The organism is Proteiniclasticum ruminis DSM 24773 (assembly GCF_000701905.1).
Classification (GTDB): domain Bacteria; phylum Bacillota; class Clostridia; order Clostridiales; family Clostridiaceae; genus Proteiniclasticum; species Proteiniclasticum ruminis.
The window spans coordinates 1-40,687 of sequence record NZ_JNKC01000016.1 but is presented as its reverse complement, the minus strand read 5'-3'; the positions used below and the strand labels follow the sequence as shown (position 1 = coordinate 40,687).

General features: G+C 45.9%; 41 protein-coding genes, 14 tRNA genes and 1 rRNA gene. 49 read left to right on the top strand and 7 right to left on the bottom strand.

What is annotated here, in order from left to right; translation table 11 throughout:
• The 5 genes from T487_RS0112650 to T487_RS0112630 all read left to right on the top strand — a co-directional run.
• Positions 1-300 (top strand): acyl-CoA carboxylase biotin carboxyl carrier protein subunit (locus T487_RS0112650; RefSeq protein ID WP_031577490.1); only part of this gene is annotated, 300 nt, incomplete at its 5' end.
• An 8-nt stretch (positions 301-308) separates the two neighbouring features.
• On the top strand, positions 309-1,421 hold the full coding sequence (locus T487_RS0112645) for a sodium ion-translocating decarboxylase subunit beta (RefSeq protein WP_031577489.1): 1,113 nt from the start codon (positions 309-311) through the stop codon (positions 1,419-1,421).
• Positions 1,422-1,581: 160 nt separating this feature from the next.
• The gene (locus T487_RS0112640) at positions 1,582-1,965 is read left to right on the top strand and encodes a GntR family transcriptional regulator (protein WP_031577488.1); all 384 of its coding nucleotides are present in this window, start codon (positions 1,582-1,584) and stop codon (positions 1,963-1,965) included.
• A complete protein-coding gene (locus tag T487_RS0112635) occupies positions 1,958-2,815 on the top strand; it encodes an ABC transporter ATP-binding protein (protein ID WP_031577487.1) in 858 nt (285 codons plus the stop codon). The genes T487_RS0112640 and T487_RS0112635 overlap by 8 nt, the downstream gene beginning before the upstream one ends.
• Positions 2,812-3,477, top strand: coding sequence for an ABC-2 transporter permease (locus T487_RS0112630; RefSeq protein WP_031577486.1), 666 nt, complete (start codon positions 2,812-2,814; stop codon positions 3,475-3,477). Before T487_RS0112635 ends, T487_RS0112630 begins: the two co-directional genes overlap by 4 nt.
• Before the next feature lie 73 nt (positions 3,478-3,550).
• Here the strand turns inward: T487_RS0112630 and T487_RS0112625 are convergent, their stop codons facing one another.
• The 3 genes from T487_RS0112625 to T487_RS0112615 all read right to left on the bottom strand — a co-directional run bounded on the left by T487_RS0112625 (position 3,551) and on the right by T487_RS0112615 (position 6,347).
• Positions 3,551-4,153 carry a TetR/AcrR family transcriptional regulator gene (locus T487_RS0112625; protein ID WP_031577485.1) on the bottom strand — a complete coding sequence of 201 codons (603 nt, stop codon included), beginning with the start codon at positions 4,151-4,153 and terminating at the stop codon, positions 3,551-3,553.
• An 85-nt stretch (positions 4,154-4,238) separates the two neighbouring features.
• Positions 4,239-5,648 (bottom strand): anti-sigma-I factor RsgI family protein, encoded by a 1,410-nt coding sequence (locus tag T487_RS0112620; RefSeq protein ID WP_031577483.1) that lies wholly within the window; start codon positions 5,646-5,648, stop codon positions 4,239-4,241.
• Positions 5,649-5,705: 57 nt separating this feature from the next.
• The gene (locus T487_RS0112615; protein WP_031577482.1) at positions 5,706-6,347 is read right to left on the bottom strand and encodes a hypothetical protein; all 642 of its coding nucleotides are present in this window, start codon (positions 6,345-6,347) and stop codon (positions 5,706-5,708) included.
• A 629-nt stretch (positions 6,348-6,976) separates the two neighbouring features.
• Here T487_RS0112615 and T487_RS0112610 point away from each other — a divergent pair.
• The 38 genes from T487_RS0112610 (at position 6,977) to T487_RS0112415 (ending at position 31,840) form a co-directional block, all read left to right on the top strand.
• The gene (locus tag T487_RS0112610) at positions 6,977-7,537 is read left to right on the top strand and encodes a helix-turn-helix domain-containing protein (RefSeq protein WP_031577481.1); all 561 of its coding nucleotides are present in this window, start codon (positions 6,977-6,979) and stop codon (positions 7,535-7,537) included.
• A 146-nt stretch (positions 7,538-7,683) separates the two neighbouring features.
• Positions 7,684-7,977 (top strand): rhodanese-like domain-containing protein, encoded by a 294-nt coding sequence (locus tag T487_RS0112605; protein ID WP_031577480.1) that lies wholly within the window; start codon positions 7,684-7,686, stop codon positions 7,975-7,977.
• 2 nt (positions 7,978-7,979) lie between these two features.
• Positions 7,980-9,629, top strand: coding sequence for an FAD-dependent oxidoreductase (locus T487_RS0112600; protein ID WP_031577479.1), 1,650 nt, complete (start codon positions 7,980-7,982; stop codon positions 9,627-9,629).
• 1 nt (position 9,630) lies between these two features.
• Positions 9,631-9,936: a rhodanese-like domain-containing protein gene (locus T487_RS0112595; protein ID WP_031577478.1), complete on the top strand. Its 306-nt coding sequence runs from the start codon at positions 9,631-9,633 to the stop codon at positions 9,934-9,936.
• Positions 9,926-10,180: a metal-sensitive transcriptional regulator gene (locus T487_RS0112590; RefSeq protein WP_031577477.1), complete on the top strand. Its 255-nt coding sequence runs from the start codon at positions 9,926-9,928 to the stop codon at positions 10,178-10,180. The genes T487_RS0112595 and T487_RS0112590 overlap by 11 nt, the downstream gene beginning before the upstream one ends.
• Before the next feature lie 110 nt (positions 10,181-10,290).
• Complete coding sequence (locus T487_RS0112585) at positions 10,291-10,545, top strand: metal-sensing transcriptional repressor (RefSeq protein WP_207638318.1); 255 nt, start codon at positions 10,291-10,293, stop codon at positions 10,543-10,545.
• Between the two features lie 18 nt (positions 10,546-10,563).
• On the top strand, positions 10,564-11,076 hold the full coding sequence (locus T487_RS0112580; RefSeq protein WP_031577475.1) for a SprT-like domain-containing protein: 513 nt from the start codon (positions 10,564-10,566) through the stop codon (positions 11,074-11,076).
• Positions 11,077-11,166: 90 nt separating this feature from the next.
• Positions 11,167-12,507 (top strand): glucose-6-phosphate isomerase, encoded by a 1,341-nt coding sequence (locus T487_RS0112575; protein WP_031577474.1) that lies wholly within the window; start codon positions 11,167-11,169, stop codon positions 12,505-12,507.
• A gap of 98 nt (positions 12,508-12,605) precedes the next feature.
• Entirely contained in the window at positions 12,606-13,328 is a 723-nt protein-coding gene (locus T487_RS0112570; protein WP_031577473.1) for a pseudouridine synthase, read from the top strand.
• 356 nt (positions 13,329-13,684) lie between these two features.
• A complete protein-coding gene (gene pcrA / locus T487_RS0112565; protein ID WP_031577472.1) occupies positions 13,685-15,919 on the top strand; it encodes a DNA helicase PcrA in 2,235 nt (744 codons plus the stop codon).
• Positions 15,920-15,988: 69 nt separating this feature from the next.
• The gene (gene ligA, locus T487_RS0112555; protein ID WP_031577471.1) at positions 15,989-17,995 is read left to right on the top strand and encodes an NAD-dependent DNA ligase LigA; all 2,007 of its coding nucleotides are present in this window, start codon (positions 15,989-15,991) and stop codon (positions 17,993-17,995) included.
• A complete protein-coding gene (locus T487_RS0112550) occupies positions 17,988-18,290 on the top strand; it encodes a hypothetical protein (RefSeq protein WP_031577470.1) in 303 nt (100 codons plus the stop codon). Before ligA ends, T487_RS0112550 begins: the two co-directional genes overlap by 8 nt.
• A gap of 99 nt (positions 18,291-18,389) precedes the next feature.
• Entirely contained in the window at positions 18,390-18,689 is a 300-nt protein-coding gene (gene gatC, locus T487_RS0112545; RefSeq protein ID WP_031577468.1) for an Asp-tRNA(Asn)/Glu-tRNA(Gln) amidotransferase subunit GatC, read from the top strand.
• Positions 18,690-20,138 (top strand): Asp-tRNA(Asn)/Glu-tRNA(Gln) amidotransferase subunit GatA, encoded by a 1,449-nt coding sequence (gene gatA / locus T487_RS0112540; protein WP_031577467.1) that lies wholly within the window; start codon positions 18,690-18,692, stop codon positions 20,136-20,138.
• 10 nt (positions 20,139-20,148) lie between these two features.
• A complete protein-coding gene (gatB, locus tag T487_RS0112535; protein ID WP_031577466.1) occupies positions 20,149-21,588 on the top strand; it encodes an Asp-tRNA(Asn)/Glu-tRNA(Gln) amidotransferase subunit GatB in 1,440 nt (479 codons plus the stop codon).
• Positions 21,589-21,708: 120 nt separating this feature from the next.
• Positions 21,709-22,692 carry an AIR synthase family protein gene (locus tag T487_RS0112530; protein ID WP_031577465.1) on the top strand — a complete coding sequence of 328 codons (984 nt, stop codon included), beginning with the start codon at positions 21,709-21,711 and terminating at the stop codon, positions 22,690-22,692.
• Between the two features lie 20 nt (positions 22,693-22,712).
• Positions 22,713-23,450 (top strand): ribonuclease PH, encoded by a 738-nt coding sequence (gene rph / locus T487_RS0112525; RefSeq protein ID WP_031577464.1) that lies wholly within the window; start codon positions 22,713-22,715, stop codon positions 23,448-23,450.
• Complete coding sequence (rdgB, locus tag T487_RS0112520; RefSeq protein ID WP_031577463.1) at positions 23,447-24,070, top strand: RdgB/HAM1 family non-canonical purine NTP pyrophosphatase; 624 nt, start codon at positions 23,447-23,449, stop codon at positions 24,068-24,070. The genes rph and rdgB overlap by 4 nt, the downstream gene beginning before the upstream one ends.
• Positions 24,048-24,524: a metallophosphoesterase family protein gene (locus T487_RS0112515; RefSeq protein WP_051651715.1), complete on the top strand. Its 477-nt coding sequence runs from the start codon at positions 24,048-24,050 to the stop codon at positions 24,522-24,524. Before rdgB ends, T487_RS0112515 begins: the two co-directional genes overlap by 23 nt.
• A gap of 26 nt (positions 24,525-24,550) precedes the next feature.
• A complete protein-coding gene (locus tag T487_RS0112510; protein ID WP_051651714.1) occupies positions 24,551-25,237 on the top strand; it encodes a YczE/YyaS/YitT family protein in 687 nt (228 codons plus the stop codon).
• 278 nt (positions 25,238-25,515) lie between these two features.
• A tRNA-Pro gene (locus tag T487_RS0112505) sits at positions 25,516-25,591 on the top strand.
• A 36-nt stretch (positions 25,592-25,627) separates the two neighbouring features.
• Positions 25,628-25,704, top strand: a tRNA-Arg gene (locus T487_RS0112500).
• Between the two features lie 4 nt (positions 25,705-25,708).
• Positions 25,709-25,782: transfer RNA gene (locus T487_RS0112495), tRNA-Gln, on the top strand.
• A 9-nt stretch (positions 25,783-25,791) separates the two neighbouring features.
• Positions 25,792-25,867: transfer RNA gene (locus T487_RS0112490), tRNA-Lys, on the top strand.
• A gap of 4 nt (positions 25,868-25,871) precedes the next feature.
• Positions 25,872-25,945, top strand: a tRNA-Gly gene (locus tag T487_RS0112485).
• 18 nt (positions 25,946-25,963) lie between these two features.
• Positions 25,964-26,039, top strand: a tRNA-Pro gene (locus tag T487_RS0112480).
• Positions 26,040-26,055: 16 nt separating this feature from the next.
• Positions 26,056-26,130: transfer RNA gene (locus T487_RS0112475), tRNA-Gly, on the top strand.
• Positions 26,131-26,134: 4 nt separating this feature from the next.
• Positions 26,135-26,211, top strand: a tRNA-Arg gene (locus T487_RS0112470).
• Between the two features lie 5 nt (positions 26,212-26,216).
• Positions 26,217-26,292: transfer RNA gene (locus T487_RS0112465), tRNA-His, on the top strand.
• 11 nt (positions 26,293-26,303) lie between these two features.
• Positions 26,304-26,378, top strand: a tRNA-Gln gene (locus T487_RS0112460).
• A gap of 17 nt (positions 26,379-26,395) precedes the next feature.
• Positions 26,396-26,480: transfer RNA gene (locus tag T487_RS0112455), tRNA-Leu, on the top strand.
• Positions 26,481-26,492: 12 nt separating this feature from the next.
• A tRNA-Gly gene (locus T487_RS0112450) sits at positions 26,493-26,567 on the top strand.
• A gap of 3 nt (positions 26,568-26,570) precedes the next feature.
• A tRNA-Gly gene (locus tag T487_RS0112445) sits at positions 26,571-26,644 on the top strand.
• Between the two features lie 45 nt (positions 26,645-26,689).
• Positions 26,690-26,766, top strand: a tRNA-Arg gene (locus T487_RS0112440).
• A 247-nt stretch (positions 26,767-27,013) separates the two neighbouring features.
• Positions 27,014-28,237, top strand: coding sequence for a dicarboxylate/amino acid:cation symporter (locus T487_RS0112435; RefSeq protein ID WP_031577460.1), 1,224 nt, complete (start codon positions 27,014-27,016; stop codon positions 28,235-28,237).
• Between the two features lie 175 nt (positions 28,238-28,412).
• Positions 28,413-29,609 (top strand): NAD(P)/FAD-dependent oxidoreductase, encoded by a 1,197-nt coding sequence (locus tag T487_RS0112430; RefSeq protein ID WP_162178260.1) that lies wholly within the window; start codon positions 28,413-28,415, stop codon positions 29,607-29,609.
• A gap of 183 nt (positions 29,610-29,792) precedes the next feature.
• Positions 29,793-30,599, top strand: a complete 807-nt coding sequence (proB, locus tag T487_RS0112420) for a glutamate 5-kinase (protein WP_031577458.1) — start codon at positions 29,793-29,795, stop codon at positions 30,597-30,599.
• Positions 30,596-31,840 (top strand): glutamate-5-semialdehyde dehydrogenase, encoded by a 1,245-nt coding sequence (locus tag T487_RS0112415; RefSeq protein WP_031577457.1) that lies wholly within the window; start codon positions 30,596-30,598, stop codon positions 31,838-31,840. Before proB ends, T487_RS0112415 begins: the two co-directional genes overlap by 4 nt.
• A 74-nt stretch (positions 31,841-31,914) precedes the next feature.
• On the opposite strand, the gene T487_RS0112410 is transcribed toward T487_RS0112415, so the two are convergent.
• Complete coding sequence (locus T487_RS0112410) at positions 31,915-32,163, bottom strand: hypothetical protein (protein WP_031577456.1); 249 nt, start codon at positions 32,161-32,163, stop codon at positions 31,915-31,917.
• A gap of 246 nt (positions 32,164-32,409) precedes the next feature.
• Here T487_RS0112410 and T487_RS0112405 point away from each other — a divergent pair, with 246 nt between their 5' ends.
• The 4 genes from T487_RS0112405 to T487_RS0112390 all read left to right on the top strand — a co-directional run bounded on the left by T487_RS0112405 (position 32,410) and on the right by T487_RS0112390 (position 35,391).
• A complete protein-coding gene (locus T487_RS0112405; RefSeq protein WP_051651712.1) occupies positions 32,410-32,631 on the top strand; it encodes a DUF1858 domain-containing protein in 222 nt (73 codons plus the stop codon).
• Positions 32,632-32,652: 21 nt separating this feature from the next.
• A complete protein-coding gene (locus T487_RS0112400) occupies positions 32,653-33,894 on the top strand; it encodes a DUF438 domain-containing protein (protein ID WP_031577454.1) in 1,242 nt (413 codons plus the stop codon).
• 215 nt (positions 33,895-34,109) lie between these two features.
• The gene (locus T487_RS0112395; protein ID WP_031577453.1) at positions 34,110-34,898 is read left to right on the top strand and encodes a thymidylate synthase; all 789 of its coding nucleotides are present in this window, start codon (positions 34,110-34,112) and stop codon (positions 34,896-34,898) included.
• 1 nt (position 34,899) lies between these two features.
• Positions 34,900-35,391 carry a dihydrofolate reductase gene (locus T487_RS0112390; RefSeq protein WP_031577452.1) on the top strand — a complete coding sequence of 164 codons (492 nt, stop codon included), beginning with the start codon at positions 34,900-34,902 and terminating at the stop codon, positions 35,389-35,391.
• A gap of 251 nt (positions 35,392-35,642) precedes the next feature.
• On the opposite strand, the gene T487_RS0112385 is transcribed toward T487_RS0112390, so the two are convergent.
• The 3 genes from T487_RS0112385 to T487_RS0112375 are packed head-to-tail and all read right to left on the bottom strand — an operon-like array spanning position 35,643 to position 38,144.
• Positions 35,643-36,173 (bottom strand): GNAT family N-acetyltransferase, encoded by a 531-nt coding sequence (locus T487_RS0112385; RefSeq protein ID WP_031577451.1) that lies wholly within the window; start codon positions 36,171-36,173, stop codon positions 35,643-35,645.
• A 25-nt stretch (positions 36,174-36,198) separates the two neighbouring features.
• The gene (locus T487_RS0112380; protein ID WP_031577450.1) at positions 36,199-37,419 is read right to left on the bottom strand and encodes an MFS transporter; all 1,221 of its coding nucleotides are present in this window, start codon (positions 37,417-37,419) and stop codon (positions 36,199-36,201) included.
• Positions 37,420-37,421: 2 nt separating this feature from the next.
• Positions 37,422-38,144: a glycerophosphodiester phosphodiesterase gene (locus T487_RS0112375; RefSeq protein WP_031577449.1), complete on the bottom strand. Its 723-nt coding sequence runs from the start codon at positions 38,142-38,144 to the stop codon at positions 37,422-37,424.
• 222 nt (positions 38,145-38,366) lie between these two features.
• Here T487_RS0112375 and T487_RS0112370 point away from each other — a divergent pair, with 222 nt between their 5' ends.
• The gene (locus T487_RS0112370) at positions 38,367-40,094 is read left to right on the top strand and encodes an ABC transporter ATP-binding protein (RefSeq protein WP_031577448.1); all 1,728 of its coding nucleotides are present in this window, start codon (positions 38,367-38,369) and stop codon (positions 40,092-40,094) included.
• A 444-nt stretch (positions 40,095-40,538) separates the two neighbouring features.
• Positions 40,539-40,687: ribosomal RNA gene (locus tag T487_RS0112365) — 16S ribosomal RNA — on the top strand; the annotation flags it as partial.

Below are 40,687 nucleotides of genomic sequence, written 5' to 3'. Positions count from 1 at the left end.
ACTGTAGAAGAAGCTTCCGCCACAGAAACTGCAGCAGTGAAGGCTGCCCCAGCAGCACCTGTGTCTGCAGGCAGCGGTTCCGACGAGAAAATTGAAGCCCCCATCCAGGGTACCATCCTGTCCATGAAGGTTCAGGCAGGCTCTGTGGTGAAGAAGGGACAGATCCTGGCCATTCTGGAAGCCATGAAGCTGGAGAATGAGATCGTCTCCCCATTTGACGGAACGGTATCTTCTGTATCCGCAAAAGACGGACAAGTCGTGGATAGCGGTGCGCTGCTCCTGACCATCGCTACAAAGTAGGTGACAAGATGTTAGAAATACTAAAAGAATTCTTTGCCGCCAGCGGGATTATGGCACTGGATGGCAAAGCCCTTCTCATGATCGGCCTGTCGCTGTTTTTCCTGTACCTGGCCATTTATAAGAAATATGAACCTTATCTCCTCATCCCCATTGCCTTTGGTATGCTTCTGGTGAACCTGCCAAAGAACGGTCTCATGGAGACCGGCGGACTTCTGAAGCTCCTCTATATGGGTATTGAGTACGGTATTTATCCATCCCTGATTTTTCTAGGAGTTGGAGCGGCCACTGACTTTGGCCCCCTCATTGCAAACCCCAAGAGCATGCTCCTGGGTGCCGCTGCACAGCTTGGCATCTTCTTCGCTTTCCTGGGTGCGCTCCTTCTTGGATACACTGCCCTGGAAGCCGCTTCCATCGGTATCATTGGCGGCGCGGACGGCCCTACGGCCATCTATCTTACCAGCCAGCTGGCGGATCACATGCTGGGTCCCATCGCTCTGGCTGCCTACTCCTACATGGCTCTGGTGCCTGTGATTCAGCCGCCCATCATTAAGCTTCTGACCACCAAGGAAGAGCGTCAGATCAAAATGAAGCAGCTGAGACCGGTATCCAGACTGGAGAAGATCCTCTTCCCCATCGTGGTCACTGTGGTAGTGATCCTTCTGGTGCCCAGTGCAGCGCCTCTCATCGGTATGCTGATGTTCGGAAACCTCATCAAAGAAGTGGGCATTGTGCCAAACTTAGTGGAAGTGGCGAAAAATGCCATCATGTACACTGTGACCATCCTCATCGGACTCACCGTAGGCGCAAAAGCCGATGCGGAGACCCTTCTAAACCCCAAGACCCTGGGCATCATCGCCTTAGGACTCATTGCCTTCTCCATTGGCACCGCCGGTGGTGTCCTTTTTGGCAAGCTCATGTGCAAGGTGACCAAGGGACAGATCAATCCGATGATTGGTGCGGCTGGAGTATCTGCTGTGCCTATGGCTGCAAGAGTGGTCCAGAAGATGGGTCAGGAAGAGGACCCATCTAACTTCCTTCTCATGCATGCCATGGGACCCAATGTGGCTGGTGTCATCGGATCTGCCATTGCTGCAGGCGTGCTTCTCAATTTCTTTGGCTAGTCAGAAGGACCAAACATTCGGAGCGGTTTCTATTTTGGCTCCCATTGTTTGACTTTCATAAAAAACCTCACTCTATAAAACGGAGTGAGGTTTTTCTATTGACAAAAGCTTATACTGGTATTACTGTATATATGTGTACATAATGAGAGGGGGAGAAGCTTTGAGAATTATCATATCAAACCGGTCTACAGTACCGATTTATGAGCAGATTAAAATACAAATCATCGAAGCCATTCTTTCGGATGAGCTGAGAGAAGATACCCAGTTGCCGTCTATCCGACAGCTGGCGAAGGAGCTGAAAGTCAGCGTCATTACTACCACCAGAGCTTATAAGGATCTGGAGGAAGAAGGATATGTGGTAAACGTCCAGGGGAAGGGCTGCTATGTGCTGCCGAAGAATCAGGAGCTGGTCTACGAAAAGCTCATGGGAAATATGGAGGAGCTGATTTTTGAAGCTTTAGCGCTCAAAGAGAAGATGAATCTGGATGACAGGGAGTTTATGGAGATTATTCAAACATTACTGGAGGCGGAAAAGAATGAATAGTGCAATCAAAATAGAAAATCTGGAGAAAACTTATCCCTCCTTTGCATTGAAAGGTGTTTCATTTGAAGTGCCAAAGGGATATATCACAGGGTTTATTGGACCCAATGGAGCAGGAAAGACCACCACCATCAAATCCATTTTATCCTTTTTGAGACCTGATGGAGGAACCATGGAACTGCTGGGGGAAAAGGTGAAAGAAGTGGGAGCTGCCTTGGAAAAGGTAGGCGTTGTCATGGATACCCCTTATCTTGTGAAAGACTGGACCATTACGGATGTGGAGAAAGCAGTGATGCCCTTTTACAGCAGCTGGGATCATGAAAGATTCAGTAGTCTGCTGAACAGGTTTGGCATTGCCAGGTCTCTGAAAGTCCGGGAACTGTCTAGAGGCATGACGGTGAAGCTTTCTGTATCCATTGCCTTATCCCATGGAGCGGAGCTCCTTATTTTGGATGAGCCGACCAGTGGACTGGATCCAGTGGCAAGGGAAGAAATCTGTGAACTCCTGCAGGAGTTTGTGTCTGATGAAAATCATAGTGTGCTTTTTTCCACCCATATCACAAAGGATTTGGAATCCATTGCGGATTACATCGTCTTCATTCTTCAAGGAGAGATTCTTTACGCTGGCCCTAAAGAAGACCTGATGGATGCCTATGGACTTCTGAAAGGGGGGCTTTCCGATCTTACACTCCTTTCCCATGTCCATCTCATCGGACTGAAGAAAAACAGTGTGGGATTTGAAGCTCTTGTGAAGAAAGAGGAGACTGTGGATCTGCCGGAAGGAATTCTAGTAGAACCTGTTTCATTGGATGAACTCATCATCTATTTTCATCGGGGAGGTAGTAAATTATGATTCTTAAAGTAGCAGTGCTGGACTATAAAACCATAAAACCTTATCTGACACTGAAAAATCTATTCATTGTGCTGGGGGTCACATTTTTCCTTGCCTTTGTCAATAAGAACACCCTGATTCCACTGTCCATGGTCAGCGTTTTTGTCACCATCTATCTGAGCTATCCCTTTGCAGTGGGTGAGCAGAATGGCATAGATCCTCTTTATCGGATTCTTGGACTTACCAGAAAGGAAGTGGTTCTGGGGAGATATTTGTGGGCTTTTTCCATGAATCTCATAGGCATCCTTTTTGGAGTGCTCCTGTCGCTTCTTCTGTCTGTTCTATTGTCTCTGCCTTTTGACTTTAAAGAAGCAGGGGCTATGCTGCTGGGGCTCTTCTTCATTTTCAGCCTGATGCAGGCTTTTCAGTTCCCGCTCTTCTTCAAATTAGGATATATGAAAGCGAAGACCGTTTCTTATCTCCCTTTTATGCTCCTGGGTGGAGTCTTTGTGGTTCTGTCAGGTTTTCTTGACAAGATTCCCCTTTCTTTTCTTATGAATGCTGAGACTTTCTTCCGGGAGTCTTTCGGCCTCGTTCTTCTCCTTGCTTTTCTTGTTTGGAGTGTAGTCCAGGGCACTTCTCTCCTGTTCTCCTTAAAAGGCTACGAGAAGCGTTCCTTCTAATAGTTTCGTCATTGAACGCAAAGAAAAACCATGGTCTCCAGAAAAATGAGACCATGGTTTTTAGATTGCGCTATTAATTTGACTTCATTTTTTTATGTAATCCTTCAAAGAGAAGATGGATCCAGTCCTTAATCTCTTCTTCCTGATCTCTTGATAAGAGTTCTGAGTTCAGTGCTTCCAGAATACCAAGATAAATCAGATAGACACCTTTCACAATTTCATCTGGAGAAAGTGATGTGCTGAGGGTTCCGTTTCTTTGTTCCTCTCGGATGAGGGCACATTTTTCTTCGTAAAACAGGGTATTCATTTTTTCGTATCGTACATTGATATCATGAAGCTCCGGGATCTCTTTGATCCGGAAGAAAAAATTGTGTCCAAAGAGAGAGATGTGTTTGGAAAACTCAAAAATAATTCTTTCCATCTTGGTCTGGAAGTCATCCTTGGTGCTGAATATTTCATTGTGGATTTTCATCAGCTCACTCTCAAAATGATCGTAAGCCGATGTGTACAGCCCGAATTTATCCTGAAAGTAGTAATAGATGGGTCCGCGCGAAATGGAAAGACTGTCGGCTATATCCGAGATCTTTGTGGCTGCATATCCTTTTGCAGCGAAGATCTCGATGGCCTTTTTCTTGATTTCGTCCATAATTTCTTTATCAGTATTTGCATATATCATCGTTTGTTCCTCCCCTAGATGTTTCAACTCATACAGCGAAGAGCACTATAGTTTAAGAAAGGGCTTTTTGCTGGCTGAGGTTTCTCTATTTGTTCTTACCTGGTGCATCTTTGGCAGGGTTTTTACCGTTATTGTCAGATGGTAGTGTTCCAGGTGTTTCTGGTTTTTTATTCTCAGAAGGTTTGCCTTGATTCTCCGTGGAGTTTGGGTTTTCTTCCGGTTTCTTTCCTGAGTTTGAAGGTGTTTCCGGATTCTTCTGAGTGCCTGGTGTTTCAGTTTCGCCAGTAGAGTTTCCGCTGTTCCCAGGGGTCTCTGGATTTCCTGGCACAGCACCATTGTTTCCAGAAGTGTTTCCATTATTTCCAGGAGTTACAGGAGTTTCTGGTTTTACTGGCGTAGTGCCATTATTTCCAGTAGAGTTTCCGTTGTTTCCAGGTTTCTCTGGCGCAGTTCCATTGTTCTCAGGAGTTTCTCCAGAGGCTTCAGAGTTTTCTTTCTCCAATTTTGCCTGTTCCAGCTGATCTTTCAGATCTTCCATTTGTTCTTTCTTCTCTACTGCCTCTTTTAGAGCTTGTAGGGTTTCTTCTATGGCTTTTCCATCACCTGTTTTTCGGGCTTCCTGGTAAGCTTTTCTAGCCTCTTTCACCTCTTCGATAGAAGATTTAAAGAGAGCAAGCTGTTCTTTAAAGGCGTCTGTAATCTCTTCTGGAAAATCTTCCACAAGATCTTCTTCCTCTTCCAAGGTGCTTCGTTTCAGAAGTCTTTTCTGCTCTTTGTAAGCTTCCCGTCTTTCCGGGTCTTTAAAGAAATCTCCAAGCTTTTCATCCGGTCCGAGGTTGAACTCTTCCCGCAGTCTCATGAGGCCAAGGGCCTTTCCTTGGTTTTTCATCTCACTGAGATGCTCTTCAGATGCGGAGGTGAATATCACGCTGGTTTCAGAGAGGAAATCTCCTGCCAGTGACTGTTCTTCAAGTTTTGCAAAGATCTCTTCTGACAGTCTATCTCCGGATGTGAGGATTTCTGTGAGGATGATAAAGTCCTCTTCTTCGTCTTCCAGATTGAGCAGTCCTTCTTTTACAGCATCCCGTAGGATTTCCTCTATGGCTTCTTCCACAGGAAGATCCTTATATCGGTCAAGAGGAAGTAAAGAAGCATCCTCATTATAAGGCAATGCTTCATCTACGAGACCATCCTGGGAAATATCGAGGAGAATGCTGGGATTGACTTCCACAAGAAGTTTTGCCGCGTATACGCTCTTCTTCTCCAGCAGTGGAGAAGAAAGAAGAAGTACAGCCAGCGCGGCTGCTGCACCATAGCGCAGAAGATATGGAGCGGGCTTCTTTTTTCTTGTTGGTGTTTGGATGATATCTTCTTTGGTAAAATATATTCTCTGTCCTGGTTCCATGAGGGTTTTTGTATGGACTTTCAGGTATTCTGATTTGGTTTTCACGATAGAGTATTCACTGGTTACTTTCAGTACAATTCCTTCAAACATAAAATAATCACTCCTCTGTTATATAATACAGAGGAGTGATTATTTTTAGGGTACAATTCAAATCCATTTATAAAGAAGCGTCAGATTATTTTTCAGCACCACCAGAATACTGAGAATGTATTCCCGGCTGCCATAAAGGACTTTACGGGAAATCTGGTACTTTAAGGAAATTCTGGTCATGGGTAGTGTGTATTTTCTGAAAATCATATTCATAAGATCCTCATCTTCAGCCAGGACAAAAGCCAGCTGCCGAGCCTTCTCTTTGGTATCCCGGTGCTTGGGCACAAGTTCCACCAGATCTTCCAGCTGGAGGCCAAACCGTTCCAGATCCTTCACAAATACCTCAATCTCTTCCTTCAGGAGCAGATGGTCGAGAAGCTCTTCCTGAGAATCTGAGAAAGGAATTTCATCCACCGAAGGTTCCAAGGGCTTTTCTTTTTTTAGATGATTTAAAAGATCCCTATCTATGAGAAGCTTTGCGAAGGGAAGAAAGTGCCCTTTCTCCTCCTGAAAGCTTAAGATGGCTTTGTAGAAGCTTTGAAGGGCCACGGAATAAGCCTCATCATTCTCTACCTCAACATATCTGCCGATTCTCTGTGAAGCGGTGGAGAGAATGAAAGGAGTAAATTCCTTTATGAAGTCTTCCTGCTCTTTGGAAGTGCTTTTTTGAAGGGATACGACGCGCTGATCCAGTTCCATCTTCGTCGATTTCCAAGGCTGAAATTGAGCGGTTGCTATAAACACAGATGAAATAGAGGCTCAATAAAAAGACCTTGGGCTCCTTTCCATGTAGTCGCCGATATTTTTCCGGAAAAGTTCGCTAAGAAGGGATATTATGGAAAAACATTGGACTTACCTTAAGTATACAAAGAAAATAGCATATTATCTATGGGAAGTCAGAACTTCCTCAAGGATTATTCGCCAGTTCCTTTACTTTCATGAGCTGCTGGTGCACTTCATCATCCATGCCTCACACTTTTTTGTGTTTTGCGTACTATTTTAGTGGATAAAAAACTATACTATCAGACCTTCTCAAAAAAACCATATGTATGTTTCAGAGGATACGTCGGATCTTCTGAAAAAAGAGCTCTGGATACTGGAAGAAAAGGAAGGATGAGTTTACTATAGAAGGAGCTAGGGAAAAAGATACTCTGGATGGCAGGGGCCTTTTTATGGAATATTGATGAAGATACAGGAAAATCACAGAAAAAGGGTATGTAAAGACATTTTGACACAGGTATTTTGTAGGATTTCAAAGGATTTTGACAGCATAAATGAAGCAATGGAAGTATCCTGAAGACAGTCTTGAAAGAGAAGGGAGAATGAACATGAACATCAGTGAACAGATTCGAGTGAACCGGAAAAAGGTCAGCGCATCCCAGGAGGACCTGGCAGAGAGAGTCTATGTGTCCAGGCAGACCATTTCCAGCTGGGAGAACGGAAAGAGTTATCCGGATCTTCAGAGTCTACTACTACTGTCTGAGATTTTTTCCATCTCTTTGGATGAACTGATAAAAGGAGATGTGGAAGAAATGAAAGAAAAAATCAGCAGCGAGAAAATGAAATGGGGCAGCTATGCCATGGTCCTCTTTTTTGTGCTCATGGTATCCATGCTGCCTTTTGTAAAAAGGGTGAGTTCTTATTTTATGGTCCCCATGGTGATTTTTGCGCTGCTTATGATTGGCGCATCCATTCTGGTGGAAAAGGAGAAGAAGCTTTATCAGGTGGAGACCTATGGAGAAATCCTGGAATTCATGGAAGGAAGAAAAACAGAACCCATGGATCCTTACGAACGAAAGAAAAAGCTTAGGACGGGAATCGTGTATAAAATTCTTGGCGGTTTTCTTGTGGGCGGAGGCGCAGCAGCACTTTTGCTGTGGATTTTCTAGAAGAGGGTACCCTCTTCTTTTTTATTTTTTGAAAACGCTCTTTACAAAACATACCCCCCTATGGTATATTAAATATGCCTGGAGGGGGTATCCTTTTTGGCGTAAAAATGAAGAATTGAAATGATATAAATAAAGGGGAATGAAGAATGTTTTTTACAAAAATAAAATCTGTCACCACCGATGAGCTTCAAAGTGTACTGAAAGAGAAACCGGTGATTCTGGATGTAAGAGAGCCTCATGAATTCAAGAATGGGCATATTCCTGGAGCAAAAAATGTACCCTTGGGCACCATTGGCACCTATACAGGAAAAGGTCCAGTGTATGTGATCTGCGCTTCGGGTGGAAGAAGCACCCAGGCAACCAAGAAGCTCACCAAAATGGGCGTAGATGCAACCAATGTCAAAGGCGGCATGATGATGTGGAAAGGAGCTAGAAAGTAAAGATGAGAATTGTAATTGTAGGTGGCGTAGCGGGTGGAATGTCGGCAGCGACCAGACTGAGAAGACTGCAGGAAGATGCGGAAATCATCATCCTGGAAAAGGGTCCCTATGTTTCTTTTGCAAACTGCGGACTTCCCTATTTTGTATCGGGAGAGATCGTGAAACGAGAGAACCTTCTGGTGCAGACCCCAGACAGGCTGAAAGCCCGATTCAATCTGGATGTCCGGGTGAACTCGGAAGCGGTGGCCATCCATGGAGAGAAGAAGGAGATTCTTGTTCGGAATGAAGAGGGAGAGTATGCTCTGTCCTACGACAAACTGATTCTTTCTCCTGGTGCCAGACCTTTTGTACCAAACACGCCTGGTCTTAAAGAAGCGAAAAATGTGTTCACCATGAGAAATGTACCCGATGTGGATGCCGTGACAAGTTTCATCAAAGAAAACGATCCAAAGAAAGCGGTGGTCATCGGTGCTGGATTTATCGGTCTAGAAATGGCTGAAGCGCTGAAGCATAAGGGAATCCATGTTTCAGTGGTGGAAATGGCACCTCACGTGCTGCCTCCTTTTGATGAGGAAATGGCCATGTTCATTCAGAAAGAACTGAAGAAAAATGGCATTGATGTGTATACGGGCGTTGCTGCCAGCGGATTTTCAGAAGAAGGAAACATTGTGGAGCTGCAAAATGGTGTGAAGCTTGAGAGTGATCTCACCATCATGTCCGTGGGGGTTCTTCCAGAAAACGCACTAGCCCAGACGGCAGGCATTGCCCTGGGCATGCGCGGGGGCATCCTTGTGGATGAATCCTATGAGACCAGTGTGAAAGATGTCTATGCAGTGGGGGATGCCATCATCGTCAAGAACCAGATTCTTTCTGAAGACACCATGATTCCACTGGCAAACCCGGCCAACCGTCAGGGACGCCAAGTGGCGGATGTCATCAGCGGATATAGAAGAAAGAACCGTGGTTCCATCGGAACAGCCATTGTGCGAGTGTTCAATCTTTCGGGAGCATCCGTTGGCCTTAATGAAAGACAGCTGAAGATGGCAGGAAAGACCTATAAGGCAGTCCATGTCACAGCCAATGACCATGCAGGATATTTCCCAGGAGCCACCAGTATTTATCTGAAGCTTCTTTTCAGCCCCGAAGACGGCACCATTTATGGAGCTCAAGGTGTAGGAGAAAAGGGAGTAGACAAGAGAATTGACATCATTGCCACCGCCATCAAGGGACATCTCACTGTGGAGGATCTTATGGAGCTGGAATTCACTTATGCACCACCTTTTGGTTCTGCAAAAGATCCAGTGAACATGCTGGGGTATGCGGCCACCAATATTGTGGAAGGCTTCTCTGACAACATCCAGTGGCACGAGCTGGAAAAGAAGAGAGAAGAAGGGGCATTTCTTCTGGATGTCCGCGACGAGAGTGAAGTGAAAAGGTCTGGATCCATCGAAGGCTTTGTGAATATTCCTTTGAACAGCTTAAGAGACAGACTTTCCGAGATCCCAAAGGATCAGGACATTGTGATCAGCTGTGCCAGTGCCCAGAGAAGCTATATGGCGGAAAGACTGCTGAAGCAAAAAGGATACAAAGCGATGAATTTATCCGGCGCATTCAACATTTATAGTATGGTAAAAAGTGAGGAGATCAAGTAATATGTTTAATTCAGTCATGATGATGGAGTTTGAGCAGCTGTTGAGAAAAGGTAACCTGAACATTCTTGATGTGCGGGAGGACGATGAATTTGAGTCCGGTCACATTGAAGGTGCACAGCATATTCCGCTGGGAGAAATCCCGACGAGTCTAGAAAAGCTCGACAAGAGTAAAGAATACCATGTGGTCTGTTTCTCCGGATCAAGATCCGCCATGGCATCCAAGTACCTGGCTCAAAACGGGTTCAAGGTGGTCAATGTGATGGGAGGCATGTCCGCGTACAGGGGTGATGTGATTTTTGGAAGATAAGAAAAGCTATATCAACAGACTCTCCAGGCTGGAAGGTCAGATTTGGGGCATTTCCAAAATGCTGGAAGAAGACCGCAGCTGTCAGGATGTGGTGACTCAGCTTTCCGCTGTGAAGGCGGGCATTGATAAGGTCATGGCACTGATGGTGACAGAAAATCTCCTGACCTGTGTGGCGGAAGAAAATACCGAAGACCAGCGGGAGAAAGTGGAGCAGGCGCTGAAGCTGATTTTCAAAAGCAGATAAGAGAATGCACCAGATGGGCATATACCCCTCAGGTGCATTTTTTACTGCCCGTTTTACGATCTATTTGATATAATGAGAAGAGATTGAGCAGTCAAAAGGAGTTAAGTGAAGTGGTAGATAAGAAGAAAATGATCAATAGAATCAGCAGAGCAGAAGGACAGCTGCGTGGCATCACAAAAATGCTGGAAGAAGAGAGGGATTGTCGAGAAGTGGTCATTCAGCTGGCAGCTGTAAAGGCCAGCGTGGAGAAAGTCATCCATCTGATGGTGACGGAAAACCTCATGAACTGTGTCGTCAAGGATGGGGAAGAAGTAAGCAAAGAAAAGCTGGAAGAAGCGCTGGAACTGATTTTTCGGATCAAGTAGCTTTCGTGGAGAAATGGTATGAATAAGGTCTGGTCATTGCAGGATGTGAAAAAGCTCCTGGCTGAAACGGGCAAGAAAGAAGGGTTTCCCTGTGATGAGGTGCCCGTAGTCGTCAGCACAAAGATGGAGAAAACCATGGGTTCTTTTTATTTCAGAATGCGTGGTGGAAAGATGGAACCCCATTCGTTCCGATTTTCATCAAAGCTTCTGGATGGAACTTACAAAAAGGAGATTGTGGAGCAGGTGATTCTTCATGAGTTCGCCCATTATTATGTCAATATGCGGGATCAGGTGAACCATCATCATGATGCGGTGTTCAAGGAAGCCTGCCGCTCTCTTGGCATCAGTGACCACACGTATTTCAGGGAGTTTGTGGCACTGGTCCCCAAAAAGGGATATCTTCTTCTTTGTGCAAGCTGCGGAAAAACCATCGGCAGAAGGCGCAGGATTGATGCGGTGAGAAAGATTGTGAGAACGAAAGTATCCTCCTGCTGTCACGGAAAAATTAAAATTAGGGAAGCTGTATTCTAGAAACATTCAAAAAATGCTATAATTCCCTATGGTATACTATAGAAATAGATGATATTAAAACCAAAGAAATGAAAGGCTGGTGCAAACCCTATGTTAAAAGTAGATTTGAAGAAACTGGACGGATTTATGAGAAGCCACGAGATTGAGTACCTGGATCCTCTGGTGAAGGCTGCCCATACACTTTTGAGAGAAAAAAATGGTCCTGGAAATGATTTTTTAGGATGGGTGGATCTTCCCCTGAACTATGATAAGGAAGAGTTTGACCGCGTAAAAAAAGCAGCGGAGAAAATCCGGAAGGATTCTGATGTACTAGTGGTCATCGGCATCGGCGGATCTTACCTTGGTGCAAAAGCAGCCATAGAGATGATGAGCCATCATTTCTACAATGCTCTGCCCAAGGCCAAAAGAAAGGGGCCTGAAATCTATTTCCTGGGCCAGAATATCTCAGGAGACTATCTCAATGATCTTCTGGAAATGCTGGAAGGAAAAGATGTGTCTGTCAATGTCATCAGTAAATCGGGAACGACTACAGAACCTGCAGTGGCTTTCCGTGTGATGAAAGACTACCTGGAAAAGAAGTACGGAAAAGAAGAAGCAGCAAAAAGAATCTTTGCCACCACTGATAAAGCGAGAGGAGCTCTCAAGAGCCTTTCCAATGAAGAAGGCTATGAGACCTTTATTGTACCGGATGATGTGGGCGGAAGATTTACAGTGCTGACGCCAGTGGGACTTCTACCCATTGCAGTAGCGGGTATTGATATTGATGAAATGATGGAAGGCGCAAAGCTTGCCCATGGGGACTATCAGAAGGACTCTGTGAAAGAGAATGAATGCTATGCCTATGCTGCAGCAAGAACAGCGCTTTATAACCGGGGAAAAGACATTGAGATTCTCGTGAACTACGAGCCGCAGCTTACCTATTTCTCCGAATGGTGGAAGCAGCTCTTTGGCGAGAGCCATGGTAAGGACGGCAAAGGCATCTTCCCAGCTTCTGTGAACTTCTCTACGGATCTTCATTCCATGGGACAGTTCATTCAGGATGGAAAGAGAAACATCTTCGAGACCGTGATCAACGTGGAGGAAATGAACTCTAGCTTCACCATCGAGAAGAATGAGGACAATCTGGACGGACTGAACTTCCTGGCTGGAAAAACCATGGATGAAGTCAACAAGAACGCTTTCAAGGGAACTCTTCTGGCTCACATTGACGGTGGTGTGCCCAATATCGTTCTGACATTAAAGGACAAGAAGGAAAAGAGCTTTGGCTATATGGTCTACTTCTTTGAACTGGCCAATGCTGTTTCTGGTTACATGCTGGGCATCAATCCATTTGATCAGCCTGGGGTGGAAGACTACAAGAAGAACATGTTTGCTCTTCTTGGAAAGCCTGGATATGAAGAGCTGAAGAAAGAACTGGAAGAAAGACTGTAAGAGACGAAAGAACCTGGAAGAAAGGCCCGGAAGAATTTTCCGGGCCTTTCTTAAATCACAGGCATGGATTTTGCAGATTCGATACAGGAGGAAACGATATGGCAAAAGAGAGAATTGACAAAGTGCTGTCCAATATGGGCTATGGCAGCCGGAAAGAAATCAAAGAAAAAATCAAGAAGAACCTTGTGACCGTAGGAGGAGAACTGGTGAAGGATCCAGGGCTCAAGGTGGATCCCGAGGAAGAGGAGATCATCATAGAAGGAGAAGAGGTTTTTTATCGGAAATACATCTATCTTCTCATGAACAAGCCTCAAGGGGTGGTTTCAGCCACCTTTGACAATCATGACCAGACGGTGGTGGACCTTCTGCCCTTTGACTATAAATCTTTTGATCCTGCCCCGGTTGGAAGACTGGACAAAGATACGGTAGGGCTTCTTCTTCTCACCAATGACGGAGAACTGAACCATAAGCTTCTGTCTCCCAAAAATCATGTGGATAAGGTCTATTATGCCTATCTGAAAGAAGAGGCCAAGGAAGAAGACATCAAAGCCTTTGAAAAGGGCATTGTGCTGGGAGATGGCTATAAATGCATGCCAGCGGGTCTTTCTATAGGAGAAGAGGACAGACGGGAAGTGTATGTGACCCTTCGGGAAGGAAAATTCCATCAGGTGAAGAGAATGTGGCATGCCCGGGGAAATGAGGTGGAGTATCTTCAGAGAATCTCCTTTGGTTCTTTGACTCTTCCAGAAGATCTGGAGGAAGGGGAGTTCCGTGAACTCACCGAAGAAGAGCTCAGACTTCTTAGAAATGAAAATAGTTAATGGTTTACAGGTTGCGTTTCATAAAATGTAAAGGTTTCAAAATGCCATCCTCTGAAACTTCTGGAAAACCGTTGAAAATGAACAGTTTAAAGCATTATAATCATATCTGTAAGGACAAATAAAAAGATGAATAGCCCCTTTTTATTGACATGAGACCACCCCCCAATCGGTCTTATGAAAGCCTTTTACTCCCTCTGGTTCCCCCCAATTATCAGAGGGCAGCGATTTTGAGAGCCTAAACGCCTGTCGTTTAGGTTTTTTTGTGCTTCAAAATAGAACGTAAGTTCAAATTATATCTTCATAAGGCAACGGGTTCTGTGATATAATTATGAGTGATAGAAAAGGAGGGATTCCCCTTGGACTTAAAGAAACTTTTAAATGAAGAGCAATATGAGGCCACCACCACCGTAGAAGGACCGCTTCTCATTCTTGCCGGAGCAGGCTCCGGTAAGACCAGAGTGCTGACCCACCGTATTGCGTATATGATGAAAGAGATGAACATCAGGCCCTATGAAATTTTGGCCATCACCTTCACCAACAAAGCTGCAGGTGAGATGAAAGAGAGAGTGCGCTCTTTAGTGGGAGAAACCGCAGACAATATGTGGATTTCCACATTCCACTCCAGCTGCGCCAAAATTCTCCGAAGAGAAATCGAAGCATTAGGCTACAAAAAAGACTTCACCATCTATGACAGCTATGACCAGAAGTCCCTGATGAAGCAGGTGCTGAAGGAGCTTTCTGTGGATGAGAAAGATCTTACGGAGAAAGAAGTTATTTCTCATGTGTCCACTGCCAAGAACACCCTTTTGACCCCTCTGGATTTTAAAAAGAAATATGAGTACCATTTCCGTATGAACAAAGTGGCGGATGCCTATGTTCTTTACCAGAAAAAACTGAAGCAGAACAATGCTCTGGACTTTGATGACATCATCATGAAAACCGTGGAGATCTTCGAGAAGTTCCCGGAGATTCTGGAAAAGTACCAGAGAAAGTTCCGTTATGTGCTGGTGGATGAGTATCAGGATACGAACCATGCCCAGTACAGGCTCATCAATCTTCTCACCAAAGACCACCAGAACATCTGCGTGGTGGGAGATGATGACCAGAGTATTTATCAGTTCAGAGGTGCGGATATCCGAAACATTCTGGACTTTGAGATGGATTTTCCCGATGCCAAAGTGGTGAAGCTGGAAAAGAACTACCGCAGTATGGGAAATATTCTGGCGGCGGCAAACTCTGTCATCAAGAACAACCGGGACAGAAAAGAGAAGACGCTGAAAAAGACCAAGGATGAGGGCGGTAAAATCAAGATTTACCGGGCATACGACGACTTCGAGGAAGCTCGTTTTGTGGTCAAGGAGATGCAAAGGCTTTACCGGGATGGAAGAAATTATAAAGAAATGGCGGTGCTCTACAGGACCAATGCCCAGTCGAGAAAGTTTGAAGATATCCTCATGCAGGAAGCAGTGCCTTATAAACTCATCGGTGGACTGAAGTTCTATGACAGAAAGGAGATCAAGGATCTTCTGGCATACCTGCGTCTTGTGAACAATCCTTTTGATGAAGTGTCTTTACGAAGAATCATCAATGTGCCCAAAAGAAAAATTGGAAACACCACGGTGGAGAAGCTCCAGGAGAATGCGAACCGTCAGGAAGAGAGTCTATTTGACACCATCATGAATCTGGAGGAGTACCAACTGCTCGCCTCCGGAACCCAGGCTTCTGTGGTGAAGTTCAGAGAGATGATTCTGGACTTTAATGAAAAACAGCTGGAGCTGAAAGTGTCAGAGCTGGTCGAATACATCCTGAAAACCTCCGGGTATATGAAGGAACTGGAAACCTCCAAAAATCCAGAAGATGAATCCAGAGTGGAAAATCTGGAGGAGTTCCTCAATGTGGTGCTGGAGTATGAAATGAAGACTGAAGAGCCATCTCTTCAGGAATTCCTGGAATCCGTGATGCTGGTGTCCGATGTGGACCAGTATAATGAAGCCGATGACAGCGTGACTCTTATGACGCTTCACAGTGCCAAAGGTCTTGAGTTTCCGGTGGTCTTCATGGTGGGGCTTGAGAATGGACTGTTCCCAAGTGCCGGCTGCCTCACAGACCCGAATGAGATGGAAGAGGCGAGAAGACTTGCTTATGTGGGGATCACACGTGCCATGGAAGAGCTCTATATGACCTATGCGGAGAATCGCATGGTCTTTGGCCGTATGGTTTCCTATCCGGTGTCTGATTTTATTCTGGATATTCCATCGAACATCAAAGAACATCTCAACGAAGAGAAGAAAGTGCATCACCGGGATGTGAATCCCCATACCATCAAGTATAAAGACAAAAATATGAAGTATGTGGACTATAATGTGGAAAAAGCCCTGGAGGATGCGAAGAAGATTCTGGATTTCCCGGATAAGAAGGTCCTCGATAAGGAAGATGTGGTACCGGGCGCCAAGGTGAAACATCCGAAGTTCGGTGTGGGCACCGTGGTGGCCACAGCAGACGCCAAGGGAGACCTGAAGGTGACCATCGCTTTTGACAACCAGGGGGTCAAGAACCTGATGCTGTCCATGGCTCCTCTGGAGCTTGCATAAAGAAAAAGGAAGAAAAGGAGTAAAGGGAAGAGGACCTGGTGTCTTTCTTTCCTTTTTGGAAGTGATTGTATGGAAGATCTGAGAAGAGAGATTGAGTCTCTGGTGGAGAAGCTCAATGTCTATGCCAAAGAATACTATACACTGGATGCGCCAAGCATTTCAGACAAAGAATATGATGCCCTGTATGACCGGCTGGTGGCTCTGGAGAAGGAAACAGGATACCAGCTTCCCTATTCTCCCACCCAGAGGGTCGGAGATGAGGTGCTCTCGGCCATGCCCAAACACAGGCATCTGGCGAAGCTCTGGAGCCTTGATAAGGCCCAGAGTCTTGTGGAGCTTTTACAGTGGCATGAGAGAAATCTTTCCTTTGTGGAAGAGTACAATAAAGACCATGAGAACAAACTGCCGCCGGTGAAGTATATTGTCACCCGGAAGTTTGACGGTCTCACGGTGAACCTTACCTATAATCAGGAAGGAATTCTTGAAACAGCAGCCACCAGAGGAAACGGAGCGCTTGGTGAAGAAGTCACCGCTCAGGTGAAGACCATCTATTCAGTACCTCTACGAATTGCTTCCCAAGATGTGCTGGAAATCCATGGTGAAGCCATGATGACCAAAGAAGCTCTCCGTGCTTACAATGAAAAAGCGGAAGTTCCACTGAAAAATACGAGAAACGGTGCTGCTGGAGCTTTGAGGAATCTCAACCTCGAAGAGACCAGAAGAAGAAGCCTCACAGCTTTTTTCTATGACATCGGGTATAAAGAGGGGAAACCCTTTGAGACTTATCGAGAAATGATTGCATTTATTGAGGAGATGGGATTTCACACAGACGGCTACTTTAAAGAAGCGGATGATTTTGTCACGGTGGAATCCTATGTCAAGGAGATTGAGGAGGAGCGCTCCTCCCTGAACTTCGACATTGATGGGGTGGTCATTGCCATCGATGACATGCGGACGAGAGATCTTCTTGGATATACCATCAAGTTCCCCCGCTGGGCCATTGCCTATAAGTTCGAAGCGGAAGAAGCAGTGACAAAGCTTCTGTCTGTGGAATGGAACGTGGGCAGAAGCGGCCGGGTGAATCCTACGGCGGTGCTGGAGCCTGTGGAGCTTTCCGGTGTCACTGTGAAAAGAGCCACCCTGAACAACATGGATGATATTGCTCGAAAAGGGGTGTATCTTGGAGCCAATGTACTGGTAAGAAGAAGTAATGATGTGATTCCCGAAATCATGGGTGTTGTAGACGAAGAAGACGAGACCATGCGGGAAGAAATCCTTCCGCCCACACACTGTCCGTCCTGCGGCACACCTCTGATTCTGGATGGTGCTCATTATTTCTGCGAAAACACCTTGTCCTGCAAACCTCAGCTCATCAAGAGCATAGTGCATTTCTCCGGAAGAGACGCCATGAACATTGAAGGCCTCAGCGAGAAGACCGTGGAGCAGCTTTTTGAGAAGCTGGATCTGAAAGAGCTTTCAAGGCTCTATACTTTGACCAAAGAAGACCTCTTAAGTCTGGACAAGGTGAAGGATAAAAAGGCGGAGAATCTTCTCAGTGCCATTGAAGCTTCCAGAGAAAGACCTCTTCATGCCTTCCTGTATTCTTTAGGCATTCCCAATGTGGGCATCTCCACCGCCAGGGATCTGGAAGCAAAATTCAGAACCTTGGATGAAGTGATGAAGGCATCGAAAGAAGAGCTTCTGCAGGTGCCAGATGTGGGTGAGATTGTTGCGGAAAGTATTCTTAATTTCTTTCAATCAGAAGAAATCCGGGAAGAAATTGGAAAACTGCTGCAGTATGTCACTTTGCAGTATGAGGAGAACATGGTGACGGAGAGTCCTTTTACAGGAAGAACCGTGGTTCTTACGGGAACTCTGACGCAGTTCACCAGAAAAGATGCAGAAGAGAGGCTCTTAAGCCTTGGTGCTAAAGTCACCTCATCTGTGTCGAAGAAGACAGATTATGTGATCTATGGGGAAGAAGCGGGTTCCAAGCTGACCAAGGCATTGGGCCTTGGGGTGAAAACCCTGACAGAAGCGGAATTTCTCGAAATGAGCGGTGAAAACCATGGATAAGAATCAGAAGAAAAGAATGAAGTTTGAGTGGATTCTGGGTGGACTCGGCTGGTTCATGCTCATTGTGATCCTCCTTCTTCTGGTGTTTACCGTACTGAACCTCAACCGGATCATTTCCTGGCCTGTATTTGATACGTATCTCCCTCTCAGTTTGTCCATTTTCCTTGGACTTTTTGTTTGGGGCATCCGGTTCTATCTCAATTCCAGGAAATATCCCAGCTATTTGAGATACAGCGCTTTTGCTTTTGTATTTGCCTTGATTCAGTTAATTTTTCTCCTTGCAGGTGTATATTAAGTCATCTTATGCTAAAATAATAGAAGGTTTTTTGGGGAAGTTATGACAGCAGGTTGTAACTTCCTCATGATTATGGAAAGAAATTTATGGAGGTGCTCTATGTCAGTATCCAAAAAAGACGTGGATTATATCAAAGAGCTGGCAAGACTTCGAGTCAGTGAAGAGGAAGCAGAGGGACTTGTGAAAGATCTCAACAGCATCCTGAAATATGTGGACCAGCTCAATGAAGTAGATACCGATGCAGTGGAGATGCTGGTGAATCCCCTGTATATTGAAAATGTTTATCGGGAAGATGTGGTGGAAAGCTCCCTCACTTCAGAAGATTTTCTAATGAATGCGCCGGAACGGGTGGAAGACTACCTGAAAGTGCCCAGCGTCATTGATCGGGAGGAAGCGTAGATGGAATTATACAGCCTGAAAGCCCATGAGCTCAAAGAGCTTCTGAAAAAGGGCGAAGTGAACAGTGAAGAAATCGTAAAAAGCCATCTGGACAGAGTGGATCAGGTGGAGGATAAAGTCGGTGCATTTCTTTATGTGGACCGGGAGGAAAGCGTAAAGAGTGCCAGAGCCTTTGATGAAAATGGCAACAAAGATGCCCTTCTTGGCGGAATCCCAGTGGGCATCAAAGACAATATCTCCGTCAAGGGGATGCAGAATACCTGTGCATCAAAGTTTTTGGAAGGGTACATTGCCCCTTATGATGCGACGGTGACCACCAAGCTGAAAGAAGAAGGTGCGGTGATCCTTGGAAAGCTCAACATGGACGAATTTGCCATGGGCTCTTCCACAGAGTACAGCGCATATAAGCTCACAAGAAATCCCCATGACCTGGAAAGAGTTCCAGGGGGGTCCTCAGGCGGGTCTGCAGCTTCTGTGGCGGCCATGGAAGTGCCTCTTTCATTAGGTACAGATACAGGTGGTTCTGTAAGACAGCCTGCATCTTTCTGCGGGATTCTGGGCCTGAAGCCTACCTATGGCAATATTTCAAGATATGGCGTCACCGCCTTCGGATCCACCCTGGATCAGGTGGGCACTTTTGCACGGGATGTGATGGATCTGGCGCTTCTCACTACAGCTGTGAGCGGCCATGACACCATGGATTTCACAACAAACAAACGAGAAACCGTCAATCTTTATGAAGGTCTCAATAAAGACATTAGAGGAAAGAGAATTGCCATCGCCAAGGATTTCCTTGGAGAAGGCCTGGATGAGAAAGTCCGTAAAAACCTCATGGAGACCATCGAAGTGCTGAAGGATCTGGGGGCTACTGTAGATTTTATTGATCTTAACCTGGCACACTATTCCTTAGCTGTGTACTATATCGTATCCTCAGCAGAAGCTTCCTCAAATCTCGCAAGGTTTGACGGAGTCCGCTTTGGAAAGAGAGCAGAAGACCTTCTGGATGTCATGGACCTTTACGCAAAATCCAGAAGTGAAGGTTTTGGTCCAGAAGTGAAAAGAAGAATCATGCTGGGGACCTATGTGCTGTCCGCCGGATACTATGATGCCTATTATGCCAAGGCGCTGAAAGTGCGAAAGCTCATTCAGGAGGAGTACAGCAGCATCTTCAAGAACTATGATGCGATCATTTCTCCAACAACGCCTACTCCGGCCTTCAAGATTGGAGACAATAAAGAGGACATCCTTCAGATGTATCTCAATGACATCTACACAGTGCCTGTGAACATCGCCGGCATACCTGCCCTTTCCATGCCTTCAGGTCATGTGAACGGACTGCCGCTGGGCCTTCAGATTATGGGAGACTATTTTAAGGAACAGGAAATCCTGAACATCGCCTATGCGGTGGAACAGGCGCTGTCTCTTACTTTGTCCCCAAAATCCCTTTAGGAGGTGCCTCATGAAGCATTATGAAGCAGTCATCGGACTGGAAGTCCACGTAGAATTATCCACAAAAACCAAAGCTTTCTGCGGTTGTACCACAGAGTACGGCGGAAAGCCCAATTCCCATGTTTGCCCAGTCTGTCTGGGGCTTCCTGGCGCACTACCAAGAATCAACCTGGAAGTGGTCAACAAAGCCATCAAAACAGGACTGGCGCTGAACTGCAGCATCAACAGGATGAACCGTTTTGACCGGAAGAACTATTTTTATCCCGATGCGCCTAAAAACTATCAGATCACACAGAATGATTTCCCCATCTGCTATGAGGGATATATTGACGTGGAAACCGAAGAAAGCGGTAAAAAGAGAATCGGCATCGAGAGAATCCATATGGAAGAGGATGCAGGAAAGCAGCTCCATTCTAAAAACGGCACATTGGTGGATTTTAACCGTTCCGGTGTTCCACTGATTGAAATTGTCTCAAAGCCTGATTTAAGAACCCCAGAAGAGGCGACACAGTACCTGACAAAGCTGCGGTCCATCCTCTTCTCCCTAGGTGTTTCAGACGTGAAGATGGAAGAAGGATCCCTGCGCTGCGATGGAAACATCTCCATCCGTGAAAAAGGCGCCGAAGCCTTAGGGGTGAAATCAGAAATCAAGAACATGAACTCCTTTAAAGCTCTGGAGAAAGCCCTCCGTTATGAGTTTGACCGTCAGGTGAGAGCTCTGGAGGAAGGGGAAACCTTAAGAGTGGAGACTAGAAGATGGGATGAGGCGGAAGAGAAAACTGTGGTCATGCGTTCCAAAGAGATGGCCAATGACTACCGCTACTTCCCAGAAGGTGACCTGGTCACCTTAAAGATCAGTGAGGAATGGATTGAAGGCATCAGAGCCAGCATCAAAGAGCTGCCTCATGAAAAGGAAGAGCGATTCGTGGCAGAGTATGGCATTCCGAAGTATGATGCCATGGTTCTGACTCTGGAGGAGAGCCTGGCGGACTTCTTTGATGAGACCGCAAAGATCTCCAAAGATCCCAAGGGGGCATCCAACTGGCTCATGGGAGATATCTCAAGACTCATGAACGAAAAGGATATCCTGGCGAAGGACCTTCCTTTCAGCCCGCAGGATCTCAGCGATCTTCTCCTGCTTATTAAAGAAGGAACCATTTCCACAGCCATCGCTAAAAAAGTGGTGGAGCTCATGATGAATGAAGGAAAAAATCCTAAGGTCCTCGTGGAGGAACATGGCCTCATTCAGAACAGTGATGAGGGCTATATTCTTGACGAAGTGAAGAAAGTTCTGGATGCCCATCCCAATGTGGTGGAAGACTACAGAAACGGCAAGACCAAGATTATGGGCTTTGCTGTGGGTCAGACCATGAAGGCCACCAAAGGAAAGGCAAATCCGGCCATCATCAACAAACTGGTGCAAGAAGAGCTGGACAGAAGAATACAGTAAATGAGAAGCAGCCTGGGGAAGCCCAGGCTCTTTGACGTGTTATGATTCTTTTCTCTTTCTTTCTCTCTGTGATAAAATGAAAAGAGATTTGTAAAACTATGGAAAGTTTGGTGGATATAGATGAACACTGGAAAACTCAATTGGGATGTGCTGAAGAAGCTCCTTCATGAGAATCAGGGAGCAATCCGTAAGGAAGTGGAGAAAGGTGGAAGCGTTGGGGAAGACTGCGCTGTGGTTTCCCTGGAAGCGGGAAGGCTCATTCTCTCCACAGATCCTGTTACGGCGGCTTCAGAGAATATCGGGCAGATTGCCTACCATATCAATATCAATGACATTGCCACCACCGGAGCGAAACCTCTGGGGATTATGGTGACCATTCTTGCACCACCCAGCGCTGAAATCACCGACATTGAAACCGTCATGAGAGAAATCTCTTCGGAGGCCAGGAAGCATCAGGTGATGATTCTTGGGGGCCATACGGAAGTGACGGACGCTGTGAACCGTATGGTGGTTTCGGTCACTGCCCTGGGCACCATGAGCTCTTCAGAGAAAGTCACCTGGACCAGTGGAGCGAAAGCGGGAGACAAGATCCTTGTGACCAAAACCTTAGGACTGGAAGGCTCATCTATACTGGTATCTGATTTCAAGAAGCAGTCATTGGAGATTCTTTCAGAGGAGGAATATCAGGAGGCTAGAAGCTACGGACACGCTTTATCCGTACTGCCGGAGGGAAGCCTCATGGGAAAAGCCGCCTCTTCCATGCATGATATTACAGAAGGAGGAGTTCTGGGCGCCCTATGGGAAGTGAAGGAAGCATCGGGCAAAGGCTTTCGGGTGTTTGAGGAGCTCCTGCCTGTAACAGAGGTCACGAAGAAGCTTTGTGCTCATTTTTCCTTGGATCCCTTGAGGCTTATTTCCTCCGGAAGCATGCTGATCACCGTGGAAGATGAGAAGGAAGCACTGAGGCTTCTTGAACAGGAAGGAATTAAAGCGACAGTCATCGGAGAAATCACTGAAGAAGGGGCTTCTCTTGTGTCCGGCAGTATAGAGCACCAAGTGGAGGCACCTCTTCGGGATGAGATCTATAAGATGTATGATGAATAATTTTGATAGGAGAATGATAAATGAGATTTGATGGAAGAAAGAGTGACGAAACAAGACAGATCAAGATGACCCGTGGATTCACGAAACATGCTCAAGGGTCTGTGCTTATAGAAATGGGAGATACCAAAGTGCTCTGCACCGCCATGGTGGAAGAGAAAGTACCCATGTTTCTGAAAGGCTCAGGAAAAGGATGGGTCACAGCGGAGTATGCCATGCTCCCAAGCTCCACCCAAACTAGAAAAAACAGAGACATCGCAAAGCTTCGCTTGGATGGCAGAAGCACAGAAATCCAGAGGCTCATTGGGCGTTCACTGCGCTCTGTGATGAATCTGGAAGCATTAGGAGAAAGAACTGTCTGGATCGATTGTGACGTGATCCAAGCAGATGGCGGCACCAGATGCGCCTCCATCACAGGTGCTTTTGTGGCCCTGGTGGACGCACTGAATGCCATCGACAAGGAGACGCCTTTTGAGACCTACCCTTTGCAGGGAATGGTTTCTGCCGTCAGTGTAGGCATCCATGAGGATGGGGCGATACTGGACCTCAACTATGTGGAAGATTCCAGCTGCATGGTGGATATGAATGTCATCATGAATCATAAAGGAGAATACATCGAGCTGCAGGGGACAGGAGAAGAACGTCCTTTCACAGCCAAAGAGCTCACAGCGCTTCTGACGCTTGGAGAAAAAGGAAACAAGGATCTCCAGAACTTTGTGAAAGAGACCCTTGGCAGCGATTTAGGGAGGATAGAATTTTGAAGACACTGATCATTGCAAGCAATAATGCACATAAAATTGAGGAAATCAAAGATATATTGAAGGAGTTTCCACTGAGGATCATCAGCCAGAGTGAAGCTGGAATCAACATGGATGTGGTGGAGGATAAAGAGACCTTTTTGGGCAACGCCCACAAAAAGGCTTTTGAGCTCTACGAGGCACTCAGTGAAGAGGAAAAGGCGGAGTCATTTGTGCTGTCTGATGACTCAGGTCTGGCGGTGGATTATCTCGATGGGGCGCCAGGGGTCTATTCTGCGCGGTATGCGGGAGAAGGTCATAATGACGCAGACAACAATGAAAAGCTGCTCAGAGAGCTCTCCTCTGTGAAGGAAGAAGCCAGAACCGCACAATTTGTTTCTGCCATTGTGTTTTTAGGAAATGAGGTGGACATCCGGGTAGAAGGATACGCCAAAGGAAGGATCCTTCAGAAGCTGACAGGAAGCGGCGGATTTGGTTATGATCCTCTGTTTTATTCCTTTGATCTTGATAAAACCTTCGGAGAGGCCACCTCAGAGGAAAAGAACGCGGTATCCCACCGGGCCAATGCCCTCATGAAACTGAAGGAGGAGCTGAGAAAGATTGAAGATCGCTTTGGTGTCTGATACCCACCATATCCTGTCTTCTGTGGAAAAAGCCTGCAGAATCATCGAGAAGGAGAAACCGGATCTCATCATCCATCTGGGGGATGTGATGGACGATGCTGAGGTTATGGAGGCCATTCTGGAGAGAGAAGTGAGAAGGGTTCCGGGAAACTGCGATTACAGTATTCATGAACCCCAGGAGCTTCTCGTAAAGACAGAGCACCTGACGCTTCTTGCCGTCCACGGGCACGCTCAAGGGGTGAAAAGCACATTAGGACTTCTTGCCCGTCATACCAAAGAAAGAGGCGCACAGGTGGCTTTTTACGGCCATACGCACATTGCGGATGAGAGTGTGGTGGATGGGGTGACTCTTCTTAATCCCGGCAGCGCAGCTCTGCCTAAAAGGGGGCAGAAGCCCAGCCTTGCCATGGTGACGGTGGGGACATCGGTTTCGTTCAGGCTTATTCATCTGTAAAATAAGAGTTTAAATTGGGGGAAATCATGCTGAAAAGAATTGGCCTTTATGTTCTGGGGCTTTTTATCCTTGCCCTTGGTGTATCCATTTCTGTGAAATCCAATCTGGGGGTCTCGCCCGTCAGCTCTCTGGCTTACGTGCTGAGCCTGATTTTTCCAGTGAAGATGGGGTATTTCACCATGGGTGTATTCATCTCGTTTATTCTGGTGCAGTTTCTTCTTTTGGGAAAAGAGTTCAAAATCACGTCTTCCCTTCAGGTGCTTTGCTCTGTAGTATTCGGCTATTTTGTCAATTTCTCCAATGCGCTGCTCTCTTCTATAGAGGTGCCGGAGAATCTTCCTGTGAGGCTCTTTCTCGCGGTTCTGAGCGCTGCAGTGTGCGGTCTTGGCATATTTCTTTATGTGGGTGCCCGGGTGATGCCGCTGCCTGCTGAAGGCCTCACAGAGGTGATCTCCGTAAAAGTGAAGAAGCCTTTTTCAAAGGTAAAAGTAATTTTTGATCTGGTTATGCTCCTTGTCAGTGTTCTTTTTTCTTTGTTTTTCCTGGACAGCATCAGAGGGATTGGTGTTGGCACGCTCATTTCCGCACTTCTCATCGGAAAATTTGTCGGTATTTTTTCAGTTTTCCTGAAAGAACCATTGGCCTTGTTTCTGAGGAACAAAGAGCAGATGATCACAGCGGTGCCTCAAGATAAGGTGGATGGAAATTCCTAGGTTTCTGGGAATTTTCTTTTTTTTGGCCTTTTCAACTTCAGGAAGTTGGGTTATAATCATAATTGACTCCTGAAGAGCGGATTGAGAAAACTCAGCCATCAGGTAGCACAAAGTGTCTTAAGGCGTGAGTCCTTTAAAAAATTGTTCGTATTTTTAGATTGAGTCTTAAGGAGTTTAGCCTCCCGGGCGAAAATCTTCAAAAAATCTTCCAAGTTAGCTATTGACGGGCCCCGGATTTTAGTATAGAATCATTATTGTCGTCGAAAACAGATGACTGACGGGGTGTAGCGCAGATGGGAGCGCGCGTGCTTTGGGAGCATGAGGTCGCAGGTTCAATCCCTGTCACCCCGACCATTTTATCGGGGGCATAGTCCTTAGATAAAAGGATATGCGTCTTTAGCTCAGCTGGATAGAGCAACGCCCTTCTAAGGCGTGGGCCAGGAGTTCGAATCTCTTAAGACGCACCATTAATGGGATATCGCCAAGTGGTAAGGCTCCAGACTCTGACTCTGGCATCGTTGGTTCGAATCCAGCTATCCCAGCCATTTCTTTATGATCCACTAGCTCAGTCGGTAGAGCACATGACTTTTAATCATGGTGTCCGGGGTTCGATTCCCCGGTGGATCACCATTATGCGGGTGTAGTTCAATGGTAGAATTCCAGCCTTCCAAGCTGGTCGTGAGGGTTCGATTCCCTTCACCCGCTCCATTTCAACCAAATAACCTTCGGGGTGTAGCGCAGCTGGGAGCGCGCGTGCTTTGGGAGCATGAGGTCGCAGGTTCAATCCCTGTCACCCCGACCATTAATTTATAAACTATGCGGGAGTGGCTCAGTGGTAGAGCGTCACCTTGCCAAGGTGAACGTCGCGAGTTCGAATCTCGTCTTCCGCTCCATTTTGCGTCTTTAGCTCAGCTGGATAGAGCAACGCCCTTCTAAGGCGTGGGCCAGGAGTTCGAATCTCTTAAGACGCACCATTATGGTGGACGTAGTTCAGTTGGTAGAGCGCCAGATTGTGATTCTGGTTGTCGTGGGTTCGAGTCCCATCGTTCACCCCATTTTTATCTAGTGGGATATCGCCAAGTGGTAAGGCACCAGACTTTGACTCTGGCATTCGTTGGTTCGAATCCAGCTATCCCAGCCATTAAGAACAATAATAATGCAGATGTGGCGAAATTGGCAGACGCACTAGACTTAGGATCTAGCGCCGAGAGGCGTGGGGGTTCGACTCCCTTCATCTGCACCAAAAACTCTTTTTGCGGGAGTGGCTCAGTGGTAGAGCGTCACCTTGCCAAGGTGAACGTCGCGAGTTCGAATCTCGTCTTCCGCTCCACTTGCGGGTGTAGTTCAATGGTAGAATTCCAGCCTTCCAAGCTGGTCGTGAGGGTTCGATTCCCTTCACCCGCTCCACTAAAACCTGCCTGATGGCAGGTTTTTTTCAAAAGATACCCTTTTGCCTCATTAGCTCAGTTGGATAGAGTAGTGGTCTTCGAAACCATTGGTCGGGCGTTCGAGTCGCTCATGGGGCACCAAATAAAGTCTTTTTACAGATACAGAAATGTAGTGTGAAAAGGCTTTTTTATTTTGTGTATTTTTTGCTGGATTCAGCCCAAGTAAAATATTTCTAAATTGTAAACGAAAACATGAATTTCTCCTATTGCCTTCCTTCCAATGCGATAGTATAATCAAAACATTCTCGTGTTACGGACAACTGTCTTTAATGGAAGAACAAATGAAAAATGTTTCTGTATGTGCAGAAACAGAGCAGGGGGAACTGTTATGAAGAAAAAGAAACTGGGACTCGTCCCGAAACTGATCATTGCTATTATTCTTGGTATTCTTGTGGGACAGATGCGATTCCTTCCGGAAGGCCTATTGAGACTTCCTGTGACCTTTTCCAGTATATTCTCCACCTTTCTTTCCTTTATCATTCCACTGATGATTCTGGGCTTTGTGGTTGTGGGAATCTCAGACTTGACTGAAGGAGCAGGAAAACTCCTGGGGATGACGACGGTCCTAGCCTATGGTTCGACGCTTGCAGCTGGAGTTCTTTCCTACCTTATGGCCTCAGCTTTCTTTCCTTCCTTTATTGGAGAATCACTGGTAGAGAAGATCAGCGGTTCCGGTGAGGGTCTCAGTACTTTGTTTTCTATTCCGCTGTCACCACTTTTAGATGTGACAGGAGCCATCGTGTTCTCCTTCGTCATGGGAGTGGGGATATCGGCTTTGAAATCTAAAGGAAGCGGAAAGTATCTTTATGGATTCTTTAAAGAGTTTTCAGAGATCATCTCCAATGTGCTTTCTGCCGTCATCATCCCGTTTCTTCCGGTGTACATTTTTGGGAACTTTCTGAATCTCAGCTATTCAGGGTCCGTTTTTTCCATCCTGTCCATTTTCTGGAAGGTATTTCTCCTCATCATCGCGCTGCATCTTCTCTATGTAGGATTTCTGTTCTTTGTGGCAGGCGGTGTTTCAGGAAAGAATCCTTGGATGCTTCTGAAGAATCAGATTCCAGGTTATGTGACAGCGGTGGGAACTCAGTCCAGTGCAGCCACCATTCCGGTGAATGTGGAATGTGCGCGAAAGAATGGTGTGTCTAAAGAAATCAGGGAGTTCGTGGTGCCTCTTTGTGCCACCATACACCTGGCAGGCAGCATCATCACCATCACCAGCTGCGTCACCGCGGTGCTTCTCATCTATGATCTGCCCCATGGAATTTCTCTTATGGCTACCTTCATTGCGACCCTTGGTGTGGCTATGGTGGCAGCACCAGGAGCCCCAGGCGGAGCCATTATGAGTGCGTTGCCATTCCTGACCCTGGTGGGCATTGACCCTACGGGGACCATGGGACAGCTGCTCATTACACTGTATCTCACTCAGGACAGCTTCGGCACAGCTGCCAATGTCTCTGGGGACAATGCTCTGGCCATCCTTGTGGAAACCTTCCATAAGAAGAGCCTTCTGAAAGAAGGAAAGAACCTAAGCGAAGTAGAAGCAGTATAAAGCTGCAGTAAAAGAAAGAGAAGCATCCCTGATGAGCTTCTCTTTCTTGACGCTTGGAGGATTCTTAAAGTGGTCCTTTCTTTTTCTTGTGTTCAAAGATGTTTCAAATTATGTTCACTTGCCACCTGTTCGGAGTACAGGTAGCATAGAAAGAAAAGTGCTGAAGGAGGAACTTATGAAGGAACTGATTTATGGAGACACCCACTGGGATGAGAGAAAAAGACGCTTTCACTTTGAAAAGCTGAAGAAAGATCTGGAGACGGATGTCCTGATCATTGGAGGAGGAATGTCAGGCACGCTCACAGCGTATGTGCTTTCAAAGGCAACGGACCGGAAAATTACGGTCATCGACGGCAAAGACATTGCCACAGGAAGCAGCAGAGCCAACACAGGGCTTCTGCAGGTGTCCAGTGACACCATGCTCAGTGAGTTTATGGAGACCATTGGGGAAGAAAAAGCCAGAGGGTTTTATAGGATGTGCCAGGAAGCTATGATGGATCTTCACAGAATCCGGGAAATCTTTCCAGAGTGCTCCTTAAGAGAAAGACAGAGCCTTTATATGGCCACCGAAAAAGACCATGAGGAAAAGCTCAGAAAAGAATATGAGGCGCTGAAAGGCCAAGGGATGCGTCTTCGGTATCTTTCCAGGGAAGAGGCCAGGAAAGAGTTTGATGCAGACTGCTACAGCGCCCTGCTCATCGATGGAGATGCGGATGTGGACCCAGTGAAATTCATTGAAACCCTCACCAAAGAGAACGCTGAAAAAGGGGTACAGTATTATGAGGATACAGAGGTGGATCTTTCTTCTGTGAAGGAACGGGAAATCTTCACGAAAGACGGCCATAAGATCCTGTTTCAGGAGGTAATCTTTGCCACAGGCTATGCCTATGTCTATCCCCTTTTCAAAGATAAGATAGAAATCGGCAGGACCTATGCTCTGGTGACTGAAAAGATCGACGGAAGCCCTTGGAAGGATGAGGTCATGATCTGGGAGACAAAAGATCCCTATCTTTATCTTCGCACAAGCCAGGATGGAAGAATTGTAGCGGGAGGACTGGATGAAGAAATGAGCCATGTGGAAAAAGAAGAGAAAAAACTGAAGAAGAAGGAAGCGGAGCTTAAAGCATCCTGTGAGAAGCTTCTTTTTCATGAACTTCCCTTAGACGTGGAACATTTTTACAATGCGCTCTTTGGCAGTGTGAAAGATGGACTGCCCCTCATTGGAAAAGAACCTGGAAGAAAAAACCGCTACTATCTGCTCGGGTATGAGGGAAATGGCACCTGCTACAGTATGGCGGGAGCAAAAATCATTAAAGATCTTCTCCTGGGCATTGAAAACCCCTATGCGGATATTGTGAAGCTTGACCGATGAGTGTATGCATTTCTCTCTAAGGATGTGTCCTGCTTTTTCTCTTTTCCTTGCAAGAATTGTGATGGGTATCGTTTACGGGTGAAGGAATGACAATCTCATGTTGCAGTCATTGAATTTCAGGTGCGGTAAGGATAAAATGAAGAAATATGAACAGGCAGAAATTGCGGATAATGAGGGAATGATATGATAAAAGAACGTGAAGTAATCAAAGAGGTCAAAAGGGTGGTCATCAAGGTGGGCACATCCACCATCGCCCATACAGGGGGACTCATCAATATCTATCGGATGGAGCATCTGGCCCGTATGATTTCAGATCTGAAAAACAGGGGCTACCAGGTGGTTCTTGTTTCTTCCGGCGCCATTGGGGTAGGGGCTCAGAGAATGCATCTGAAAGAGCGTCCCAGGGACATCGAAGGAAAACAGGCGGCCGCTGCTGTGGGGCAGGTGGTTCTCATGAACATGTACCAGAAGTTTTTCCAGGAATACAACTATCAGGTGGCCCAGATTCTTGTGACCAAGCAAGTGGAGACAGACAAATTCATGAAGTTCAACGCAAAGAACACCATGAAGGAACTTTTGCGAAACGGCATAGTGCCTATCGTCAATGAAAATGACACCATCTCCACAGATGAGATCATCTTTGGTGACAACGATACGCTGTCTGCGGTGGTGGCATCCCTTGTGGATGCGGACCTTCTCATTCTTCTTTCAGACATCGATGGACTGTACACCGATGATCCTAGAAAGAATCCGGAAGCGAAGCTCATGAGCCTAGTGGAAAAGATCGATGATTATGTGGAATCCATTGCCAAAGATTCTTCCACAAAGCTTGGCACTGGAGGGATGATCACGAAGATCAAAGCGGCAAAGTACGCAACCAAAAGAGGCATCCATGTGGTGCTGGCCAATGGTGCAGGAAATGAGACCGTAGAAGAGATCCTCATGGGGAAGGAAGTCGGCACACTGTTTTTGGGAGGAAAGAAGAAATGACCATGATAGAAATTGGCAGAGAAGCGAAGAAAGCATCCAGAGAGCTGGCTAGACTCTCTACGAAAGAAAAGAACGACCTTCTGGTTGCTTTGGCAGAAGAGCTGAAAGTGAAAGAAGAAGAAATAGTGCAGGCCAATGAAGAAGATCTTAGAAGAGGGAAAGAAGGAAATCTTTCCGAAGCTCTTCTGGACCGTCTTCTTCTGAATCCGCAGAGAATTGAAAGCATGATAGAAGGGATTCTGTCAATCCGCACCATGGAGGACCCCATCGGGAAGGTGCTGTCCATGAAGACGTTGGAAAATGGTCTTCAGATTGGGAAAAAGACCGTCCCTTTGGGTGTGGTAGGAATCATCTATGAATCCAGACCCAATGTGACAATTGATACCGCAGCCCTTTGTCTCAAGTCCTCCAATGCACTGATATTAAGGGGAGGCAAAGAAGCCATCTCTTCCAATAAGGCACTGGTTTCAGTGATTCAGGCAGCTCTTGTGAAGAGAGGACTCAATCCCCACATGGTCCAGCTTATTGAAGATCTTTCCTATGAGACCGCAGGGGAGTTCATGAGAATGAATGAGTATCTAGATGTGCTGATTCCAAGAGGGTCTGCAAGGCTCATCCAAAGAGTGGTGAAAGAATCCACAGTTCCGGTCATTGAAACCGGGGTGGGCAACTGCCACGTGTTTGTAGATGAAAGCGCAGATGAGGAGATGGCTCTATCCATCATTGAAAATGCGAAAACCCAGAGAACCGGAGTCTGCAATGCCATGGAGTCTCTTCTCGTCCATGAGGCTGTACTTGAGAGCTTTCTGCCTAAACTGGAAAAGCTCACCATAAAACATGGAGTGAAGGTCATGGCAGATCCGAAGGCAAGGGCTTTGGTCCCTTCCTTTTTGGAAGCCACGGAGGAGGATTATGCCACCGAATACCTGGATCTTGCATTTTCCCTGAAGACCGTTGGAAGTCTGGAAGAAGCCATGGAACACATCGCAAAGTATGGTACAGGGCATTCTGAAGCCATTGTCACTGAAAAGTACGATCACGCGCTGAGTTTCCTCAATGAGGTAGATGCAGCGGCGGTCTATGTCAATGCCTCCACCCGGTTTACTGATGGACAGGCCATGGGGATGGGCGCTGAAATGGGCATCTCCACCCAGAAGCTGCATGCCAGAGGTCCTGTGGGACTGACGGAACTCACCTCCACCAAATACATCATCTTTGGCCAGGGGCAGATCCGTCCCTAAGAAAGTAAAAAAGAGAAAGCTTCCATCGCCTGGGGTTCCAGCAATGAACCCGGCGTATGGAAGCTTTTAAGTTATTAGGAAGGAATGGATTTCAGTTTCGTGTATTCCTGCTCCTTCAGAAGGCGCCGCGCGGATTCTCTCAAGTAGTCAGAATGAGGCAGCTTCCCTTCCTCCAGAAGTTTAACAAGGCGGATGGCTCCATTCAAGGAAGACAGATGGGAGTGCTGGCTGTAGTTTGTGGTATTCTTTCTCACAACGACATAGGAAGATTTTCCGATTTGGAGAACCTTGAATTTCTTGTGGTAGAATACGACTCTTGACATGTCAGATCCCTCCTAAAATAGTCTAAATATTCTTTTTATACTTACATTATAAAGGTAAAATCATGGGTTTTGGTAAAGAAAAGGTAAAATCTACATTTTTTATAAAAGTACTTTTCAAAATCCGAGTAAAATGGTAAGATTTATTTATCCTGTGAAAGAAAAGTTGAAGAAATTTGATGCAGGTCAAAGTTTTAGCAATGGCTTTCAATTTATAATGAGTTCATCAAGTGAAGGGAGTGAAGAGATTTGACCATACAGATGCAGGATACGGTAGAAGAAATTGTAAAGAAATGCCCCGAAGCTGCGGAAGTTCTGAAATCGCTGGGATTTGACCAGATTACGAACCCCATCATGCTGAAGACCATGGGAAAAATCATGACACTGCCGAAGGTTTCCAAAGCGAAGAATGTACCACTGGAAACCATCATCGATGCCTTTTCAAAAAGAGGCATCACCATCCTAGAGTAAGAATGGAAAGTGGAGGGAAAAATGAGCAACGTAATCAATAACCGTGAACTGAATGACACCAACAAAAATAAAAGACAGGAGCTTCTGAAAGGAATGATCCTGAAACTTCATGATGGGGTAGACCCAGAAGAAGTGAAAAAAGAGTTCCGAGCAAACTTCACAGGAGTCTCCTCCTTTGAAATCACTCAGATGGAACAAGGACTGGTACAGGAAGGCATGCCTGTGGAAGAAATTCAGAGACTTTGTGATGTCCATGCGGATATCTTCAAGGGGTCTGTGGATGAAGTCCATACCAGAAGCAAGGAAGAAGAAAGCATTGGTCATCCAGTGAGAGTTTTAAGAGAAGAAAACTATGCCTTGACCAGTCTTCTGGAAGAGGATCTGGAGCCCAAGATGGAGGCTTTTATCAACCATCCGGAAGCACCCATCAAGAACCTTCTTCTTCAGGACATCAATCTTCTCTGGGACATTGACAAGCACTACTCCAGAAAAGAAAATGTGATCTTCCCTTATATGGAAAAATACGGCATGAGTGCACCGCCTAAGGTCATGTGGGGCGTAGATGATGAAATCCGTCTTGCCATTAAAGAAATGAAGCAGATGGTTATCGATGAGAACAGAGAAGCTCTGAAGACTCATGCGCCAGCGACCCTCACAAAAATCAAGGAGATGATCTTTAAAGAAGAGCAGATTCTCATTCCGATGATTCTCGAAGTCTTCACAGAAGATGAGTGGCTGGAGATTGCCGATGACAGTGAAGAAATCGGCTACTGCATCGTATCACCGGAAGGGAAGTGGGCACCAAACAGAGTTTCCTTCATTGGCGGTCCCAAGAAGAAGGAAGAGAACGCGCCAGATGGAAATGTACGGTTCGGTGTAGGCTATCTCTCTGTGAAGGAACTGGAAAAAATCATGAATACCCTGCCTGTGGACATCACCTTTATTGATGAGAAAGACACAGTGAAATATTTCAATCTGGCCAAAGAAAGAATCTTTGCAAGAACCAAGTCCGTCATCGGACGTACGGTTCAGAACTGTCATCCACCCCAAAGTGTGGGCACTGTGGAGAAGCTCCTGGAGGACTTCAAAGCTGGTGTGAAGGATGAGGAAAGTTTCTGGATCAATTCCCGTGGCATGTTCATTCTCATCACGTACTATGCCGTGAGAGATGAGAAAGGAAAGTACATGGGCACCCTAGAAGTGACACAGAATGTCAAAGGCATCCGTGAACTCGAGGGAGAAAAGAGAATACTCGCAGACTAGGCCTATACGTAGTCTCTGGTATATATATGAACACCAAACACATACCCCCCTTAATAAAACAGACAAATACGGAAACTGCACGCCAGATCTTTGGATCTGGCGCTTTTTCTTTAACAGCATTTTTAAAAAGAGAGATGAATTTCTTGAACCCCTACCAAAATCGGCACAGAACTTTTATAATGAATAGAAGAAGTTGACCTGAAGGAGGTTTTTAGATGAATCGTGCGGATACTCAATATCTCAGCATTGTCAAAGAGGTGCTGGAACATGGATACTATGACGGCAACCGAACCGGGATGCCTACTTATAAACTCCCCCACAAAATTATGCAGTTTGATCTGGAAAAGGAATTTCCCATTCTTACATCAAAATTTGTAGGATTTAAGACTGCAGTGAAGGAAATGCTCTGGATTTACCGGGACCAGTCCAACTCTGTGCTGAAACTGCAGGAGGAGAATGTCCATATCTGGGATGAGTGGATGAAGGAAGACGGCACCATCGGCACTTCCTATGGCTGGGTGGTGAAAGAGTACAATCAGGTGGATCAGCTGATACACAGTCTGAAAAACAATCCCCAGGATAGAAGGATGATCATGAGTCTATGGCAGATTCCCCATCTGGAGGGCGGATCCTTGTATCCTTGTGCCTTCATGACCATGTGGGATGTGACCGATGGAAGACTCAACTGCATGCTGGTGCAAAGATCTGGAGATCTTCCTTTGGGAGTGCCTTTTAATATGACCCAATATGCGGTGCTTGTGCATCTCATAGCCCAGGTGACAGGCCTTAGACCTGGTCTTTTCACCCATGTGATCAACAATGCCCACATCTATGAAAATCAGGTGGAAGGGATGAAAGAGCAGCTTTCCCGGGGAGAAGCTCCGGAAGCGCCAAAGCTTTGGATCAATCCTGAGGTGCAGGATTTCTACAAGTTCACCATCGAAGATATTAAGCTTGTGGACTACAATCATCTGGGGAAAATCGCCATGGAGGTGTCTGTCTGATATGCTGAGCCTTATTGTTGCCACAACGGAAGATGGGGTCATTGGAAAAGAAGGCACCCTGGCCTGGAGGATTCCGAAGGATCTTCAGTATTTTAAAAAAATGACCATGGGTAAAACCATGGTCATGGGCAGAAAAACCTTTGAGAGCCTGCCGGGGATGCTGCCAGGAAGAAAACATGTGGTTCTGACAAGAAACCGGGATCTTTCTTTTCCGGAAGGGGTAGAAGTGCTTCATGATCTGGAAGAGGTGATGAAGTATAAAGAGTATCCGGAGGAAGTGATGATCATTGGTGGAGGAGAGCTTTTCAATTACTTTCTTCCGCACTGTGAGAAGCTCTACATCACTTATGTAAAAAAAGAGTTTCAGGGAGACACCTATTTCCCGCTGGAGAAGCTGAAGGATTTCACTGAGGTGAATAGAGAGACAATGCTGGATGAACATTCGGGCATAGAACTCGATTTTACAGTGTATCAGAAGAAGGAGAAAATATAGGTACAAACTTTTTACGTGCAAGAAGCTATCTGGTGACACCTCAGGAGTCTTATAGAGGGACCTGAGAATCTGGGATTCTGAAAGATGCGACAAGGATAGCGAGAGTTCTGAAGTGCAGGTGTTTCTAAAGATGGAAGCAGAACGTCATATTCTTCTTTAATGAGCCTTCCACCACTGCCTGAAGACCCTTGAATAAATAAGACAGAATAAAGAGAAGCCTGGATTCTTTTCATAGATTCCAGGCTTCTCTTCTATTTGTTTTTCATTTGATAAAGGACATGTTCCTTCAGGATACTGCCGTCCTGTACGTTGGGATGGTCAAATTCTCCCACTTTTATCATGCCGATCTTCTGCATGACCCCCTCCGAGGGGAGGTTGATTTTAGCGGTGAAACTGTAGATTTCAGGAAACTTCAGCTCTTGGAAGCCATAGGCTATGCAGGTTCTGGCGCCTTCTGTGGCGTATCCTTTTCCAAAGGCAGAAGCTTTCAGCCGCCAACCGATTTCGATGCAAGGGGTGAAGGCGGCGGGGAAAGAAGCTTCATGGAACCCGATGAACCCGATGAATTCACCTGTTTCTTTCAGCTCCACCGCGTAGAGCCCATAGCCCGAGCTGGAAAATTCTTTTTGAATTCTCTCAAAGAAAAAGTCCGTTTCTGCATCCTCCAAGGTGGAAGGAAAATATCGCATGACCTGAGGATCTTTATTCATCTTTCTAAATGGGGGAAGATCCTCCCTGGTCCAGTCTCTGAACCGTAGACGCTCTGTTTCAAAATAAACCATGAATATCACCACACTTTCCAGTGTTTTAGTTGCTGCTGTTTTCTACTCTCTTGTCATGGACCAGACTGATGAATAAGAATGCCAGTCCAAAGAAGAAAGCGCCGTAGAGAAAGACAATCTGATATCCGATGCGGTCAATAAGGAAACCCAATAGAACAGGAGAAATGATGTTCGCAATGGAAGAGAAAAGGTAATATACACCGGTATATGTGCCAAGAAGTCCTAAGGGGCTCATATCAGCTACCAGAGGATAGGAGTTGATGTTGATGGAAGCCCAGGCAAATCCGACCCCAAGAAACAGAATTCTCATGAGAAGAAGCATATTGCTCTGTTCTGGTTTCAGGAAGGAAATGGCCAAGGTCAGCAGCACCGCCAGCGCTACGCCCATACGGATGGTGTTCTTCTTTCCAATCTTGGTGCCAATGATTCCTGCAGGAATGGCGAAGACTAGAAAGCTGATGGAGATGAATGCCAGCGTTGTGGTGGCTTGGGAAGGCTGGATACCAAGATAACTTTGTCCGTATTTCGTGAAGAAAGTTTCGATGCCGTTGTAGGCAATGAACCAGCTGCAGATGGCAAAGAGAAGATTTCGGGCGTTCTTGTCCCTCAGGGCGATGGCAAGACCCTGAAGAAGGTTTCTCTTTTCTTCCGCTGCTTCATAATGAAGCACATCCCGTTGCTCTTTGATCTTCAGAAAAAGAACACCAAAGGAAAAGAGGATGAGGAAAGAAGAGAGGATAAAAGGATATCCGTCATTCAGCTCAAAAAGCTTGCCGCCAATGAGATAGGCGATGAGAGATCCGATGCCGCCCATGAAATTGATGATGGAGTTCGACTTTGAGCGGTGCTGCTTCGCGGTGATGTCCGGCATAAGAGCAATCACCGGAGAGCGGTAGATGCTCATGGACAGGTTCATGAAGAGCAGAGCGAAAACCAGTGCATAGAGGCTCTTCGTTTGTGGGATAAGAAACATGAAAACAGCTGCCAGAGGCATGCCCACCATGATGAAGGGCATTCTTCGACCAAATTTCGTGTTGATCTTATCAGAGTAGAACCCGACGGCAGGCTGAATGAAAAGGGCCAGATAGTTGTCGATGGTCATGATAAAACCAATAAGTGCAGCGCTTTTCAGGTAATTGCCAAGAAGCAGCGGCATAAAAGCGTTGTAGACGCTCCATGTGATGCTGATGGCAAAAAAACCAAAGCCTAGAATAAAAGTCTTTTTGTAGTCCAGTTTATGTTCCATAGTTACGGCCTCCTTAGTGCTTGAATGAGTTCTTCCGGATGATCGGTGATGATGCCGTCGATGCCAAGGGTATTGAAGTATTGGGCGGTCTGGATATCATTGACGGTCCAAAGATTGACTCCGATGCTGTTTTTCTTGAGATCCTCCAGGAGCCTCGGGTCCATGGATCTGTAGGAAGGATGAATAAAGGACGCACCGAGGGTTTTGGCGTACTCATGTGGCTGGAAGAGTCCGCATTCATATAAGGGAGCGGTTTTGGCCTCAGGTTCCAGCTGCTTGATGAGAGCAATGGAATAATGGTTGAAGCTGGAGAAGATGACCCGGGATAGAAAGCCTTCAGCTTTGATGAGCTCCAGAAGCTTTTCCTCAATTCCAGGATAGAGGACAAAACCCATTTTAATTTCTATATTGAGTATGAGATCTGTGTCTTTCAAAAGATCCAGAAGCTCTATTAGGGTTGGTATTTTCTCTCCTTTATAGGCATCTCCTTTCCATGAACCGAAATCATACCTCTGGAGCTCTTCCAGGGTCATATCTTTCACCTGACCTTTTCCGTCAGATACCCGGCTGATCTCTTCGTCATGGGTGATTACAAGGATGCCGTCCTTTGTCAGATGCACATCAGTTTCGATGCCTTCTGCGCCTACAGATAAAGCAGACCGGAATGCAGCCATGGTGTTCTCGGGATAAACAGAGGAGTTGCCTCTGTGAGCAAAAATTCGCATATGTTACCTCCAAAGTGTTTTATGTTTCAGATTATAGTAGTATTATACCCTTCTTCAAGATGAGATGTTACTGAATTATGCGAAAGTAAAAGTAAAATTATGGTAAAGGAACCTAAAGAGATTATCGGCAAACCAGAACAGATTTGAACATCCATCCCACATTTGTAGGTTTCCTCCGTTATAATGGAATGGTGAACGAAATTATATGTGCAGGTGAATGAAATGATTAAACAGTTTATATCGTACTATAAGCCGCATAAGTGGCTTTTTATTCTGGATATGGTGGCAGCGACCTTCATCGCGGCAACAGATCTTATTTTTCCTCAGATCACGAGGACTTTCATTAATGACATTCTTCCAAACAATGACATGGAGCGTCTTGTGAAAGTGGCCATTGCGATGTTCTTCCTCTATATATTCCGATTTGTGATGGATTATGTGGTGGGCTTCTATGGGCATCTGCTGGGGGTGAAGATGGAATATGACATGAGAAAAGATATGTTCTCCCATCTTCAGAAGCTGTCCTTCAAGTATTATGATGAAACAAAGACAGGACATATCATGTCGAGGCTTGTGAACGACCTGAATGAAATCAGCGAGCTGGCTCATCATGGTCCTGAGGATATTTTTATCTCAGGTCTCATGCTTCTTGGTTCTTTTGGCCTACTTCTAAATGTAAATGTGAAGCTTACACTCATTGTGTTTACCGTGGTTCCTTTCCTGGTTCTGTTTGCAGTCTTCTATAACAGCAAGATGAGAAGAACCTTCCGCCAGATGAGAGAGAAGCTTTCAGACATCAACGCTGGCTTAGAAGACTCCATCTCTGGCGTGCGCGTGGTGAAGTCTTTCACCAATGAAGACTATGAGGAGAAGAAGTTTGATGAAGGGAACAATGCTTTCAAGAAGCTTCGTACAAGAAGTGTCAGACAGCTGGGGATTTTCTCAGGAGGGATCAATTTCTTCTCCAATATCCTGAACCTTGTGACTTTGGCTTTCGGGGGCTATTTTCTGTATCTGGGGGAGATCAATACGGGAGATCTGTTCGCCTACATCATTTATATGGGTATCATCATTCAGCCTGTGAAGAGACTGGCGAATTTTGTGGAACAGTTCCAGCGTGGTATGGCCGGCTTTAGAAGATTCAGCGAAGTCATGGCCATCGCACCAGATATCATTGACAAGGAAAATGCGGAAGAACTTCGAGATGTGAAAGGAACTGTGGAGTTCCAGGATGTTGCGTTCTCCTATGGGGACAGGGAAGCGGTGCTGAAAAACATCAATCTGATGGTGGATGAAGGTCAGACCATTGCCATTGTTGGTCCCAGTGGAGTAGGGAAAACCACCATGTGCAATCTGATTCCGAGGTTCTATGAACTCAGCAGCGGCGGAATCTATATAGATGGGAAGAACATACAGGAAGTAACTATGGAAAGTCTTCGTGGAAACATCGGGATTGTTCAGCAGGATGTGTTTCTTTTCAGTGGCAGTGTATATGAAAATATACTCTATGGCAATCTGGAGGCCACGAAAGAAGAAGTGATAGAAGCCACCAAGAAAGCCAATGCTTATGAGTTCATCATGGATATGCCCAACGGTTTCGACACCTATATTGGGGAACGTGGTGTGAAGCTGTCTGGTGGCCAAAAACAAAGACTGTCCATTGCAAGAATGTTTCTTAAGAATCCGCCTATCCTTATTCTGGATGAGGCTACTTCTTCATTAGACAACAAGAGTGAAGCGGTGATTCAGGAGTCCATCAATGAACTGGCCAAAGACAGAACCACCTTTATCATTGCGCACAGGATGGCGACCATCCGGAATGCTGAACGAATTATAGTACTCACTGAAAATGGAATAGAAGAAGATGGTACGCATACGGAACTGATGAAGAAACGTGGCGAATACTTTAAACTGTACAACTCGCAGTTCAAGTCTGCGGACATTGCTTAACTGAATGTTTGATGCCTAAGAGAGCCTGAAAGGGCTCTCTTTCTGGTCTATGAACTATCGTTAAACTTTATCAGGGGTCATTGTAAAGTTTTGGTAAATCAGCTATGATTATAGAGCACGAAGAACAGACTTTATGAAAATGTCGAAAGGTACTGCCTGGCAACAGGAAAAAGTGAATTGTACAAAAATAACTAAAATTTTTGAGAAATCACTACAATTTGATGTTGACAAAGATTCTTTCTCCGTGATAAGATAGACAAGTCGCTTGAGAGAGCGGCGCGAAAACAAGCAAACACAGTTCTTTGAAAATTAAACAGAATATAGGTAAAAAACCAAAGTAATTCTTTTTGAGAAATCAAAAAAAACCACTTTCTGAAAAGAAAGTGCGAACTTCATGAAAATGAAGTTCAGAAGCTAGTGTAATGAATAGCTAGTTCAAACTTTTAAATTGAGAGTTTGATCCTGGCTCAGGACGAACGCTGGCGGCGTGCCTAACACATGCAAGTCGAGCGGAGAATGCGGATATGTTTACATAGAAGTATTCTTAGCGGCGGACGGGTGAGTAACACGTGGGTAACCTGCCTCAAAGTGGG

What these genes read in the sequence shown, in the direction of transcription:
- T487_RS0112645 (WP_031577489.1), top strand. Translation starts at nt 309, where the DNA reads ATGTTAGAAATACTAAAAGAATTCTTTGCCGCCAGCGGGATTATGGCA.
- T487_RS0112635 (WP_031577487.1), top strand. Translation starts at nt 1,958, where the DNA reads ATGAATAGTGCAATCAAAATAGAAAATCTGGAGAAAACTTATCCCTCC.
- T487_RS0112630 (WP_031577486.1), top strand. Translation starts at nt 2,812, where the DNA reads ATGATTCTTAAAGTAGCAGTGCTGGACTATAAAACCATAAAACCTTAT.
- T487_RS0112625 (WP_031577485.1), bottom strand. Translation starts at nt 4,153, where the DNA reads ATGATATATGCAAATACTGATAAAGAAATTATGGACGAAATCAAGAAA.
- T487_RS0112620 (WP_031577483.1), bottom strand. Translation starts at nt 5,648, where the DNA reads ATGTTTGAAGGAATTGTACTGAAAGTAACCAGTGAATACTCTATCGTG.
- T487_RS0112615 (WP_031577482.1), bottom strand. Translation starts at nt 6,347, where the DNA reads ATGGAACTGGATCAGCGCGTCGTATCCCTTCAAAAAAGCACTTCCAAA.
- T487_RS0112610 (WP_031577481.1), top strand. Translation starts at nt 6,977, where the DNA reads ATGAACATCAGTGAACAGATTCGAGTGAACCGGAAAAAGGTCAGCGCA.
- T487_RS0112605 (WP_031577480.1), top strand. Translation starts at nt 7,684, where the DNA reads ATGTTTTTTACAAAAATAAAATCTGTCACCACCGATGAGCTTCAAAGT.
- T487_RS0112600 (WP_031577479.1), top strand. Translation starts at nt 7,980, where the DNA reads ATGAGAATTGTAATTGTAGGTGGCGTAGCGGGTGGAATGTCGGCAGCG.
- T487_RS0112595 (WP_031577478.1), top strand. Translation starts at nt 9,631, where the DNA reads ATGTTTAATTCAGTCATGATGATGGAGTTTGAGCAGCTGTTGAGAAAA.
- T487_RS0112580 (WP_031577475.1), top strand. Translation starts at nt 10,564, where the DNA reads ATGAATAAGGTCTGGTCATTGCAGGATGTGAAAAAGCTCCTGGCTGAA.
- T487_RS0112575 (WP_031577474.1), top strand. Translation starts at nt 11,167, where the DNA reads ATGTTAAAAGTAGATTTGAAGAAACTGGACGGATTTATGAGAAGCCAC.
- T487_RS0112570 (WP_031577473.1), top strand. Translation starts at nt 12,606, where the DNA reads ATGGCAAAAGAGAGAATTGACAAAGTGCTGTCCAATATGGGCTATGGC.
- ligA (WP_031577471.1), top strand. Translation starts at nt 15,989, where the DNA reads ATGGAAGATCTGAGAAGAGAGATTGAGTCTCTGGTGGAGAAGCTCAAT.
- T487_RS0112550 (WP_031577470.1), top strand. Translation starts at nt 17,988, where the DNA reads ATGGATAAGAATCAGAAGAAAAGAATGAAGTTTGAGTGGATTCTGGGT.
- gatC (WP_031577468.1), top strand. Translation starts at nt 18,390, where the DNA reads ATGTCAGTATCCAAAAAAGACGTGGATTATATCAAAGAGCTGGCAAGA.
- gatA (WP_031577467.1), top strand. Translation starts at nt 18,690, where the DNA reads ATGGAATTATACAGCCTGAAAGCCCATGAGCTCAAAGAGCTTCTGAAA.
- gatB (WP_031577466.1), top strand. Translation starts at nt 20,149, where the DNA reads ATGAAGCATTATGAAGCAGTCATCGGACTGGAAGTCCACGTAGAATTA.
- T487_RS0112530 (WP_031577465.1), top strand. Translation starts at nt 21,709, where the DNA reads ATGAACACTGGAAAACTCAATTGGGATGTGCTGAAGAAGCTCCTTCAT.
- rph (WP_031577464.1), top strand. Translation starts at nt 22,713, where the DNA reads ATGAGATTTGATGGAAGAAAGAGTGACGAAACAAGACAGATCAAGATG.
- T487_RS0112510 (WP_051651714.1), top strand. Translation starts at nt 24,551, where the DNA reads ATGCTGAAAAGAATTGGCCTTTATGTTCTGGGGCTTTTTATCCTTGCC.
- T487_RS0112435 (WP_031577460.1), top strand. Translation starts at nt 27,014, where the DNA reads ATGAAGAAAAAGAAACTGGGACTCGTCCCGAAACTGATCATTGCTATT.
- T487_RS0112430 (WP_162178260.1), top strand. Translation starts at nt 28,413, where the DNA reads ATGAAGGAACTGATTTATGGAGACACCCACTGGGATGAGAGAAAAAGA.
- proB (WP_031577458.1), top strand. Translation starts at nt 29,793, where the DNA reads ATGATAAAAGAACGTGAAGTAATCAAAGAGGTCAAAAGGGTGGTCATC.
- T487_RS0112415 (WP_031577457.1), top strand. Translation starts at nt 30,596, where the DNA reads ATGACCATGATAGAAATTGGCAGAGAAGCGAAGAAAGCATCCAGAGAG.
- T487_RS0112410 (WP_031577456.1), bottom strand. Translation starts at nt 32,163, where the DNA reads ATGTCAAGAGTCGTATTCTACCACAAGAAATTCAAGGTTCTCCAAATC.
- T487_RS0112400 (WP_031577454.1), top strand. Translation starts at nt 32,653, where the DNA reads ATGAGCAACGTAATCAATAACCGTGAACTGAATGACACCAACAAAAAT.
- T487_RS0112395 (WP_031577453.1), top strand. Translation starts at nt 34,110, where the DNA reads ATGAATCGTGCGGATACTCAATATCTCAGCATTGTCAAAGAGGTGCTG.
- T487_RS0112390 (WP_031577452.1), top strand. Translation starts at nt 34,900, where the DNA reads ATGCTGAGCCTTATTGTTGCCACAACGGAAGATGGGGTCATTGGAAAA.
- T487_RS0112385 (WP_031577451.1), bottom strand. Translation starts at nt 36,173, where the DNA reads ATGGTTTATTTTGAAACAGAGCGTCTACGGTTCAGAGACTGGACCAGG.
- T487_RS0112380 (WP_031577450.1), bottom strand. Translation starts at nt 37,419, where the DNA reads ATGGAACATAAACTGGACTACAAAAAGACTTTTATTCTAGGCTTTGGT.
- T487_RS0112375 (WP_031577449.1), bottom strand. Translation starts at nt 38,144, where the DNA reads ATGCGAATTTTTGCTCACAGAGGCAACTCCTCTGTTTATCCCGAGAAC.
- T487_RS0112370 (WP_031577448.1), top strand. Translation starts at nt 38,367, where the DNA reads ATGATTAAACAGTTTATATCGTACTATAAGCCGCATAAGTGGCTTTTT.